At 65.5% G+C, this 57069-nt stretch carries 56 protein-coding genes (2 of these 56 only partly in view); 22 read left to right on the forward strand and 34 right to left on the reverse strand.

The window, feature by feature from the left end; genetic code table 11:
* On the reverse strand, nt 1-311 hold the 5' portion of the coding sequence (locus BVC93_RS08655) for an ArsR/SmtB family transcription factor (protein ID WP_083736808.1). The gene continues 46 nt to the left of window position 1, outside the view; only the first 311 of its 357 coding nucleotides appear in the window; the start codon lies at nt 309-311; the stop codon falls past the left edge of the window.
* Nucleotides 312-419: 108 nt separating this feature from the next.
* On the opposite strand from BVC93_RS08655, the gene BVC93_RS08660 reads away from it, so the two are divergent.
* A complete protein-coding gene (locus BVC93_RS08660; protein WP_083736809.1) occupies nt 420-2327 on the forward strand; it encodes a heavy metal translocating P-type ATPase in 1908 nt (635 codons plus the stop codon).
* On the opposite strand, the gene BVC93_RS33520 is transcribed toward BVC93_RS08660, so the two are convergent.
* From BVC93_RS33520 to BVC93_RS08675, 4 genes are all read right to left on the reverse strand, one after another.
* Entirely contained in the window at nt 2303-2458 is a 156-nt protein-coding gene (locus BVC93_RS33520) for a hypothetical protein (RefSeq protein ID WP_192860232.1), read from the reverse strand. The genes BVC93_RS08660 and BVC93_RS33520 overlap by 25 nt on opposite strands.
* Before the next feature lie 81 nt (nt 2459-2539).
* Nucleotides 2540-3181 (reverse strand): M15 family metallopeptidase, encoded by a 642-nt coding sequence (locus BVC93_RS08665; RefSeq protein ID WP_083736810.1) that lies wholly within the window; start codon nt 3179-3181, stop codon nt 2540-2542.
* 58 nt (nt 3182-3239) lie between these two features.
* A complete protein-coding gene (locus BVC93_RS08670; RefSeq protein ID WP_083736811.1) occupies nt 3240-4070 on the reverse strand; it encodes an SDR family oxidoreductase in 831 nt (276 codons plus the stop codon).
* A gap of 53 nt (nt 4071-4123) precedes the next feature.
* Nucleotides 4124-5026, reverse strand: coding sequence for an enoyl-CoA hydratase (locus BVC93_RS08675; protein ID WP_083736812.1), 903 nt, complete (start codon nt 5024-5026; stop codon nt 4124-4126).
* 108 nt (nt 5027-5134) lie between these two features.
* Here BVC93_RS08675 and BVC93_RS32995 point away from each other — a divergent pair, with 108 nt between their 5' ends.
* Both BVC93_RS32995 and BVC93_RS08680 read left to right on the forward strand, forming a co-directional pair.
* Nucleotides 5135-5299 (forward strand): hypothetical protein, encoded by a 165-nt coding sequence (locus tag BVC93_RS32995; RefSeq protein ID WP_157516825.1) that lies wholly within the window; start codon nt 5135-5137, stop codon nt 5297-5299.
* Nucleotides 5300-6832, forward strand: coding sequence for an alpha,alpha-trehalose-phosphate synthase (UDP-forming) (locus BVC93_RS08680; protein WP_083736813.1), 1533 nt, complete (start codon nt 5300-5302; stop codon nt 6830-6832). It abuts the gene before it with no gap.
* On the opposite strand, the gene BVC93_RS08685 is transcribed toward BVC93_RS08680, so the two are convergent.
* From BVC93_RS08685 to BVC93_RS08740, 12 genes are all read right to left on the reverse strand, one after another.
* Nucleotides 6829-7323, reverse strand: a complete 495-nt coding sequence (locus BVC93_RS08685) for a mammalian cell entry protein (RefSeq protein WP_083736814.1) — start codon at nt 7321-7323, stop codon at nt 6829-6831. The two genes, BVC93_RS08680 and BVC93_RS08685, sit on opposite strands and share 4 nt — an antisense overlap.
* Nucleotides 7323-8015: a mammalian cell entry protein gene (locus tag BVC93_RS08690; protein WP_083736815.1), complete on the reverse strand. Its 693-nt coding sequence runs from the start codon at nt 8013-8015 to the stop codon at nt 7323-7325. The genes BVC93_RS08685 and BVC93_RS08690 overlap by 1 nt, the downstream gene beginning before the upstream one ends.
* Nucleotides 8015-9700: an MCE family protein gene (locus BVC93_RS08695; protein ID WP_083736816.1), complete on the reverse strand. Its 1686-nt coding sequence runs from the start codon at nt 9698-9700 to the stop codon at nt 8015-8017. Before BVC93_RS08695 ends, BVC93_RS08690 begins: the two co-directional genes overlap by 1 nt.
* Nucleotides 9700-10878 (reverse strand): MCE family protein, encoded by a 1179-nt coding sequence (locus BVC93_RS08700; protein ID WP_083740908.1) that lies wholly within the window; start codon nt 10876-10878, stop codon nt 9700-9702. The genes BVC93_RS08695 and BVC93_RS08700 overlap by 1 nt, the downstream gene beginning before the upstream one ends.
* The gene (locus BVC93_RS08705; RefSeq protein ID WP_083736817.1) at nt 10875-12329 is read right to left on the reverse strand and encodes an MCE family protein; all 1455 of its coding nucleotides are present in this window, start codon (nt 12327-12329) and stop codon (nt 10875-10877) included. Before BVC93_RS08705 ends, BVC93_RS08700 begins: the two co-directional genes overlap by 4 nt.
* A complete protein-coding gene (locus BVC93_RS08710; protein WP_083736818.1) occupies nt 12326-13387 on the reverse strand; it encodes an MCE family protein in 1062 nt (353 codons plus the stop codon). The genes BVC93_RS08705 and BVC93_RS08710 overlap by 4 nt, the downstream gene beginning before the upstream one ends.
* Nucleotides 13374-14411, reverse strand: a complete 1038-nt coding sequence (locus BVC93_RS08715; RefSeq protein ID WP_083736819.1) for an MCE family protein — start codon at nt 14409-14411, stop codon at nt 13374-13376. The genes BVC93_RS08710 and BVC93_RS08715 overlap by 14 nt, the downstream gene beginning before the upstream one ends.
* A complete protein-coding gene (locus tag BVC93_RS08720; RefSeq protein WP_083736820.1) occupies nt 14411-15613 on the reverse strand; it encodes an MCE family protein in 1203 nt (400 codons plus the stop codon). The genes BVC93_RS08715 and BVC93_RS08720 overlap by 1 nt, the downstream gene beginning before the upstream one ends.
* A 6-nt stretch (nt 15614-15619) precedes the next feature.
* Nucleotides 15620-16474, reverse strand: a complete 855-nt coding sequence (locus BVC93_RS08725; RefSeq protein WP_083736821.1) for an MlaE family ABC transporter permease — start codon at nt 16472-16474, stop codon at nt 15620-15622.
* The gene (locus tag BVC93_RS08730) at nt 16471-17235 is read right to left on the reverse strand and encodes an MlaE family ABC transporter permease (protein WP_083736822.1); all 765 of its coding nucleotides are present in this window, start codon (nt 17233-17235) and stop codon (nt 16471-16473) included. Before BVC93_RS08730 ends, BVC93_RS08725 begins: the two co-directional genes overlap by 4 nt.
* Nucleotides 17236-17520: 285 nt before the next feature.
* Nucleotides 17521-18444: a 3-oxoacyl-ACP reductase gene (locus BVC93_RS08735; protein ID WP_192860365.1), complete on the reverse strand. Its 924-nt coding sequence runs from the start codon at nt 18442-18444 to the stop codon at nt 17521-17523.
* Between the two features lie 4 nt (nt 18445-18448).
* Nucleotides 18449-18640, reverse strand: coding sequence for a ferredoxin (locus tag BVC93_RS08740; RefSeq protein ID WP_083740909.1), 192 nt, complete (start codon nt 18638-18640; stop codon nt 18449-18451).
* A gap of 134 nt (nt 18641-18774) precedes the next feature.
* Between BVC93_RS08740 and BVC93_RS08745 the strand changes: the two genes are divergently transcribed.
* From BVC93_RS08745 to BVC93_RS08770, 6 genes are read left to right on the forward strand one after another with little or no spacing between them, the layout of a single operon-like run.
* Nucleotides 18775-19956, forward strand: a complete 1182-nt coding sequence (locus BVC93_RS08745; protein WP_083736824.1) for an acyl-CoA dehydrogenase family protein — start codon at nt 18775-18777, stop codon at nt 19954-19956.
* 10 nt (nt 19957-19966) lie between these two features.
* Complete coding sequence (locus BVC93_RS08750; RefSeq protein WP_083736825.1) at nt 19967-21064, forward strand: acyl-CoA dehydrogenase family protein; 1098 nt, start codon at nt 19967-19969, stop codon at nt 21062-21064.
* A gap of 3 nt (nt 21065-21067) precedes the next feature.
* Nucleotides 21068-22582, forward strand: a complete 1515-nt coding sequence (gene fadD17, locus BVC93_RS08755) for a long-chain-fatty-acid--CoA ligase FadD17 (RefSeq protein WP_083736826.1) — start codon at nt 21068-21070, stop codon at nt 22580-22582.
* Nucleotide 22583: 1 nt separating this feature from the next.
* A complete protein-coding gene (locus BVC93_RS08760) occupies nt 22584-24242 on the forward strand; it encodes an AMP-binding protein (RefSeq protein ID WP_083736827.1) in 1659 nt (552 codons plus the stop codon).
* Nucleotides 24242-25792 carry an FAD-binding protein gene (locus BVC93_RS08765; protein WP_083740910.1) on the forward strand — a complete coding sequence of 517 codons (1551 nt, stop codon included), beginning with the start codon at nt 24242-24244 and terminating at the stop codon, nt 25790-25792. Before BVC93_RS08760 ends, BVC93_RS08765 begins: the two co-directional genes overlap by 1 nt.
* Nucleotides 25793-25824: 32 nt before the next feature.
* The gene (locus BVC93_RS08770; protein ID WP_083740911.1) at nt 25825-26925 is read left to right on the forward strand and encodes a Rieske 2Fe-2S domain-containing protein; all 1101 of its coding nucleotides are present in this window, start codon (nt 25825-25827) and stop codon (nt 26923-26925) included.
* Here BVC93_RS08770 and BVC93_RS08775 read toward each other — a convergent pair.
* The gene (locus tag BVC93_RS08775) at nt 26911-28461 is read right to left on the reverse strand and encodes an acetolactate synthase large subunit (protein ID WP_083740912.1); all 1551 of its coding nucleotides are present in this window, start codon (nt 28459-28461) and stop codon (nt 26911-26913) included. The two genes, BVC93_RS08770 and BVC93_RS08775, sit on opposite strands and share 15 nt — an antisense overlap.
* Before the next feature lie 51 nt (nt 28462-28512).
* Here BVC93_RS08775 and BVC93_RS08780 point away from each other — a divergent pair, with 51 nt between their 5' ends.
* On the forward strand, nt 28513-29595 hold the full coding sequence (locus tag BVC93_RS08780) for a DNA alkylation repair protein (protein WP_083736828.1): 1083 nt from the start codon (nt 28513-28515) through the stop codon (nt 29593-29595).
* Nucleotides 29596-29605: 10 nt separating this feature from the next.
* On the opposite strand, the gene BVC93_RS08785 is transcribed toward BVC93_RS08780, so the two are convergent.
* Nucleotides 29606-30727: an NAD(P)H-dependent flavin oxidoreductase gene (locus BVC93_RS08785; RefSeq protein ID WP_083736829.1), complete on the reverse strand. Its 1122-nt coding sequence runs from the start codon at nt 30725-30727 to the stop codon at nt 29606-29608.
* On the reverse strand, nt 30724-32412 hold the full coding sequence (locus BVC93_RS08790) for an acyl-CoA synthetase (RefSeq protein ID WP_192860366.1): 1689 nt from the start codon (nt 32410-32412) through the stop codon (nt 30724-30726). The genes BVC93_RS08785 and BVC93_RS08790 overlap by 4 nt, the downstream gene beginning before the upstream one ends.
* Nucleotides 32413-32445: 33 nt before the next feature.
* Between BVC93_RS08790 and BVC93_RS08795 the strand changes: the two genes are divergently transcribed.
* Nucleotides 32446-33246, forward strand: coding sequence for a crotonase/enoyl-CoA hydratase family protein (locus BVC93_RS08795; RefSeq protein WP_083736831.1), 801 nt, complete (start codon nt 32446-32448; stop codon nt 33244-33246).
* A gap of 66 nt (nt 33247-33312) precedes the next feature.
* Here BVC93_RS08795 and BVC93_RS33525 read toward each other — a convergent pair whose 3' ends face one another.
* From BVC93_RS33525 to BVC93_RS08810, 3 genes are read right to left on the reverse strand one after another with little or no spacing between them, the layout of a single operon-like run.
* Nucleotides 33313-33744, reverse strand: a complete 432-nt coding sequence (locus BVC93_RS33525; protein ID WP_192860233.1) for a RidA family protein — start codon at nt 33742-33744, stop codon at nt 33313-33315.
* Entirely contained in the window at nt 33741-35255 is a 1515-nt protein-coding gene (locus BVC93_RS08805; protein ID WP_083736832.1) for an APC family permease, read from the reverse strand. Before BVC93_RS08805 ends, BVC93_RS33525 begins: the two co-directional genes overlap by 4 nt.
* Entirely contained in the window at nt 35252-36163 is a 912-nt protein-coding gene (locus BVC93_RS08810) for a phytanoyl-CoA dioxygenase family protein (protein ID WP_157516827.1), read from the reverse strand. The genes BVC93_RS08805 and BVC93_RS08810 overlap by 4 nt, the downstream gene beginning before the upstream one ends.
* Before the next feature lie 119 nt (nt 36164-36282).
* Here BVC93_RS08810 and BVC93_RS08815 point away from each other — a divergent pair, with 119 nt between their 5' ends.
* Nucleotides 36283-36900, forward strand: a complete 618-nt coding sequence (locus BVC93_RS08815; RefSeq protein WP_083736833.1) for a TetR/AcrR family transcriptional regulator — start codon at nt 36283-36285, stop codon at nt 36898-36900.
* Nucleotides 36901-36941: 41 nt separating this feature from the next.
* Here BVC93_RS08815 and BVC93_RS08820 read toward each other — a convergent pair whose 3' ends face one another.
* The 3 genes from BVC93_RS08820 to BVC93_RS08830 form a co-directional block, all read right to left on the reverse strand.
* A complete protein-coding gene (locus tag BVC93_RS08820) occupies nt 36942-38135 on the reverse strand; it encodes a cytochrome P450 (protein ID WP_236950425.1) in 1194 nt (397 codons plus the stop codon).
* An 8-nt stretch (nt 38136-38143) separates the two neighbouring features.
* On the reverse strand, nt 38144-38833 hold the full coding sequence (locus tag BVC93_RS08825) for an acetoacetate decarboxylase family protein (protein ID WP_083740915.1): 690 nt from the start codon (nt 38831-38833) through the stop codon (nt 38144-38146).
* Between the two features lie 109 nt (nt 38834-38942).
* The gene (locus tag BVC93_RS08830) at nt 38943-39974 is read right to left on the reverse strand and encodes an LLM class F420-dependent oxidoreductase (protein ID WP_083736835.1); all 1032 of its coding nucleotides are present in this window, start codon (nt 39972-39974) and stop codon (nt 38943-38945) included.
* A gap of 49 nt (nt 39975-40023) precedes the next feature.
* On the opposite strand from BVC93_RS08830, the gene BVC93_RS08835 reads away from it, so the two are divergent.
* From BVC93_RS08835 to BVC93_RS08865, 7 genes are all read left to right on the forward strand, one after another.
* Complete coding sequence (locus BVC93_RS08835) at nt 40024-41001, forward strand: Zn-ribbon domain-containing OB-fold protein (protein ID WP_083736836.1); 978 nt, start codon at nt 40024-40026, stop codon at nt 40999-41001.
* A gap of 3 nt (nt 41002-41004) precedes the next feature.
* Nucleotides 41005-42066 carry a thiolase domain-containing protein gene (locus tag BVC93_RS08840; protein WP_192860367.1) on the forward strand — a complete coding sequence of 354 codons (1062 nt, stop codon included), beginning with the start codon at nt 41005-41007 and terminating at the stop codon, nt 42064-42066.
* 34 nt (nt 42067-42100) lie between these two features.
* On the forward strand, nt 42101-43273 hold the full coding sequence (locus tag BVC93_RS08845; protein WP_083736838.1) for a thiolase domain-containing protein: 1173 nt from the start codon (nt 42101-42103) through the stop codon (nt 43271-43273).
* Nucleotides 43274-43314: 41 nt separating this feature from the next.
* Nucleotides 43315-43668: a nuclear transport factor 2 family protein gene (locus tag BVC93_RS08850; protein ID WP_083740916.1), complete on the forward strand. Its 354-nt coding sequence runs from the start codon at nt 43315-43317 to the stop codon at nt 43666-43668.
* 76 nt (nt 43669-43744) lie between these two features.
* Nucleotides 43745-44371: a hypothetical protein gene (locus BVC93_RS08855; protein ID WP_236950299.1), complete on the forward strand. Its 627-nt coding sequence runs from the start codon at nt 43745-43747 to the stop codon at nt 44369-44371.
* Between the two features lie 141 nt (nt 44372-44512).
* A complete protein-coding gene (locus BVC93_RS08860; RefSeq protein WP_083736839.1) occupies nt 44513-45676 on the forward strand; it encodes a Rieske 2Fe-2S domain-containing protein in 1164 nt (387 codons plus the stop codon).
* Nucleotides 45673-46161 carry a hypothetical protein gene (locus tag BVC93_RS08865; protein ID WP_083736840.1) on the forward strand — a complete coding sequence of 163 codons (489 nt, stop codon included), beginning with the start codon at nt 45673-45675 and terminating at the stop codon, nt 46159-46161. The genes BVC93_RS08860 and BVC93_RS08865 overlap by 4 nt, the downstream gene beginning before the upstream one ends.
* Nucleotides 46162-46168: 7 nt before the next feature.
* On the opposite strand, the gene BVC93_RS08870 is transcribed toward BVC93_RS08865, so the two are convergent.
* Entirely contained in the window at nt 46169-46960 is a 792-nt protein-coding gene (locus tag BVC93_RS08870) for a phthiotriol/phenolphthiotriol dimycocerosates methyltransferase (protein ID WP_157517195.1), read from the reverse strand.
* 164 nt (nt 46961-47124) lie between these two features.
* Between BVC93_RS08870 and BVC93_RS08875 the strand changes: the two genes are divergently transcribed.
* A complete protein-coding gene (locus BVC93_RS08875; RefSeq protein WP_335583125.1) occupies nt 47125-47763 on the forward strand; it encodes a sensor domain-containing protein in 639 nt (212 codons plus the stop codon).
* A gap of 7 nt (nt 47764-47770) precedes the next feature.
* On the opposite strand, the gene BVC93_RS08880 is transcribed toward BVC93_RS08875, so the two are convergent.
* The 3 genes from BVC93_RS08880 to BVC93_RS08890 all read right to left on the reverse strand — a co-directional run bounded on the left by BVC93_RS08880 (nt 47771) and on the right by BVC93_RS08890 (nt 50897).
* Nucleotides 47771-48913, reverse strand: coding sequence for a sulfotransferase family protein (locus BVC93_RS08880; RefSeq protein WP_083736842.1), 1143 nt, complete (start codon nt 48911-48913; stop codon nt 47771-47773).
* Between the two features lie 75 nt (nt 48914-48988).
* Entirely contained in the window at nt 48989-49768 is a 780-nt protein-coding gene (locus BVC93_RS08885; RefSeq protein ID WP_083736843.1) for an SDR family oxidoreductase, read from the reverse strand.
* A gap of 1 nt (nt 49769) precedes the next feature.
* A complete protein-coding gene (locus tag BVC93_RS08890; protein WP_083736844.1) occupies nt 49770-50897 on the reverse strand; it encodes a hypothetical protein in 1128 nt (375 codons plus the stop codon).
* A 98-nt stretch (nt 50898-50995) separates the two neighbouring features.
* On the opposite strand from BVC93_RS08890, the gene BVC93_RS08895 reads away from it, so the two are divergent.
* Nucleotides 50996-51901, forward strand: a complete 906-nt coding sequence (locus BVC93_RS08895; RefSeq protein ID WP_157516828.1) for an IclR family transcriptional regulator — start codon at nt 50996-50998, stop codon at nt 51899-51901.
* Between the two features lie 16 nt (nt 51902-51917).
* Here the strand turns inward: BVC93_RS08895 and BVC93_RS08900 are convergent, their stop codons facing one another.
* Nucleotides 51918-53996: a RecQ family ATP-dependent DNA helicase gene (locus tag BVC93_RS08900; RefSeq protein WP_083736845.1), complete on the reverse strand. Its 2079-nt coding sequence runs from the start codon at nt 53994-53996 to the stop codon at nt 51918-51920.
* 49 nt (nt 53997-54045) lie between these two features.
* On the opposite strand from BVC93_RS08900, the gene BVC93_RS08905 reads away from it, so the two are divergent.
* A complete protein-coding gene (locus BVC93_RS08905; protein ID WP_192860234.1) occupies nt 54046-54870 on the forward strand; it encodes an alpha/beta fold hydrolase in 825 nt (274 codons plus the stop codon).
* 133 nt (nt 54871-55003) lie between these two features.
* Here the strand turns inward: BVC93_RS08905 and dmpG are convergent, their stop codons facing one another.
* The 3 genes in view from dmpG to BVC93_RS08920 are tightly spaced (at most 10 nt apart) and all read right to left on the reverse strand, a layout consistent with a single transcriptional unit that may run on beyond the window.
* Nucleotides 55004-56053, reverse strand: a complete 1050-nt coding sequence (gene dmpG, locus BVC93_RS08910) for a 4-hydroxy-2-oxovalerate aldolase (RefSeq protein WP_083736847.1) — start codon at nt 56051-56053, stop codon at nt 55004-55006.
* Nucleotides 56050-56967 carry an acetaldehyde dehydrogenase (acetylating) gene (locus BVC93_RS08915; RefSeq protein ID WP_083736848.1) on the reverse strand — a complete coding sequence of 306 codons (918 nt, stop codon included), beginning with the start codon at nt 56965-56967 and terminating at the stop codon, nt 56050-56052. Before BVC93_RS08915 ends, dmpG begins: the two co-directional genes overlap by 4 nt.
* Nucleotides 56968-56977: 10 nt before the next feature.
* On the reverse strand, nt 56978-57069 hold the final stretch of the coding sequence (locus tag BVC93_RS08920) for a 2-keto-4-pentenoate hydratase (protein ID WP_083736849.1). The gene runs 694 nt beyond the window's last position; 92 of the gene's 786 nt are visible here — the last part of the coding sequence; the start codon falls outside the window, past its right edge — the gene reads right to left on this strand; it ends in the stop codon at nt 56978-56980.

A 57069-nucleotide genomic window follows, 5' to 3' on the forward strand; every position in this document is an offset into this window, starting at 1 on the left:
TAGACAGCCTCGTCCAGCAGCAGCGCGACGTGATTGTCGTAGAGCCGGTAGACGATGTTGCGCCCCGCCCGCTCACCACTGACCAGGCCCAGTGCCCGAAGAAGGCGCAGCTGGTGAGAAACCTGGGGCTGTTCCATCCCCACCGCCGCCGACAGTTCGGTGACCGTGCACGGCGACTGGCGCAGCGTGGTGAGGATCAATAGGCGATTCGGGGAGGCGAGCGCCTGGAGAGTCTCGGCGACCTTGGCTGCAGCAGCCGCATCCAGCGACGCAGCGGGCGTGCCCGCTGCACCCTCCAGGCCGTGACCCATCTGCCCATTCAAGCACAGCGGGTTGACATAAGCTCATACATATACAACTGTATATGTATCAACGTATATCTGTCTCTGCGCAAATCGACTCGGAGGGCGCACCCCCGCATGGGCATGGTCTTTGCCGAAAGCTCTACGGCACAGCGCGTTTCACGCACTTCCCGGTGGCCGGCGACAGTGTGGACGATCCCCTCGGCCCGCTGGGCCTGCGCCGCGCTGCTCCTGTTCGCAACCGGACTGGCATTGCAGCTGTCAGGAGCTCCCGAGCCGATGTGGTGGGCGATCTATCTGGCGTGTTACGCCGTCGGCGGGTGGGAATCAGCACGGGCAGGCATCCAGGCGTTGCGGATGCGCACCCTGGATGTCGACCTGCTGATGATCGTCGCCGCAGTGGGCGCGGCGTCCATCGGGCAGGTCACCGACGGCGCCCTGCTGATCGTCATCTTCGCCACGTCGGGCGCCCTGGAGGACTTGGCCACCGCGCGCACCGAGGAGTCCGTGCGGGCCCTGCTGGACCTGGCTCCCGACACCGCCGCGCTGGACGACGGCCGACTGATCCCAGTGAGCGAACTCTCGGTCGGCGACATCGTCCGCGTCCGCCCCGGCGAACGTATCTCCGCCGACGGAACGGTGACCTCAGGATCCTCCGACGTCGATCAGGCCTCGATCACCGGCGAACCTCTGCCTGTGTCAAAAACACTGGGCGACAGCGTGTTCGCCGGCACGCTCAACGGCTCGGGAACACTCACCATCCGAGTCACCGAGGACCCGTCGCAGATGGTCGTGGCCCGAATTGTGGCACTGGTCGGTGAAGCGGCCGCCACCAAAGCAAAGACCCAGCTGTTCATCGAGAAGGTGGAACAGCGGTACTCGTTGGGCGTGGTGGTTTCCACCGTGGCGCTGTTCGCCGTCCCACTGGCCAACGGATCCGACCTGCAGTCGGCGTTGCTTCGGGCGATGACATTCATGATCGTCGCCTCGCCGTGCGCCCTGGTCCTGGCCACCATGCCACCGCTGCTGTCGGCCATCGCCAATGCCGGGCGGCACGGAGTCCTGGTGAAGTCGGCCGTCGCCATGGAACGCCTGGCCGGCGTCACCACCGTCGCACTGGACAAGACCGGCACGCTGACCCGAGGCGCACCGCGGCTGTGCACGCTCGAGGCGTTCGGGCACAGCGAGGTCGATGCGCTCCGATTGGCCGCCGCGGCTGAGCAACACAGTGAACATCCCATCGGAAAGGCGGTGCTGGCCGCGGCCCGGGAGCGAGGCATCGCAGTTCCGGCGGCCGACGAATTCGAGGCACTGACCGGGCGAGGAGTGCGCGCACGCGTCAACGGCCGGTTGGTCGAGGTGGTCAACTCCAGCTCGGGTGCCCGGTCCGACGGCGCCACGGTGATCATGGTGGTGTGTGACGGAGTTCAGATCGCGGTGTTGAGCCTGCATGACGATCCCCGCCGAGACGCCTTCCCCGCCGTGGCTGCGCTGCGTGCCGAGCTCGGCACGACGCCGGTGCTGCTCACCGGCGACAATACTTATGCCGCAACTACTTTGGCACAGAAGGTCGGACTTGACGATATCCGCGCGGGGCTACTGCCGCACCAGAAGGCAGACGCGGTGCGGACGCTGGAAACCGATGGTCACCGCGTGCTGGTGGTCGGTGACGGCATCAACGACGCACCCGCCATGGCCGCTGCGCACACGTCGATCGCCATGGGCCGGTCCGGCTCTGATCTGGCGCTGGAGACCGCCGACGGGGTGACGGTGCGCGACGAGTTGATCGTGATCCCCACCGTCATCTCACTGGCCCGCCGGGCCCGGCGGGTGGTGATCGCCAATCTGGTGATCGCCGGGACGTTCATCGTGGTCCTGGTCACCTGGGATCTTGTCGGACACCTGCCCTTGCCGCTGGGTGTCGCCGGGCACGAGGGATCCACGATTCTGGTGGCACTCAACGGGCTGCGCCTGCTGTCCGAGCGAGCCTGGAGAAAAGCTCAGGTCTCGTCGGCGATCCCATGACGATCCTGGTGCTGACCTGGAGCCTCCGGATCGTCGTGCTGATGCTCCAGTTGGTCTTGCAGCTGACGCTGCTGCTCGGTTGCCTTGGTGGCGTCTTCGGGGGTGGCCGGCGGATTGTTGCGCTGTCCCATTCGCTGCAGGGTGTCCAGATGACGGCGATCGAAACTCAGCCGGGAACAAAAGCGGGTCGGTACGTTTGTGCCCCGAAGCGTTCAGTTGACCGGTACATCGACAATCGGCCGATTCTCCGCGGCACCGGGCCCATCGAAGTGCCACCACTCTCCCGAATACACGGTGAAACCGCCTGCCTCCATGGCGTGGCGCAACCGGCTCCGGTTGGCCTGCGCGACGGCACTGACGCCATCGGTGGCATAGGCCAGAGCGTGCGGTGAGAAGTCGTCGAAATCGGTCCCCATGTCGGCGCCGGCGATCGTCACGTCCACCGAGCGGCCCGCCGTGTGACTACGCGAATAGGGCACCGGCTCGGCCACCCACGCCGGATCCGGCGTGTGCTCGAACATCGTCACCTGCACGGTGCGCGGCCGGTAGCAGTCCCAGAAGGCCAGCACCTCGCCGCCGTCGCGCAAGATCGCCGCAGCAGTGGCCAGCCCGGGGGCCAGCGACTCGTGCACCAGGCACCGCGCGTCATTCGGGTACAGCTGGATCCCCACAAAGTTGTCCGCCGTCGCATAACGAAGGTCGATCACCGCATCGGGGACCACGGTCCGAACGTCCACCAATCCGGCAGCTGCCGCCGCCTCGGACACCGGCGGCACCGGCGATGCCTGCGCCGGATGGCTCGTCGCGGCCAGACAACACGCGGCGAGCAACAGCCCCGCCCGTCGATACCCCATGCCGGTCAACCTTGATGGGCTGCGACGATCTTGGCAATCCGGCGCGCCCAGCCGGCACTCAGACCACGCCGCGCAGTGCGTCCTCGCCGAAGATCGGCCCGAGCAACCCCGACATGTCCGGTCCGCGCCGCAGGCCGTGTCCACCGTCGACGTTGATGACCTGTCCGGTGATGTACTCGCCGGCATCGGAGAGCAGGAACAGCGCCAGATTGGCGATATCGGCCACCTCACCGACCCGGGGCAGCGGCGTGCACGCCGCGTAGTCGGCACTGACCTCGGGTGATTGCATGATTGGTTCCACCATGTCGGTGCGCGTCAGGCCGGGACGGATGCCGTTGACCCGTACCCAGGACGGGCCGAGTTCGTCGGCAGCGAGTTGCAGCAGGGCATCGAGGGCCGACTTGGCCGGGCCATAGGCGCCGAACCAGCGGTGTGTGTTGCTGGCGGCGATCGAGGAGATCCCGACGAACGAGCCTCCGCCGGCGCGCACCATCTCCTTGGCGGCGTGTTTGAGCACGTACATGGTGCCGTTGACGTTCAGGTCCACGGTGCTGCGCCACAGCGCGGAGTCGATCTGGGTGATGGGGCCGATGGTGTGGCTGCCGCCTGCGCTGTGCACGACGCCGTGCAGCCTGCCGTTCCAGGCGGTGGCGGCCTCGACGGCGCGGGCCACCTCGTCCTCGTTGGTGACGTCGGCCGGTTCGTAGAGGATCGAGCCGGACCCGCCTGCGGCCTTGATCTCGTCGGCCGCTGCGGCCAGCCGGTCGGCGTTGCGGCCGATGATCATCACGTTGGCACCGGAGTCCACGAGCGCGGCGGCCACGCCCTTGCCGATCCCGCTTCCACCACCGGTGACCAGATACGTCCGATTCTCGACAGATAGCTGCACGCCGATATCGAAGCACGCGCCACACGAAGAGGTGAACAGAATCCGGAAACTGTCTACGGAGTATCCGGGCGAGCCACCTTCGTCGGGCCCGCCGTCCGCCAGTCCTCCACGTCCGGAGGCAGCCCGATCGGGGCGTTGTTCTCGTTGTGCACCGACCAGTGTGCGTGCCCGAGCTCGTGGATGTGGAAGCCGTGTCTGAGTGCTTCGGCGAACCCCATCGCATCAGATGCCGCGTTTACCGAATCCTTGATCAACAGCGAGGCGATGGTGGGCACCTTGGCGATGCGACGGGCGAACTCGAGGGTCTTGTCGTCCAGCTCGGCGCGGGGGAACACCTTGGAGACCATGCCGAGCCGATAAGCCTCCTCGGCATCCAGCGAGTCACCGGTGAGCAGCAGCTCCTTGGCCTTGCGGGGACCGAACTCCCAAGGATGCGCGTAGTACTCGACGCCCGGCATACCCAGGCGCACCCCCACCACATCGGAGAACTTCGCATCGTCGGCCGCCACGATCAGATCGCACGCCCAGATCAACATCAGCGCCGCCGAGATGGCATTGCCCTGCACCTGGGCGACGGTGATCTTGCGCAGGTCCCGCCAGCGCCGGGTGTTGTCGAAGAAGTAGTGGTACTCCTGCAGATACAGCTTCTCCACCCCGTCACGATGGCCGCCGCGACTGCGGAAGCTGGCGTGCTGGTTGGGCCCGGGCATGCGCTCACCCACCGACACTTCCGAGCCCAGGTCGTGGCCGGCGGAGAAGTTCTTGCCACGCGCCGCCAGGATGATCACCCGCACGTCGTCGTCGGACTCCGCGCGCAGGAAGGCCTCGTCGAGCTGGACCAAAAGGCCCCGGTTCTGTGCGTTGTGCACATCGGGGCGATTGAGCCAGATCCGGGCGATGCGGCCCTGGTCCAGCGTTTCGTACTCGATGAACTCGTGGATGCCTGAGTCAGCCATGTCTGCACATTACGACTCTGGCAAGAAATGTCACCCACGAAGTCGGGCGTAGTGGAGTGTGCAGAGGCGTCGACCACGCTGTTCAACACCGTCGCCTATGGTTGAAGAATGGCTTCCAAACCAGATCCCGCGGAAATCGATGACGTCGAACCCCTCGCCGATGACACCGCCAGCCAGGCGCGACGCGTAGTCGCCGCCTACGCCACCGACGCCGACGAGTGCCGGGTCTTCCTGTCGATGCTGGGAATCGGACCGGCAAAGCTCGGCGCGTAGATGACGGCGGGGGACCAGCCGGTGGGCGAGTCCGATTTCGTCGTCGTCGCCAACCGGTTGCCCGTCGATAAGGTCAAACTCCCCGACGGCTCCACCACGTGGAAACGCAGCCCCGGTGGATTGGTCACCGCCCTCGAACCGCTGCTGCGTAAACGCAAGGGCGCCTGGATCGGGTGGCCCGGCATCATCGCCGAGGATGACGACGAGACGGGTTCGGTCGAGGATGTCGACCACTCCGAGCCGATCATCGACGACGACCTGCTGTTGTACCCGGTGCGGCTGAGCGCCGACGACGTGGCCGAATACTACGAAGGCTTCTCCAACGCGACACTGTGGCCGCTCTACCACGACGTCATCGTCAAGCCGACCTACCACCGCAAATGGTGGGACCGCTACGTCGACGTCAACCGCCGCTTCGCGGAAGCGACGTGCCGCGTGGCGTCCCATGGGGCCACGGTGTGGGTGCAGGACTACCAGCTGCAGCTGGTGCCCAAGATGCTGCGCATGCTGCGGCCGGACCTGACCATCGGCTTCTTCCTGCACATCCCGTTCCCGCCGGTCGAACTGTTCATGCAGATGCCGTGGCGCACCGAGATCACCGAGGGACTTCTCGGCGCCGACCTGGTGGGCTTCCACTTGCCCGGCGGCGCCCAGAACTTCATGATCCTGTCGCGGCGGCTCATCGGCGCCAACACCTCGCGCGGCACGGTCGGTGTGCGCTCACGCTTCGGCCAGGTGCAGGTGGGCTTCCGTAACGTCAAGGTGGGGGCGTTCCCCATCTCCATCGACTCCGACGAGCTCGACCAAAAAGCCCGCCACCGCGACATCCGCAAGCGTGCGCGGGAGCTGCGGGCCGAACTGGGCAATCCCGCGAAGATCATGCTGGGCGTCGACCGCCTCGACTACACCAAGGGCATCGACGTCCGGTTGGAGGCATTCACCGAACTGCTCGAGGAAGGCCGGGCCGACCGCGAGAATGTCGTGTTCATCCAGCTGGCCACACCCAGTCGCGAACGGGTGGAGAGCTACCGGTTGCTGCGCGACGACATCGAACGTCAGGTCGGGCACATCAACGGCGAGTTCGGCGAAGTGGGGCATCCGGTGGTGCAGTACATCCACCGCCCTGTCCCCCGAGATGACCTCATCGCCTTCTTCGTGGCCGCCGACGTCATGCTCGTCACCCCACTTCGCGACGGAATGAACCTGGTGGCCAAGGAGTACGTGGCCTGCCGCAGCGATCTGGGCGGGGCGCTGGTGCTCAGCGAGTTCACCGGCGCCGCAGCCGAACTCCGGCAGGCGTATCTGGTGAACCCACATGACCTCAACGGCGTCAAGGACGCCATCGTGACGGCGCTGAGTCAGGACCCCGAGGACGGGAGGCGACGGATGCGGGCGCTGCGCCGTCAGGTGCTCGCCCACGACGTCGACCGGTGGGCACGCGCCTTCCTCGATGCGCTGGCCGACAAGGGCGACGCCGACACCTCGCAGCTGGTGAACACCGAACAGGGCGAGAGGGACCTAGGCCATCGCTAGATGGGCGTGATGTAGCTGATCAGCCACTTGTCCCCGACCTTCTGGTAGTCGACCTTGAGGCGACTGCCGTCGTACACCGACTCTTTGGACTTGTCAGTGACGGTGCGGTTCATGTAGACCATCACCGAACCGGAATCCCGTTGTGCCTCAAGAACACCGACACCCACGACGTTGGCCTGGCTGACCACCTGCCGCTCACGTGCCTCGGGGATGATCTGCTCGGTGGCCCTGGACTCGAACTCGCGCCGGTAGTCCGGCGTCAGCAGGTTGTAGGCGTCGGTGAGGCTGCCTTCGACTGTCTGATAGTCGTACCCGAACACCTTCGGGATCTGTTCTGCGGCAAGCGGACCCAACTCGGCCCGGGTGCTCTGCTGCGCCGCGTTCTGCACTCGGTCCCAGTACAGTGCCGCGCCCATGGCCGAGAGCGTCACGATTCCGGCGACCACGACAACCGTCAGCGACGCGAAAAGCCATGCCGCCCTGCGTCGCATCAGTTACCCCCGTCCGGATACTTCAAGTCGTAGCCGGTCATGCGGCCGTTGCCGTCCTCGTGGACGATGACGCGCATCCGGTAGGCCTGCGACGGCTTGTTCACCCCGTCGATGTCGGTGACGGTCACCCGCACGGCTACCAGCACCGACGCATTGTCGGTGTCGGGGTCGATGGCCTCCAGCGCCTTGCCACTGACCACCGCTTCCGAACTGGCATTGGTGTCACGGAACAGCGCCTTCAGATTCTCGACGTTGTTCTCCTGGCTCATCATGTCCCGCAGTGGGCCGCTGATCCCGTCGACGAACCGATTCACACTCTCGTCCACCGTGTCCGGTGTGTAGGTGAACATGTTGACCACCGTCTGCGTTGCGGTGTCGACGAACCGCTGATCACGTTCCGCCAGAGCCTGGGCATCACGCTTCTGCCCGGCCAACACGAGTACGACGGCGGTCAGCGCCACGATCAGCACCACCGCGAATGCTCCGGCGGCCATGGCCAGGCGGGCCTGGTTCGGCTGGCGTCGCGGGGGTGGCCCGGGCGGCGACACTCGGACGGCAGCGGGTTTGGCTGCACCTTCGACGACGGCGGTGATCGCGGTGGCGGCGCTGTGGCCTGCCGGCCCCGCGGCTCGAGACGCCCGTCGCCGCACCTGTTTCCGATCGACGCGGTCCGGCTGGTCGGCTTCGGTCATCAAGCCGGTCTCGGATCGAGCATGAGATCTACCCAATTCTCGGCAGGTGTGAGCTTGGAGTCGCCCGCGGCGTAAACGCCGGTACCACCCGCCGGATCGATGAACGTTCCATCCTGGTCGTAGGTAGCGTACGCCGGACCGTCGGCCATCGGCATCGGCGCCTCGGCCGGCAGCGAGCCGGCCGGGGGCGGAGGCAGCGGGGCGCCTGGCGGTGGCGGCGGGGCGGGCCGGCCGTACGGCGGGGCGATCTGGTCCGGCGGCGCGAAGAACGGCCACGGCGGTGGTGGCGCGTTGTTGTTCGGCGGCACCGGCAGCGGGAACGGCGCATTGGGTGCAGGACCAGGCCCCGGCGGAACACCGGGAGGCAACTGCACCACCGGAGCGCCCGGGTCGTAGTCCGCCTCCGGCGGGATCATCGGAAACTTGTTGGGCGGCAGCACGTTGCGACCATCCTCGACGGGCGTGCCGTACGGGATCGGCGGACCGCGCCACGGATTGCTGCCGATAGGCACGAACCCCTTCGGGTCACGACACAGCTGGACCGTCGGCGCGCGCTTGCCCGGGAACTCCATGCACGGGTAGTTGCGCGCACCGCGCACCACGGCGGGATCGTTCTGGGCTGCCTTGCAGTACAGGTCGGTCGGCAGATCCCGCACGGTCTCGTCAGCAGGCGAGCGGATCTCCGTGGCCGGAATGAAGCCGACGTTGCAGGTCGGCGGATCACCCAGGCCGAGCTTGAAGTCCAGCTTGCCGCCCTCGTCCACCGGAACACCGCCGGCGACCGTGAGCAGCGCGGCGATCAGCGCGGGGAAGATGACGAACGACTGCTCGAGCGACTTGTGGTAGATCACCCCAATACGGCCCAGGTTGGCCAGGTTGGCCGCCAGCATGGGGAAACTGGGCCGAATTCCACTGAACGCCGTGGAGGCCACATCGGCGGCTCCTGGAGCCGTCTGCAGCAGCTGCCGCACCTGCGGGTCGGCCTGAGTGACTTCACTGGTCAGCCTGGCCAGTCCGTCGGCGAGCGACCTGATGTCGTCGCCGCTGCGGATTTGCGCATCCAGGAACGGCCCGGCCTGGTCGATCAGAGCCGACGTCTGCCCGTAGCTGTTGTTGGCCTCGTCGATCAGCAGTCGCGACGACTGGATCAACCGCGCCAGCTCCGGGCCAGATCCGTTGAACGCTCTGAACGTCTCGCGCAGCAGGTCCTGCAGGCGGCTGCTGTCCAGGCTGCTCACCAGCTGGTCGGCCTCGGCCAGCATGCTGGCGATGTCCTGGCCGATGGCGGTGCGGTCCTGACCGATCGAGGCACCGCCCGCCAACATCTCGGTAGAGGGGTCCTGCGGCGGCACCAGGTCGATGTACTGCTCACCAACCGCAGAGACGCTCTTGACCGTGGCCGTCACATTGTCCGGGACCGGCGTGCTGCTGTTGAGCCGCATGTTGGCCACCACACCGTCGGGGGTGAGTCCGACCGACTCCACCCGCCCGATGGTGACCCCGCGGTAGGTGACATTCGCGTTCTCGTAGATGCCACCGCCGGCAACAAAATTGGCGTCCACCTTGTACGAACCGATGCCCACCTTGGCCGGGACGTGCAAATAGAAGATCGCAATGGCGCCGACGGTGAGAACCGTGACGATCGAGAAGATCGTCAGCTGGATGCGGGAGACTCGATCGAGCATCAGCTGCCACCTCCGTCACCGTGCTGTGTCGCCGTTCCTGCCGGGATCTTGAACGGATCCGCGGCCTGGCCCGACAGGTTGGCCATCGAACCGATCAGGAAGTCCGGCGGGTTGAGAACCTCGGCCATGTGCTTCATGTTCGGGTCCAGCCCGGAGGTGGTGAAGATCGATTCACCCAGTCGGCGCAGCGTGAGGTCGAAGGTCACGAACACGTTCAGGTAGTCGCCCCGCACCGCTTGCCGCAGATACTTGTAATGGAACGGGAACGTCGGCAGGAACGCCAAGTTCTTGACAAACGCGTCGGCGTTGTCGTTGAGCGCCTTGATGGCCGGGTAGAAGTCCTTCAGGTCCGCGGCGAAGTCCACCTTGGTCTTGGCCAGGATGTTGGCCGCCACACCGGCGAAGTTCTGCAGCGCGGCGAACGTGTCGACGATGTTGGACCTGTTGTTGTTCAACACCTTCAGCGCCTCGGGCAGGCTGTCCAGAGTGCGACCCAGCGCATCGGTGCTCTGCGCCAGGATGCCGGCGAAGCGGTTCAACCCCTCGGCGGCGGCGATGATGTCGGCGGTCTGGCGATTCAGGGAGTCGGTGAGCTCGGCCAGCCGGGGCATCAGGTCGGCAAACTGCCCGGCCCGGCCGGCCACCGAGGCGTAGAGCTCCTCGGTGATGTCCTGCAGCGCACCCAGATTGCCCTTGTTCACCACCACACCGAGGGAGGCCAACACCTCTTCTGTGGTGGGATAGCGGCCGGCGCTCGATTCCGGGATGTTGGAACCCTCACGGAGTTTCGCCGCTGACGCATCGGCAGCCGGCGGCACCAGTTCGATGTGCTGGCTACCGAGCAGCGACGTCTGCGCCACCCGAGCTGTGGCGTTGTCGGGCAGGTCTACGTCGGAGTCGAGCGACAGCTTCACCGCCGCGTAGAAGGTGCCGTCGGGCCGCTGCACCGCGTCGATGCCTGACACACTGCCCACGGTGACGTCATCCACCATCACCGGTGAGTTCTGCGGCAGGGTGGCCACATCCGGCAACTCCACCGTGATGGTGTAGGAACCAGATCCGTGCCCGCGTGTGCCCGGCATGTTCAGGGAGTTCAACCCGCCGAACGAGCAACCCGACAACACCACGATGCCCGTCCCGAGGGCGGCGGCCTGAAACAGCTTGTGTTTCACGGTCATCCCCCTGTCCCAGCCGGTGCAGGCGGCGGCACCGGCCACGGTGGTGGCGGCAGCGACGGTGTTCCGGGTGGCGGCGGTGCCAGCACACCGGGAGCGTCCGGGGACACCGGCGGACCCGGCTGCGGACCACTGCCGACGATGTGCGGTGGTCCGGGTGAGATCTGGCCTTCGACCGCGGGCGGAGGCAGCACCATGTCACCCAGGGTGGCTCCCGGCGGGATGGACGGCGGAGTGACACCCGGGGCGGGCTGCCACTGCAGATACGGCACCGGCGTCTGGGCCTTGGCCTCGGTGGCCGGGGTGTCGTAGATGATCTGCCCCTTGTACGCAGTGATGCTGTTGATCGGATGGAACAGCAGCGGCGGAAAGTTCATCGTGATGCGGCGCAGCACCGGACCCATGCGCTGGCGGCAGATCTCGGCGCGCTTGTAGTTGTCCGGGTTGGAACCGGTGTCGAAGTTGCCGCCGCAGATGAACTGCACCGGGTTGGCGAAGTTGGGCAGCGACAGCGCACCGCCGACGGTGCCCTGCGCCGGGTTGTAGATGTTGTAGAAGTTGGCCAGGCCGTTGGGTGTGACGTGCAGGACCTGTTCGATGTCGTCGCTGTGTTCGGTGAGGAGGTTGGTGAAGTCGGCCAGCTTGTTGACCGAGTCGACCAGGGTCTGGTTGTTCTCGCCGACGAATTGCCGGACGTCGTCGAGTGCGGTGTTGAGCGTGCCGAGAGTGGCGTCGAGGCCCTGGGTGCTGTCGGCCAGCACCTGCGACACGGATGCGACGTGGTTGGAGAACTGCACAATCTGCTCATTGCTCTGCGACAGTGCGTTCACCAGGACCTGCAGGTTCTTGATGGTGCCGAACAGGTCGGTGCTGGAGTCACCGAGTCTTCCTGCGGTCTGGGACAACTCGCGCAGGGCGTTGCGGAACGAGTCGCCGTTGCCGTCGAACGTGGTGGCAGCCTGGTCCACGAACTCACTCAACGGCCCCTGCAGCCCGCCGTTCTGCGGGCCCAGGGTCTGCGAGAGTTTGGTCAGCTCGGTTTTGACGTCGTCCCATTCCACGGGCACCCCGGTGCGGTCGATGCCGATGGTGGCACCGTCGGCCATCGTCGGCGCACCGGTGGCCGAGTCATAGGCGGGCGTCAGTTGGATGAATCGGGAGGACACCAGGTTCGGCGCCACGATGATGGCCCGGGCGTCGGCGGGGATCTGCACCCCGTCGTCGACCGACATGGTGATCTTGACGTCCGAGGCGGTGGGTTCGATGGAGTCGATGGTGCCCACCGGGACGCCGACCACCCGCACGTCGTCTCCGGGATACAGCCCGACCGCCGACGAGAACAGTGCCACCACCTTGTGGGTGCCGCGGCCCGGCCACACCAGGTACAGCCCGACCCCGAGCGCCGCCACCAGGACGACGACCACACCGACGAGTACTCCCCTGTTGCGTGTCATGGCGACTTCGGCCTGATGATGAGACGTTCGGCGATGAGGCCCTTGAGGTAATCCGAGAGGCTGTCCGGCAGCTTGCCGGGCTGGAAGTAGGTGTCGAACAGAACTTCCGACATGGTGGCCGGCGGTATGCCGTAGAGGTTGATCTGGAAGCCCGAGGTGGAGCCCACCACCTCGCCCAGAGCCGTGGCGTACGGCGGGAGGCGGCGCAGCGCCTCGCCGATGTGCTCACGACGCTCAAGCAGGTTGTCCATGACCAGGTTCAGATTGGTCAACGTGGGCCCGAACTGTTCGCGGTTGTCGGCGACGAAGCCCGAGATCTGCTGGGACACGTCGTCGATGCCGGCGATCAAGGTGTTCAGCGCCTGCCTGCGCTCGTCGAGCGCGGCGAACAATTGATTGCCGTCGACGATCAGCTTGTTGACCTGGTCGGCTCGACGCGACAGCGACGCGGTGACCGTCTGCGCGCGCTGCAGCAACTGGCCGAGCGCCTCGTCGCGGGCGTTGAGGCTGCGCGACAGTGACGTCACCCCGTCGAGCGCGCCGCGCAGTTCGGGGGTGGCGTCACGCAGTGTGTCGGTCAGGATGCCCAGCGCCTGTTCGAATTTCGGCTTGTCCAACGCCTGGGTGTTGCCACCGAGATCCTGCAGCGCGGTGGCCAGGGTGTAGGGGGTTGTGGTGCGTCCCAACGGAATCGTGGTCGAGGCCCCACCACCGGCCGGGGTCACGTCCAGTGACTTCTGACCGAGCACGGTGTCGGTCTTGATGGCCACCAGCGTCTGGTCACCGACGGTGATGTCGCGATCCACGGTGAAGGTCACCCGCGCGGCGGTGCCCGCCAGACCGACCGATTCGACTCGACCGACCTTGATACCGGAGACGTTCACGTCGTTGCCCGGCGTGATGCCTCCGGCGTCGGTGAAGAAGGCGTCGTACTTCTTGCCTTGCGGCCAGAAGGGCAGTCCGGTGTAGCCGAACGACACCAGCACCAGGCAGACCACCAAGACGATGCCGAAGATTCCTGTGCGGACGGGGTTGCGTCCGTCGTCACTCTGGGACAGGAGCGCACCTCCCCTTGGACGGGTCCGGCGGTCCGCCGAACGGGATGAGTATGTCGCTGCCCGCGGGTCCGTTGATCTTCATGCGGATGGAGCAGTAGTAGATGTTGAAGAACGAGCCGTAGGCGCCAAGAGCGTTGAGCCGCAGGTAATTCTCGGCCAATGGTTCGATGATCTCGTTGATCTCGGCCTTGCGCCGATCCAGCTCACCGGCCAGCGGGCGCAGATTCTCCAACACACCTTGCAGCGGTCGTCTACTGGTCTCCAGCATGTCGGTGAGGTCGTTCTCGGCCGAGGCCAGCGGGCCGATGGCACCGGCGATGGGGTCGCGTCCCTGTGCCAGCCCGGTGATCAGCTGCTGCAGCTGGTCGACGCTGGCATCGAATTCGGCGCTCTTGGCATCGACGGTGCCCAGCACGGTGTTGAGGTTGTTCACCACGTCGCCGATCAGTTGGTCACGCGCGGCAAGATCGGTGGTGAAGGTGCTGGTGTTGGACAGCAGCTGTTGCAGTGCACCACCCTGGCCCTGCAGTAGTTCGATGACGGCATTGCTGATCTCGTTGACCTTGGTGCCGTCAAGGCCCTTGAGTACGGGCCGAAGTCCGCCCAGCAGTGCGTCCAGATCCAGAGCCGGGTCGGTGTTCTCCTGGGGGATGGTGGCGCCGGCAGGCAGCTTGCGCAGTTCGCCGGGGCCTGAAGTGATCTCCAGGAAGCGGTCACCCACCAGGTTCTCGTACCTGATCGCTGCCCGCGTCGAGGTGTAGAGCTGGTAGCGGTCGTTGACGTCGAAGGCGACGTCGACGGTGTTGTCGGGATTCAGCTTCACCGACTGCACCGAACCGACGGGCACACCGGCGATCCGGACGTCCTGGCCGGCTTTGAGCCTGGCCGCATTGCTGAAGTTGGCGTGGAAAGTGTTGCCCGAGGAGAAGCGGAACTCGCCGAACACCACCACCAGGCCTGCTGCCACCAGCAGCATCACCACGGTGAAGACGCCGACCTTGATTGTTGTGCCGCGCGAGTCCATCAGTAGTCGTCCCCCTCGGCAAAGGCGCCGTTGAACAGGAACTGCAGGGTGGACGGAGCGTCGAACTGTAACTCGGTGTTGGGCTCATACGGCACGTATGCGTTGTCGGTGACCAAGAAGGGCGCGCGATACCAGCTGCCGCCGAGCTGCTTGCTCGGCATGTTGGGCAGCCCGCGGCAGTTGGGTCCACCGGAGGCATTCACGATCGGCAGGCTCTCGGGGTAGGTGTAGGCGGGTGCGCCGGGCAGGAAGTTCGACGCGACGAACAGCCCTGGCCGGGTACCACCGAGCACCGGAGCGAATTTGTCGACGGCTTGGGAGGTGCCCTGGAGCACACAGCCGATGATCGGCGAGTACTCGGCCACCACCTTCAACGGTGCCCGGGCGCGGTTGATGGCGGCGATGTAGTCCTCGGCTGCCGGCGACAGGGTGTCGAACCCGTTGTTGGCCAACCCGGTTGCCGCCAGCAGGGTGGCATTGAGGTTGTCCTGCTGGTCCACGATGGTCTGGCTCAACGTCGGCACGTTGTTCAGTACGGTCACCAGATCTGGCGCCGCGTCGGCATAGATGTCGGCCACCTGCGCCGTCTGCTGCAGGTCGCGCTGTACCGTCGGCAGTTTCGGATTCAGTTGCGCCAGATAGGTGTTCAAACCAGTCATGGTGGCACCCAGGTTGTCACCGTTGCCGCGCAGACCTTCGCCGAGCGCGGTCATGGTGGCGTTGAGGTTCACCGGGTCGATCTTCTGCAGGACATCGGTGAGCGTCTGGAACAGCGTGTTGACCTCCAGCTGCACCGAAGACGCCTCCACGGTGGCACCGGGGCGCAGCGCGGTACCCAGCGGCGACTCAGGGGGTTGGAACTCGACCGATTTGGCGCCGAAGACGGTGTTGCCCGCGATCTTCACCACGGCGTTGGCCGGGACGTACGGCAATTCGCTGCTGTCGATCTCCAGCGTCAGCTTCGCCTGGTCACCGGCGTACTCGATGCTACGGACCTTGCCGATCTGGATGCCGCGGTACTTGACCTTGGCGTCCTGCTCCATGACCAGACCGGCACGCGGGGACAGCACGGTGACGGTGTCGGTGGAGGTGAATGCGGCGGTGTAGCCGAGGTAGGTGACGACGGCGGCCGCTGCGATCACCGCGGCGAGAATCAGCGCCGCGATCCGCACGTGTGTGCGCCTCGATTGTCCGTCTGACATGGCCCGCTACCCCGACAGGTTGAAGTTGCCGGACCCGCCGTAGACGGCGAGTGAGATCAACAAGACGATGGTGACCACAACGATCAGCGAGGTGCGCACGGCCTTTCCGACCGCGATGCCCACACCCACCGGGCCGCCGGAAGCGTTGTAGCCGTAGTAGGTGTGCACCAGCATCACCGCGATCGACATGACGATGGCCTGCAGGAACGACCACAGCAGATCGGTGGGCACCAGGAAGGTGTTGAAGTAGTGGTCATACAGACCCGCGGACTGACCGTTGATGAACACCGTGGTGAAGCGGGCCGCGAAGAACGCCGCCAGCACCGACAGCGCGTAGAGCGGCACGATGGCGATCAGACCGGCGATCAACCGCGTGGACACCAGATACGACATCGAGTGCACGGCCATGGATTCCACGGCGTCGATCTCCTCGGCCACCCGCATGGCGCCCAGCTGTGCCGTGGTGCCTGCCCCGATGGTGGCGGCCAGCGCGATACCCGCGATCACCGGCGCCACGATGCGCACGTTGAGGAAGGCCGACAAAAAGCCGGTCAGGGCTTCGATGCCGATGTTGCCCAGCGATGAGTAACCCTGCACCGCAATGACACCGCCGGAGGCCAGCGTCATGAATGCCGCCACACCCACGGTGCCGCCGATGATCGCCAGCGCACCGACACCCATGGTCATCTCGGCAATCAGCCGGACGGTCTCGCGCCGGTAGCGGGTCAGCGCATTGGGGATATAGCGGATGGACTCGCCGTAGAACAGCGCCTGCTCACCGAAGCTGTCCACGAACCTGGGCGCACCGGACAGGAAACGCTTGAGCCGCAGCGTGGCGTCGTAGCTCCCGAACGCGCTCATGAGTCCAGCACCCGAACGCCGATGGCCGTCATGATGACGTTGATGACGAACAGGCAGATGAACGCGTAGACCACGGTTTCGTTGACGGCGATACCGACGCCCTTCGGGCCGCCCGCGACGGTGAGGCCGCGGTAGCAGCCCACCAGGCCGGCGACGACGCCGAACAGTAGCGCCTTCACCTCGGCGAGCAGCAGTTCCGGCAACCCGGTGAGCACGGTCAGCCCGTTGATGAAGGCGCCGGGGTTGACGCCCTGCAGGAAAACGGAGAACACGTAGCCGCCGGACAGGCCGATTGCGCACACCAGGCCGTTGAGCAGTAGCGCCACAAATGTCGACGCCAGCACCCGGGGGACGACGAGCCGGTGGATCGGGTCGATGCCCAGCACCCGCATGGCGTCGATCTCTTCACGGATGGTGCGGGCACCCAGATCCGCGCAGATGGCCGTCGCCCCGGCTCCGGCGATCACCAGCACCGTGACCACCGGGCCGAGCTGGGTGATGGTGCCGAAAGCCGTTCCGGCGCCGGACAGATCGGCCGCGCCGATCTCGCGCAGCAGGATGTTGAGAGTGAAGGCCACCAACACGGTGAACGGAATGGCCACCAGCAGGGTGGGTACCAGCGAGACTCGAGCGATCATCCATGTCTGGTCGAGAAATTCACGGAACTGGAATGGCCGTTGGAAGCATGCGCGGAAGGTGTCGAAAGTCATCTCGACGAACCCACCGACAGCCCGAGCGGGAACCGCGAGACGAGAGATCAACGTCGGTTCCCTTCCCACTAAGGCCGGTTCGGAATCCGGACTCTAACAGGCTTGGCGAAGCCTCGTCCGGCTAATTGACCAAAAGAATTTATGCCGTTCACACCCGGTTCTCGTACGCCGATCGCTGTGAGCCGGCTCATAGTAACTAGAACACGTTCGCAGTGTCAAAGAACGAACAGATGAGACATATCGACTAGGTATGTCCAGGTCAAGGCAACTGCAACCTATCTAATTCTGAAACATGTTCTAGTTATAGCCTCTAGTCTGGCGAGCAGCGTGACAACTTCAGTTGCCCATCAGGCCGGTTGCTGAAAATCCCTGCTTCGGATCACGTCCAGCAAAGTAGCCCGTGAGGGCTGCACTGAGATCCTCCGGTGCCCACGCCGACCCCGATGCCGTGAACTGATGCGCGGCCACTGGCGCGGCAACCAACGTGACCGACGGCCCGTAGACGATGAACACCTGCCCGTTGACCCGCTCGGCGGCAGGTGAGGCCAGAAAGCGCACCAGGGTCACCACATGCTCAGGCGACAAACCGTCGACTTCACCGTCGGAAAGCTCGGGTGCGGCGCCGAAGACGTCGGCTGTCATGGCCGTGCGAGCCCTGGGGCAGATGGCGTTGGCGCACACCCCGTAGCGCTCCAGACCGCGGGCCGCCGACATCGTCAACGCCGTGATCCCGGCCTTGGCGGCACCGTAGTTGGCCTGCCCGGGCGGGCCGGCCAACCCGGCCTCCGAGGAGGTGTTGACCAGGCGGCCGTACACGGGCCCACCCACATCCTTGGACTTGTCCCGCCAGTACGTGGCCGCATTGCGGGTGAGCAGGAAGTGTCCCCTCAGGTGCACGGCGATCACCGCGTCCCAGTCCTCGTCGGACATGTTGAACAGCATGCGGTCGCGAGTGATGCCCGCGTTGTTGACCACGATGTCCAGCCCGCCGAGGCCGTCGGCGGTGGCCACCAACTCGTCGGCCGTGGACCGGACGCTGATGTCACCGGCGACGGTGACGGCCTTGGAGCCCGCCGCCGCGATCTCGTCCATCACATCGGAATTGTCGATCGCCGACGCCATGTCGTTGATCACGACGGTGGCGCCGGACTGTGCCAGGCCGATGGCCTCGGCGCGGCCCAGCCCGGCCGCCGCACCGGTCACCACGGCGACCTTGCCCGACAGATCGATTCCGGCTTCTACGGAAGTCACGTTACGAATACCTCTAGTCTTTGCGGATGAGGGCGGCACGGGGACATTCAGCCACCGCTTGTTCGGCCAGATCTTCTTGGTCTGCGGGAATCTCGTCCACTTTCATCACGGCATAGTCGTCGTCGTCAAGATCGAACAGGTCGGGCGCGATTCCCACACAGACGGCGTTTCCCTCACACCGATCGCGATCCACTTCAACGTGCACGACACCCTCCTCGCGACCCATGGGCCCGGCGGCCTCTCGCCACCATCCTGGACCCCAAGACTAGAACGTGTTACAACGAGGATGATAAACCGGAGCCCGGTTGCCGTCGTACTCGATCAGTGAGGAAGTGGGCCATGCGCATCGGCTACACCCCCGAGCAGGAGGAATTGCGCCGCGAGTTGCGGTCGTACTTCACCAAGTTGATGACCCCTGAGCGCGCCGAGGCGTTGGCGGCAGGTGACGGAGAGATGGGCCGCGGCAACGTCTACCGCGAGACCGTCGCGCAGATGGGCAAGGACGGCTGGCTCACGCTCAACTGGCCCGAGGAGTACGGCGGGCAGGCCCGCACGCCGATGGAGAGCCTGATCTTCAACGACGAAGCGGCCATCGCCAACGTGCCGGTGCCGTTCCTGACCATCAACAGCGTCGCGCCGACCATCATGCATTTCGGCACCGAGGAGCAGAAGAAGTTCTTCCTGCCCAAGATCGCCGCCGGCGAACTGCACTTCTCGATCGGCTACTCCGAGCCGGGGGCGGGCACCGACTTGGCGTCGCTGCGCACCACCGCGGTGCGCGACGGCGACGACTACGTCGTCAACGGCCAGAAGATGTGGACCTCGCTGATCGCGTACGCCGACTACGTCTGGCTGGCGGTGCGCACCAATCCCGAAGCCAAGAAACACCGCGGCATCTCGATGCTGATCGTGCCGACCACGGCCGAAGGGTTCTCGTGGACCCCGGTGCACACCATGTCCGGGGTGGACACCAGCGCCACCTACTACCAGGACGTCCGGGTGCCGGTCTCGAGTCTGGTGGGCGAGGAGAACGCCGGCTGGAAACTGGTGACCAACCAGCTCAACCACGAACGGGTGGCCTTGGTCTCCGCCCAGCCGATCTACGTGGCTCTCGGCGGCGTCCGCGAGTGGGCACAGAACACCAAGGACATCCACGGTAAACGACTCATCGATTCCGAATGGGTCCAACTCAACCTGGCTCGCGTGCACGCCAAAGCCGAAGTGCTCAAACTGATCAACTGGGAGCTGGCGTCGGCCTCCGACGCCGCACCGTCGGCCGCGGACGCCTCCGCCGCCAAGGTGTACGGCACCGAGCTGGCCACCGAGGCCTACCGGCTGCTGATGGAGGTCCTGGGCACATCGGCGACGCTGCGGGCCGGTTCCCCCGGCGCGCTGCTACGCGGCCGTATCGAACGAATGCACCGGTCGGCACTGATCCTGACGTTCGGCGGTGGCACCAACGAGATCCAGCGCGACATCATCGGCATGGTTGCACTCGGCCTGCCCCGAGTGAACCGGTAGGGACGGACACATGGATTTCACGACTTCAGAGGCGGCCGACGACCTGGGCGGCCTCACCCGCACCATCACCGAATCCGTCTGCACGCCTGACCATCAGCGTGAACTCGACGGTTTGGCACAGCGGTTCGACACCGATCTGTGGCGCAAACTGACCGCGGCCGACATCCTGTCCACTGCCGCACCGGAGTCCATCGGCGGCGGCGGTTTCGGCGTGCTGGAGCAGGTCGCGGTGCTGGTCGCACTCGGCCGTCAGGTCGCGGCGGTCCCCTACCTGGAATCCGCGGTGCTCGGTGCCGGCGCGTTGGCAAAGTTCGGCCCGGAAGCGCTGCAGCAGCAGTGGGCGTCCCCGGCGGTCCAGGGCGAGAAGATCCTGACTGCCGCCCTCGATGGGGACATGGGTGACGGTCCCGTACAAGCGGCAGCCACCGAATCCGGATACCGGCTGACCGGCGCCCGAACCCAGGTGGCCTACGGACCCCTGGCGGACGCATTCCTGGTTCCCGCGGAAACCGACACGGGCACAGCCGTTTTCCTGCTCGCCAAGGATGACGCGGGCGTCGACATGACTTCCCTGGACACCACGGGTCTGGGCAGCGTCGGCCACCTCGAACTGCGCGGTGTCGAAGTGGGTGCCGACCGGTTGCTCGGCGGTCAGGAAGTGCTGGACTGGTTGAGAACCGCACATCTGTTGGGTTGCAGTGCATTTGCGCTCGGTGTGCTGGAGCGCGCACTGGAGCTGACGGCGTTGTACGCGCGTGAACGCGAGCAGTTCGACCGGCCGATCGGCAGCTTCCAGGCTGTTTCGTCTCGGCTGGCGGACGGCTACATCGACATCAAAGGTCTGCGATTGACCCTGACCCAGGCGGCATGGCGGTTGTCCGAAGATCTGCCCGCCGACATCGACGTGCGCTCCGCGGCCTTCTGGGCCGCCGAGGCGGGACATCGGGTGGCTCACACCACGGTGCACGTCCACGGCGGCGTCGGTATCGACGTCGACCACCCGGTGCACCGGTACTTCCTGGCGGCCAAGCAGACCGAGTTCGCCCTCGGCGGTGCCACCGGGGCGCTGTTGTCGATCGGCCGCGAGCTCGCCGATACCCCCGTCTGACGCATGGAACAGCCCACTGTCACCGCCCTGCTGGCGCCGCTGGCGGAGGTCGACGATCAGGGCGTGGCCAGCACCGAGGTGCCTTTTGTCAGTTGGCGCAACCATATTCAGGACGGTGCCGACCTTGCCGCGGCACTACGCGCCAGGCTGGATCCGCGTAGACCGCCCCACATCGGCGTGCTGTCGGGCAACACGCCTTTTTTCAGCACCGTTCTGGTGGCTGCGGCTCTTGGCGGCCTGGTCCCGGTGGGGCTCAACCCGACTCGCCGCGGGCCCGCCCTGCAACGCGACATCGACCACGCCGACTGCCAGTTCTTACTGGCCGATCGCGCCAGTGCCCAACCCGACATCGACTCACTCGATGTCGAATCCGAGTCGTGGGCAGACGAACTCGCAACCCATCGCGGAGCCCCGGTCAGGTTCCCCGACGTGGATCCGGACGACCTGTTCATGTTGATCTTCACGTCCGGCACCAGCGGCGACCCCAAGGCGGTGCGCTGCACCCATGCCAAGGTGGCGTTTCCCGGAGTGATGTTGGCGCAGCGGTTCGGGCTCGGGCCGCAGGACACCTGCTATCTCTCGATGCCGCTGTTCCATTCGAACGCCATCATGGCGGGTTGGGGCCCGGCGGTGGCGGCAGGTGCGTCGATCGCCTTGCGCCGCAGGTTCTCCGCGTCCCAGTTCTTTCCCGATGTCCGCCGGTTCGGCGCCACCTATGCCAACTACGTGGGCAAGCCGTTGTCATACATCCTGGCCACCGAGGCGCGATCCGACGATGCCGACAATCCACTACGGATCGCCTACGGCAACGAAGGAGCGCCCGACGACCTCGAGAGGTTCGCACAGCGGTTCGGCGTGCAGGTGGTCGACGGCTTCGGTTCCAGCGAGGGCGGGGTGGCGATCGCGCGAACTCCCGACACTCCCGAAGGCGCCCTGGGACCGCTGGCCAACGGGGTATCCATCGTCGACGTCGACACCGGTGAGCCGTGCCCGCCAGGTGTGGTGGGCGAACTGGTGAACCTCAGCGGTGCCGGCCAGTTCATGGGTTACTACAACGACCCGGAAGCCGAGGCACAACGGATGGCGGGCGGCATCTACCACAGCGGAGACCTCGCCTATCGCGACGCAGACGGATTCGCCTACTTCGCCGGCCGTCTCGGTGACTGGATGCGGGTCGACGGAGAGAACCTGGGCACGGCGCCCATCGAGCGCATTCTGTTGCGCCACCCCGACGTCGTGGAGGCGGCCGTTTACCCGATACCTGATCCGGCCGTCGGTGATCAGGTGATGGCGGCACTGGTTCTCGCCGACGGCGCCGACTTCGATGTCCAGGCCTTCCAGGGTTTCCTGCATCAGCAGCAGGATCTCGGACCCAAGCAGTGGCCGTCCTTCGTACGAATAGCCAACACCCTGCCCCGCACCGAGACCTTCAAGGTCATAAAACGCCACCTCACCGCGGAGGGAACCGACTGCACCGACGAGGTGCACGCCGTGACCCGCCACCGGGCGCCGGTCTGACATGGCCGACAGCATCGCGTCGATGCTGATGAGCCGGGTGGGCGACGACCACCCGGGGCTGCGGACCCGCGACCGTGACTGGACCTGGGATCAGGTTGTCGCCGAGTCGGCGACCCGGGCTCATCTGGCGACAGCGAAGTGGCACGAGGACTTCCCCGACCGACCGTTTCACATCGGTATTCTGCTGGCGGGCGTGCCGGACTTCGTGTTCTGGCTGGGCGGGGCCGCCCTGGCCGGTGCCACCGTGGTGGGGCTCAACCCCACCCGGGGCGATCAGGATCTGATCGCCGACATCCTGCACGCCGACTGCGGGCTGATCATCACCGACACGGCAGGGCTTGATCGGTTGCCGGACCTGGACATCGGTGTCCTGGTGGTCGACCATCCGTCTTACCCGGTTCTGCTCGACCAGCACCGCGCCGAGGCATCTGTGGCCGACGGGGTAGACGCCGAGTCCCTGTTGTTGCTGCTGTTCACGTCCGGCACCACCGGGTCCTCCAAAGCCGTCCGGTGCAGCCAGGGCCGGCTGGCGCGGATCGCCCACACCGCGGTGTCGAAGTTCGGGCATCACCGGGGTGACGTCGACTACTGCTGCATGCCGTTGTTCCACGGTAATGCGCTCATGGCACTGTGGGCTCCGGCGCTGGCCGTGGGTGCCACCGTCTGCCTGACACCCACGTTCTCCGCTTCGGCGTTCCTGCCGGACGTGCGTTTCTTCGGAGCGACCTTCTTCACCTACGTGGGCAAGGCCCTGGCATACCTGATGGCCACCCCGGAAGCAGCAGACGACAGCGACAACACGCTGACCCGAGGATTCGGCACCGAGGCCTCGCCGGAGGACCAGGCCGAGTTTCGCCGGAGGTTCGCCGCCGAGTTGTTCGAAGGGTACGGCTCCAGTGAGGGCGGAAACGTCGCGGTGCCCGACGACCAGGCACCGGCGGCGGCACTGGGACGACCCGCGCACCACGGAGTGGCCATCGTTGATCCGCAGACGCTGAAGACCTGTGCGACAGCGGTTCTGGACCACCACGGCCGGGTACTGAACGCCGAAGAAGCCGTCGGTGAGATCGTCGACAAGTTCGGTGCCAGGGACTTCGAGGGGTACTACCGTGATGACGCCGCCAACGCCGAACGAGTGCGCAACGGCTGGTACTGGACCGGCGACCTGGGATACGTGGACGGGTCGGGGTTCCTGTACTTCGCCGGGAGGCGCGGAGACTGGATCCGGGTGGACGGTGAGAACACCTCGGCGCTGTCCATAGAGCGGGTGCTGCGTCGCCACCCGGGGGTGATCGCCGCCGCGGTGTACTCGGTACCCGACCCGAGATCCGGTGACCAGGTGATGGCAGCACTCGAGGTCAGCGATCCGACCTGCTTCGACATGGCAGGGTTGTCGCGTTTCCTGGCCGCCAGCGCCGATCTGGGCCGCAAGGGCATTCCGCGGTTGGTGCGCCTTTCGGCCCGGTTACCCGTCACCGGGTCGAACAAGATTCTCAAACGTCAACTGCAGGAACAGCACTGGGACGACCACGGTGACACCATCTACATACGGGTCGGCCGAGGCGCCCCCGACTATCGGATCATGGCGCCCGCCGACCGCGACGACATGGACGCCGCGTTCGAACGCTACGGTCGTGGTAGCTACCGGACGGGGCGGTGATGGTCGCCTGGCACGACGAATGTGACGTCCTGGTGGCGGGTTCCGGCGCGGGCGGCGTCACCGGTGCCTACACTGCCGCCCGCGAAGGTCTGCGGGTCATCCTCGTGGAGGCCACCGAGAAGTTCGGTGGTACAACCGCGTACTCCGGTGGCGGCGGGATGTGGTTGCCCGCCAACGCCGTGCTGGCGCGAGCGGGCGGCGACGATACCGTCGACGACGCTGTGGAGTACTACTTCGCCGTGGTCGGTGATCGCACCCCCCGCGCCCTGCAGGAAGCCTACGTCCGTTCGGGCGCACCACTGATCGACTATCTCGAGTCCGACGAACTGTTGCGCTTCCAGATCCTGCCCTGGCCCGACTATTTCGGTAAGGCGCCCAAGGCTCGCGGCGACGGCATGCGGCACATCACCGCCAAGGCGTTACGGGTGTGCGCCGCCCCCGATCTGCGCGAGTTGGTCCGCGGCCCGCTGGATGCCGAATGGCGGGACGCGCCGATCCCCGACGACCACTTCGTCGGCGGCCGGGCGTTGATTGCACGACTACTGTTGGCGGCCAGACAGTTTCCGCACAGCGCGACATTGCTGCGCACCGCACTGACCGAGCTCGTCGTCGAGGACGGTGCCGTCACCGGAGCCCTGGTGACCGACAGCACCGGCACGCGAGCGATCAGGACTCGTCGCGGCGTACTGCTGGCGGCGGGAGGGTTTGAACACAACGACCAGATGCGCGCTCTGTACGGTGTCCCGGGATCGTCACGAGACACCATGGGGCCGTGGGGAAACCGTGGTCTTGCACACCTTGCGGGTATCGCCGCCGGAGCCGAAACCGACCTCATGGACCAGGCATGGTGGTCTCCCGGTCTGACCCATCCCGATGGCCGGTCCGCGTTCTCGCTGTGGTTCACCGGAGGCATCTTCGTCGACGACTTCGGCCGCCGGTTCACCAACGAATCACAGCCCTACGACCGGCTGGGCCGCTCGGTCATCAAAGCCCTTGCCGACGGTTCGGTGACGCTGCCGTACTGGATGGTCTACGACGACGCAGACGGGGTTGTCCCACCGGTCAAGGCGACCAATGTGTCGATGGTGGAGCCGCAACGCTATGTCGATGCCGGGTTGTGGCGTTCTGCCGACACTCTCGAGGAGTTGGCCGCCATGATCGGCGTTCCCGCCACCAATCTGGTGCAGACCGTCGCGCGGTTCAATGAATCGGTCGCTCGTGGTGTGGACGGGGATTTCGGCCGCGGCGACGAACCCTACGACCGGGCGTTCTCAGGTGGCAGACCACCGCTCTACGCGATCGAGAAAGCGCCCTTTCACGCCGCGGCATTCGGCATCTCGGATCTGGGTACCAAGGGTGGCCTGCGCACCGACGCCACAGCGCGGGTGCTCGACACCGGCGGACAGGTGATACCGGGCCTCTACGCTGCGGGCAACACGATGGCAGCACCCAGTGGCACCACGTATCCCGGTGGCGGCAACCCGATCGGCACCAGCATGGTCTTCAGCCACTTGGCCGTGCTGGACATGGTGAAAGGAACCCAGTTGTGAACAACGTCCGCGAGATCGACACCGGCCCCGCCATGACACGATTTGCCCGAGGCTGGCACTGCCTGGGCCTGGCCGAGGAGTTCAGGGACGGAAAGCCGCACGGCATAGATGCTTTCGGCTCCAGACTGGTGGTCTTCGCGGATTCGCAGGGCGCTCTCAAAGTTCTTGATGGCTACTGCAGGCACATGGGCGCAGATCTGGCGCAGGGCAGCATCAAAGGCGACGAAGTGGCCTGCCCGTTCCACGACTGGCGCTGGAGCGGCGACGGCCGGTGCAAGCTGGTGCCGTACGCCAAACGCACCCCGCGACTGGCTCGCACCCGCAGCTGGCTGACCATCGAGGTCAACGGCCAGCTCCTGGTCTGGCACGACCCCGAGGGATCAGCGCCCGCAGCCGAACTGACCCCTCCCACCATCGAGGGATACGACGAGGGCCGGTGGTCACCGTGGCAGTGGAGCTCGGTCCTGATCGAGGGCGCACACTGCCGGGAGATCGTCGACAACAACGTCGACATGGCGCACTTCTTCTACATCCACCATGCCTACCCCACCTACTTCAAGAACGTCATAGAAGGGCACACCGCCAGCCAGTTCATGGAATCCAAGCCCCGGGCCGACTACCTGGCCGATCCCGACAAGGTGTGGGAGGGAACGTATCTGCGCTCCGAAGCCACTTACTTCGGCCCGGCGTACATGATCAACTGGCTGCACAACGACCTCGGCCCCGGGTTCACCGTGGAGGTGGCGCTGATCAATTGTCACTACCCCGTCACCCACAACTCGTTCCGCTTGCAGTGGGGTGTGGCCGTACAGGCCATGGACGGTCTGCCCGCTGACAAGGCCGCCAAGCTGGCCGCCGCCATGAACACGTCGTTCGGCGACGGATTTCTCGAAGACGTCGAGATCTGGAAGAACAAGACCCGCATCGACAACCCGTTGCTCACCGAGGAGGACGGCGCGGTGTACCAGCACCGCCGGTGGTACGAACAGTTCTATGTCGACGTCGCCGATGTCACCACCGACATGACCGACCGATTCGAGCAGGAGGTCGACACCTTGCACGCCTACGACATCTGGCAGGACGAGGTGCAGCAGAACCTGGCCAGGCGGAAGAACCTGCTAAACCAGCATTGACGGCACCACAGCGTCGATCAGGTGCGGCCCGGGTTCGGTGAACGCGTGTTCCAGCGCGGCCACCAGCTCTTCACCGGTACTCACCCGGCGAGCCGGAACACCCATACCCTCGGCCATCGATACGAAATCGAGTGTGGGACGGCCGATGTCGAGCAGATTGCGAGCCTGTTTGCCCGCTCCGCCTTGTACGCCCACCCGCTCCAACTCCACCCGCAGGATGTCATAAGCCGCATTGTTGAAGACCACAGTGGTGATGTTCAGGTGCTCCCGGGCCTGGGTCCACAAGGCCGAAATCGTGTACATGGCCGAGCCATCCGCCTGCAACGAGAGCACTGGACGATCGGGTGCGGCGACAGCCGCACCCACGGCCGCGGGAAGCCCGAATCCGATAGCACCGCCGGTTAGGGTCAGTACGTCGTGAGCGGGCGCCCCGGCCGTGGCAGCAGGCAGTCCGAGCCCACCGGTGTTGGACTCATCGACAATGATCGTGCGCTCCGGCAGCAGCGCACCGACGGCATCAGCAATTTTCATACTGTTCAGCGGTCCCGCCGGCGGTACGGGCCGCGACGCCGGGGCCATCGGCGCCTGCTGTCCGGGTGCCACCTCGTCGGCCAGCGCCGACAGTGCCGCCGCGGCGACGGCGGGCCCCGCCAGAACGTGCACCTGGCAGCCGTCGGGAACCAGATCGCTGGATCGCCCCGGATAGGCGAAAAACGACACCGGTGACGGGGCTCCGGCCAGGATGAGATGGCGAGCGCCGGCCAACTGCGCTTCAGCCGCTTCGGCGAAGTAGGCCAGGCGGTCCACCGCGGGCAGCCCGGCGCCGCGCTCCAGCCGAGTGGGAAACGTCTCGCACAACCACCGGGCCCCCGATGCCGAAGCCACCCGGGCTGCTGCCGTCAGGCCGGGCCGCCGATTGGCATCACCACCGGTGAGCAGGACAGCCGGCTCACCACAACGCAGTACCTCAACGGCCTTCTCCACGGCAGCGGTGTCGACGGACTCCACCCCGTTCAGCACTCCCCGCGACGCAGTCTGTGCGCCGTCGGTCCACGAGACGTCGGCGGGCAGGATCAGCGTGGCGACCTTGCCGCCGAGAGCTGCGGCCACTGCTTCGGCTGCGTCGCGCGCGACGTGGTCGGGGCTCTCGCTGCGGCGCACCCATCCCGAGACGTTCCCGGCGAGGGCGTCGATATCCGATTCCAATGGTGCGTCGTACCGCTTGTGGGTCAGGGCGTGGTCGCCGACGACCACAACCACGGGCACCTTCGCGCGGCGCGCATTGTGCAGGTTCGCGATCGCATTACCCAACCCCGGACCGAGGTGCAGCAACACCGCGGCCGGTTTCTCGGCGATCCGCGCATAGCCGTCCGCGGCGCCTGCCGCCACCCCTTCGAACAAGGTCAACACGCCGCGCATCTGCGGAACGGCATCCAACGCCGCCACAAAGTGCATCTCCGATGTGCCCGGATTGGCGAAGCACACCTCCACACCGCCGTCGACCAGAGTGTGCAGCAGTGCCCGCGCTCCGTTCACGGGTGCCAACATACGCGCCGGATTGTCGGAGCCCGTCGCTACCATCACGCCATGCCGCTGGCCGAGGAATTGATCAACCGCGCCACCGCCGACGCGCTGGCCGATGCCGTCGAAGCGGTGACCGGCAGCGCGCCCCAGCTGCGCACTGCGGGCGCGGCACTGGCGCCGCTGCCCCTGCGAGCCAGGGCCGATCTGCTGCGTGACGCGCTGCTGGCCGACGTACCGGGTGACCATGCGGCCCTGGCGGCAGTGGTCCGCCGGGCGGACCTCGAAGGCTGGATGGTCTGGCCGGTCACCACCGCCGTTGCGCAGCGGGCGGTATCACAAGGAAGCCGGCAGGTTTTCGACGACGCCATGGCTCTGATGGCCGAACTCACCGGCAAGCTCAGCGCCGAGTTCGCCATCCGCACGCTGCTGCGTCACGACATCGACCGCGCCTTGCCCATCATCGTGAAGTGGACCGGCTCGCCGGATCCGGCCGTGCGCCGCCTCGCCTCGGAGGGCACCCGCCCGTATCTGCCGTGGGCCATCCGCGTCCCGCAGATTCTCGCCGCACCGGGGATCATGGTGCCGGTCCTCGATGCGCTGTACCGCGATGCCGATCCCGTGGTCCGCCGGTCGGTGGCCAACCACCTCAACGACCTCAGCCGAGACCACCCCGCTTTGGTGGTCGAGACAGCGGCGCGCTGGTTAGCCGCGCCGGACGAGAACACCGCGGCCCTGGTCCGCCACGCCTTGCGCACGTTGATCAAACGCGGTGACGGCGGGGCGTTGGAACTGCTGGGGTTCGCCGCGGCCACCGTCACCGTCGCGGGTCCGGTACTCAACCGGTCGGCGGTGCCGTTCGGCGGTGAGGTGGAGTTCTCGGCCACCGTCCGCAACGAGGGCACCGAGCCGGCGAAGCTCGCCATCGATTACGCGGTGCACCACCGCAAGGCCAACGGCGGGCAGACGCACAAGGTGTTCAAGTTGACCACGACAACGATGGCGCCCGGAGAACAGCTCACGGTCAGCAAGGTGCACTCGTTCCGGCCGATCACCACCCGCAAGTACTACCCGGGTGAGCACGCCATCGAGTTGCGAGTCAACGGAAAACCCTCCAGCCGAGCCGAATTCGAGCTGCTACCCGGCTGAGGCGGCCCGCTCAGCCTTCCCGGATGCCGTCCAGGCGTTTGCTGGCCTGCTCGAAACCGTCCACCAACTCGGCGATGATCTCGGCCACCGGCCGGATCTCGTTCATCCGCCCGACAATCTGACCCACCGGCATGGCGACGGCTGTCGGATCGCTGGACTCGCTCATGCGTTGATGCGCCTCACTGACCAGGATGTTCTGCAGTGGCATCGGCAGCGGGTCCGGGGCTCCCTCGGCGTCCCAGGCGTCGGTCCAGCGGCTCTTGAGCAACCGGGCCGGCTTACCGGTGTAGATCTTGCGGCGCACGGTGTCGGCGGAGTCGGCGGCCAGCAGGGCCTGCTGGATCACCGAGGTGCCGCCGTCGGTGCGTACCCCGAGGTCGTACTCGGCCGAGGTAAGGAAGGCCGAACCCATCCAGACCCCCTGCGCGCCAAGGGCCAGCGCAGCAGCCACCTGACGTCCGGTGCCGATGCCGCCTGCCGCCAGCACCGCGGCGGAGTCGCCCACCGCGTCGACGATCTCCGGCCACAACACCATCGAACCGATCTCACCGGTGTGCCCGCCGGCCTCATGGCCTTGGGCGACGACGATGTCGACGCCGTTGTCGACATGTCGTCGGGCATGTTTGGCCGACCCGGCCAGCGCGGCCACCGGAACCCCGGCGGCGTGCGCCTGGTCGATGACGTCCTTCGGTGGTGAGCCCAGTGCGTTGGCGATCAGCTTGATCGGGTGCTTGAGTGCCACCTCGACATGCGACCGCGCAACCGAATGCAACCATCCCAGAACACCTTCGGACTTCGCCTCGTCCTCGGGCAGCGGCGGCACACCGAGGTCGGCGAGGGTCTTGGCGACAAAGTCTCGGTGCGTCTGCGGGATCAGTTTGTTGATGTCGACGCTGGTGCCTTCGGTGGGGATCTTGGCGGGCATCACGATGTCGACGCCGTAGGGCTTACCGTCGGTGTTGGCGTCCATCCACTGCAGGACGTTCTCGAGGTCGTCGGCGTCGTTGAAGCGCACACACCCCAGCACGCCGAGGCCGCCGGCCTTGGTGACCGCGGCGGCCACCTTCTCCGACGGGGTGAAGACGAAGATCGGGTACTCGATGCCGAACCGTGCGCACAGTTCCGTTTTCATGCCTTCACTCCTGCGTGCTTGGCGTGGACGTCGTCGGCCGGGCGCTCTTCGGTGGTGTCCTTGGCCCAGCGGTAATCGGGTTTGCCTGCTGGAGAGCGTTTGATCTCGTCGACCAGCCACAGGCTGCGCGGCACCTTGTAGCCCGCAATCTCGGTACGTACAAACGCATCCAGTTCGGCAAGGGTGGGGCGGGTGCCTTCGCGGGGGTGCACCACGGCGGCGACGTGCTGACCGAAGCGGTCGTCGGGCACTCCCACCACCAGCGCGTCGAACACGTCCGGATGGCCCTTGAGTGCAGCCTCCACCTCTTCGGGGTAGATCTTCTCGCCGCCGGAGTTGATGGACACCGAGCCGCGGCCCAGCATGGTGACGGTGCCGTCGGCCTCCACCTCGGCGAAGTCACCGGGGATGGCGTAGCGCACTCCGTTGAACGTCTTGAACGTCTCGGCTGTCTTCTTCTCGTCCTTGAAGTAGCCGACCGGGATGTGCCCTCGTTTGGCGATGACGCCGCGCTTACCGGATCCCGGCTCCACCGGGTTGCCGTCCTCGTCGAGCACCGCGGTGAACTTGTCGATGGTGACGCGCGGGCCGCCGGTGTGAGACTGGCCCTTGGCGACCACGCTGGTGCCGCCGAAGCCGGTCTCCGACGAGCCGATGGAATCGGTGATGATGCGGTTGGGCAGCAACTCGAGGAATTTCTCCTTCAGGCTGGTGGAGAACAACGCGGCTGTGCTGGCCAGCAGGAAAAGCGAGCTCAGATCGTACTGATTGCCCTCGTCCTGGTGGGCGAGCAGCGCATCCAGCAGCGGACGGGCCATCGCGTCACCGGTGAAGAACAGCAGGTTCACTTTGTGGTCGTGAATGGTCTTCCACACCTCGTGGGCGTTGAATTCCGGTGCCAGTACCACGGTTTGGCCGGAGAACAGGGCCATCCAGGTGGCCGACTGCGTGGCACCGTGGATCATCGGCGGGATCGGGTAGCGCACCATCGGGTTGTTCTCGGCGGCCTGCTTGGCCAGGTCGTACTCGTCCTTCACCGGCTCACCGGTGGCGAAGTCCGTGCCGCCGAACAACACTCGGTAGATGTCCTCGTGACGCCACATGACGCCCTTGGGGAAACCGGTGGTGCCGCCGGTGTAGAGCAGATAGATGTCGTCCTCGCTGCGCGGGCCGAAGTCGCGCTGCGGTGAGCCCTGTTCCAGCGCCGCCTCGAACTCCACACCGCCGTAGGACGAGAAATCGTCATCCGAGCCGTCCTCGACCACCAGAACGGTGGTGACCTCCGGCGTCTCCGGCAGGACGTTGGCCACCCGGTCGGAGTAGCGGCGCTCGTGGATCAGCGCCACCATGTCGGAGTTCTCGAACAGGTATTTCAGTTCGCCCTCGACGTAGCGGAAGTTGATGTTCACCAGGATGGCACCGGCCTTGACGATGCCAAGCATGCCGATGACGATCTCGATTCGGTTGCGGCAGTACAGGCCGACCTTGTCGTCCTTCTTGACGCCCTGATCGATGAGATAGTGGGCCAGGCGGTTGGCCTTTTCCTCCAACTGGGCGTAGGTCAGTTGCTCGTCACCCGAGATCAGGGCGACACGGTCTGGCACAGCGTCGATGGCGTGCTCGGCAAGATCGGCAATGTTGAGGGCCACGGAACCTAAACTAGAACGTGTTACATTTCGAGACAAGTCCCAAGCGAAGACGCAGGAAGGCGGCCTGAAGTGAGCGAGCCCCAAAAAGAGCCCGACGCCCTCGTTGAGCAGCGCGGACACACTTTGATCGTGACGCTCAACCGGCCACAGGCGCGCAACGCCCTTTCCACTGAGATGCTCTCGATAATGGTAGAGGCGTGGGACCGGGTGGACAACGATCCGGACATCCGGACCTGCATTCTCACCGGTGCCGGTGGCTACTTCTGCGCGGGCATGGACCTCAAGGCCGCCACGGCCAAGCCGCCGGGCGACTCGTTCAAAGACGGCAGTTACGACCCCTCGCGCATCGACGGCTTGCTCAAAGGACGGCGCCTGACCAAGCCGTTGATCGCTGCGGTGGAAGGTCCCGCGATCGCGGGTGGGACGGAGATCCTGCAGGGCACCGATATCCGCATAGCGGGCGAGAGCGCCAAATTCGGCATCTCCGAGGCGAAGTGGAGCCTGTACCCGATGGGCGGCTCCGCGGTGCGCCTGGTGCGCCAGATCCCTTACACCATCGCCTGCGATCTGTTGCTGACCGGACGGCACATCACCGCTACCGAGGCTCTGGACTACGGGCTGATCGGCTACGTGGTGCCCGACGGCTCGGCGTTGGACAAGGCGTTGGAGATCGCCGAGGTGATCAACAACAACGGCCCACTGGCCGTACAGGCGATCCTGCGGTCCATCCACGAGACCGAGGGCATGCACGAGAACGACGCGTTCAAGATCGACACCAAGATCGGCATCGAGGTGTTCCTCTCCGACGATGCCAAGGAGGGTCCGCGGGCCTTCAAGGAGAAGCGGGCCCCGAACTTCCAGATGAGGTGATCGTCGGCCGTGTGGGCGCGACACCCCGGCCGCCCCGAGTGTCGCGCCCACAGGCACCGGACGTGCTCAGCGGACGGCGATGGCCGTCAGCTCGAGCTGCTGCTCGGGATGGATGAAACCGCTGACCGTCAACCAGGTGCTCGTCGGCGGGTGGATGCCAACCCATTCGCGCAACCGCGGTGCGCTTGCCGACAGCGCGTCCATGTCGGTGGTGTAGATGGTCCACGCCACCAGATCACACCGGTTGGCCCCGACCGAGTGCAGTGACCGGTCGAGGATCTCCAGGACGTAGGCCAGCTGCTCGTCGAATGTGGTTCCCACCGGCCGGAGTTCGTCACTGCCTCCGGTCAGCGGCGCGATCCCGGACACATAGATGGTGTTACCGGCAACCGCCACCTGCACAATGCCGATGGCCTCGAAGAGGGCGCTGTCGATGTAGTCGATGTCCGGGGTCGTACGCTCGATCCGGCCGATGCCGGGCGCAGTGGATGTCGTCACAGGATTGCTCGTTTCTGGTTGTCGAGTTGGAGGTCGAGGGCAACAGCGGGCTCGTCGTCGAGCGAGGATGCGGCCAGAATCCGGCGCGGATCCAGCCGTTCGGGATTTCGCACGGCAATGACGGCCAAGATCACCGCCCCGGCCACCCACCAGGCCGCCACGAAGTACCCGGCGAGATTCAGCGGATAGGACAGTGGCGCAACAAAACTGAAGAGAGTGACACCCGCCCCGGCGCAGAATGTCGGGAACAGGAACACCAATCCGATCATCGGCACCACAAGGTGGGTGAACACGCGGAATTCCGAGCGCTGGTAGCGCAGGTAGTACACCGGGCACGCCACGCAGACCGCCATGTAGATGGGCAGCACACCCACCGTCAGGACAGTTCCGGTGACCATGAACCCGGTCACCGGGCCGTAAGCGAACCCGATCGCGAAGGTCACCGTGGTCGCCACGGCGAACACCACAGCGATGGCCACCACCGGTGACCGGAACCGGGGGTGCGTACGCCGCAGGAGGCTGGGCAGTGTGCCCGCCCGGCCGAGCGCCCACGCCACCCGGGTGGCCGCCATTCCGGCTCCGTTGGCTGACGCCAGGCCCGAACTGAGCAGAGTCACCAGCAGGATCACCCAGCCGATTCCCCAGAACGTCCGCGTGATCTCCATCCACGGGTCACCCTCACCGTAGGCCAGAAACCCCGAGTACTGGTCGGGCCCGAAGTACACAGCGGAGGCGTAGGTGGTGATCACGAAAAACACGCCCACCAGGACCACCGATCCGATGACCGCCCATTTGATGGTTCGCTTGGGGTCCTTGGCCTCCTCGGCCAGAGGGGCTGCGGCATCAAATCCGATGAACGCCAGGAACGCGTAGACCGCGCCGGCCAGGATCCCGCTCATCCCGGTGAACCCCTCGACGGTGGCGTGGGTGGTCCAGAACACCGACAATGTGTTGCGGTCACCTGCTGCCACGATCATCCACGCCGACAGCACCAGCATGACGACGATCTCGAGGGCACCCAGCATCATGCCCACCCTCGTACCGAATTGAGCGCCAAGGTAATTCATCACCAGAGCCAGGCCGATGCACCCGACCGCGCCGATGATCCACCATGCGGTGTAACCGAGTCCGAGGGCGCCGCCGACAGCACCGCCGACGATGTTGCCGACCAGCAGTGCCAGGTAGGGCAGGGCGGCGGCGTACACCAGCAACGTGCCCCATCCCGACAGGAAGCCCGCACCGCCGTGGAACGCGGCTGCGAGATAGGAGGGCATGCCGGCCGCAGAGGTCACTTTCTTGGCAAGTTGTCCGATGGCCACGGCCACACAGGCACACCCGAGCAGTGCAAAGACCACGGAGGCCGGTAGCGCCCCTCCGGCGAACGCCGCTCCACCGATGACCGCGAATGCCGCCCCGACCCCGGGCGCCATCGTGGCGATCGAGACGAAGGTGGCCTCGGCGAGTGTGACACTGTTGCGCGCGAGACCACCTCCGCCGTCGTGGGTTGTCATGCCGGACGGCCTGCGGCGTCGGTGATCAGGTTCATCAGCGTGTTGGCCGAACCTTCGCGGGCCGCCGCGGATTGCATCTTGTCGATCCCCAGGTATCCCCCGGCATCCTCACGGACCACCGACATCGGGTCACGCACGTCACCGACGTATCCGATGGCGAAACAGCCCATCTGGTAACCCATGAGCTTGAGAAGGTCGTCGTCGAGGGTGCGGGCCACCTCCAGCGGAGTCGACAGATACTGGTTCTCTTCCTGCCGAACCCACCCGACCGCATAGGTGATGTTGAGCGCCTGGCGAACCTTGTCCGTCGTGGTGTTCGCGCCACCACCGTGGTAGATCTTGCCGTTGTAGAGCAGCACCGAGCCCTTCTCCATCTCGGCAGGCAGGGAATCCTCCTGCGAGAACTTCTCGTCGGTGCCCAGCAGATGGCTGCCCGGCACCACCCGGGTGGCGCCCATGTCGGCGGTGTAGTCGCTCATCGCCCACAACGTGTTGCACTGCACCTGATAGTCGGCGGGGAATTCGAAGAAATCCCAAGCCAATTCATCTCGGTGAATGGCTTGCGCTGGCGAACCCGGACCGATGGAGATGACCTGAGTCAGGTGCAGTTGGAAGGCGGAAGCGTGGCTGAGGTAATCGCCGGCGACATCGAGGATGGTGGGATGCGCAACGAGGCTGCGAGACGTCTCGGAGCGGGCGATCAGCGATCCGGTCCGGCGGGTCCGCTTTCCCAAGAAGTCGTCGCTGCCGAACGCTGTCTCTTCGACGTAGGGACTGAGTTCGTCGTTGATGCGGTCCATCGTGTCGGCGCTGACCAGATTGTCGACGATGACGTAGCCGTCGCGCCGCAGGCAGGCAGTGATCTCCGCTGCCGAGGCGGTCGGGGGAAGGTGATTCAGTTCGGGCACCAGTGGCTCCTCGAGTCGAAGTCAGATGTTTCCAAATGCGACTCAAGTCTGAACTTGAGTCTGTTTCGTCCAAGGGTTCGGGCGTAACGGTGAGGTAAATCCGACTAGAGTCGAGTTTTATGGCGGAAACGATGCGCAGGCTGCCTGCACAACGGCGCAGCAGAGAAACGGTGCAGCGAATCCTCAATGCCGCCGAGCACCTGCTGGGGACCGTCGGCTATGACCGCGCCGTCGAATCACCTGCTCTGCTGGTGGAGGAATCCGGCGTCAGCAAGGGTGCGTTCTACGCCTACTTCACCAGTCCGGAAATGGCGATGGAAACCGTCGCACTCGGGTACATGGAGAAGTCGACGCAGATGGCAGACGAGTTCGCCGCCGCGGACTACGACCGATGGGAGGACGTCGCAGAGCGTGCGATCGCCGTCTACAGCGACTACTACCGATCGCCTGCCGTGCGCGAACTATGGCTCAACGGACACCTGTCACCAGTGGCCGTCGCCGCCGACCAGCAGGCAAACCTCTACATCGCGACCAAACTCTGGTCGACCCTGCGCCGGATAGCACCCGCGGAGACCACACGCACCGAGGTGTACCACTGCTCCGTCGCGATCGAGATCCTGGACTATCTCTTGCGGTTCGCCTTCCGCAAGGATCCTCAGGGCGATTCCGACTTGATCCGCGAATCCGCCGTCGCCATGGTCGCGTATCTGCGGACCACTACCGATCCCGCTGCCTGACTGGATTGTCAGAAGAGCCCGAGACCGCTGGGCGCAATCGACTAGACATTCACCCGAGCGGACGGCGTGAACACCACCGGCATGGATTCGAGGCCGCTGACGAAGTTGGCCGGTCGCAGCGGCAGGGAACCGGGATCGGCGAGCCGCAGATCAGGTAGCCGCGCCAACACCTTGGTCAGCATGAGCTTCAGCTCCAGGCGAGCCAGCTGATTGCCCAGGCAGAAGTGCGAGCCGAAGCCGAAGGCCACATGACTGTTCGGGTTTCGATCGATCCGGAAGTTCTCGGGATCACCGAACACCGTCTCGTCGAAATTGGCCGACTCGAACATCAGCATCATCTTTTCGCCGGCCTTGAGCGCGGTCCCGTGGAACTCGGTGTCCGCGGTGACCGTGCGGCACATGTTCTTCACCGGTGAGGTCCAGCGCAGCATCTCCTCGATGGCACCGGGCAGCAGTTCCGGGTTCGCCACCAGCTGCGCCCACTGATCCTGGTGTCGCAGCAGCTGTTCGGTGCCACCGGACAATGTGTGCCGGGTGGTTTCGTCGCCCCCGATGAGAATCAGCAGCGTCTCGAAGACGATCTCGTCGTCGGACATCCGCTGCCCCTCGACCTCGGCGTTGACCAGGATGGAGAACAGGTCATCGCGCGGGGTGGCCCGCCGGTCGGCGATCACCTCCATGGTGAACGCCGTGTACGCGGCGAAAGTCTCCATCAGCTTCTGGATCACCAGATCGTCGACGGTGGACGACAGCCCGCACACCAGATCGTCGGACCACTTCAGCAGCATGTCGCGCTCTTCGGGCAGCACGCCAAGCATGTCACCGATGACGGCCATGGGCAGCGGGGCGGCGATGTCGCGGACGAAGTCCGCCTCACCCTTTTCGCAGATGCCGTCGATCAGTGTGTCGCACAGTTTTTCGATGGACGGCACCTTGTCCATCACCCGCTTACGGGTGAAGCCGGAGTTGACGAGCTTGCGCCGCAACACATGTGCGGGATCGTCCATGTCGATCATGTATGGCATGCCCGGCTGGTCGGGCCGGATGCCGCCAGTGTTGGAGAACAGCTCCGGATTACGTTCGGCGTCGAGCACCGCCTGATAGCTGGCCGCGGCGGCCAGGCCGTTGCGGTCCCGGAACACCGGCTGATTCGCGCGCATCCACGCGTAGGCGGCACGTGCGTTGCCGTCGGCGTAGAAGTTGCCGTCCGCGAGGTCGACGTCGAGTCCCGGCAGGGTGGATGTCACCGAATCTCCTCAGCGTCAGCGAAAGTCATGTCGACATTGGCAGCCGAACTGGATACCAATGCACGTTTGGGCAATCCCAGCGAGGCAAGCTCGCGCGCATAGGGATGGTCGCCGAGACGTATCCGCACACCCGCCGGGCGGTACCGCACGCCGGAGAGCACCATCTGCCCTTCGGTCTTGCGGGTGATGCCATCCAGATGCGAGTACGTCGAGTGCACCTGAGGCTTTCCGGTGAGCGCGGCAGGCGTGGGCAAGCCGCGCCTGAAATCCATGCTGACGACGTGCTGACCGTCGATGCTGACATCGAACCCGAACCGCCTGGCCGACGAAGGAGAGCGAACGGTGAAGTCTGCCATCACCTTTGGGTAGCCCCAGATGGTCCGGCCGGCTTCGAGCGTGAACGGCTGGTCGACGGGCAGGTGGTGGACAAACGCGCCGGCATCTCGAAGCGCCGCCATCCCGCGAGCCTGGGACCCGGGCGGGTTCACCATGACGTTGGTGCCGTACTCGTAATACTGGCCGAGGTCGGTGTCCTGGTAGCGCATCAGCATCAGCACCACCAGCGCCTTGCCGCGGCCGAACCGGCACACCCGCAACCCGCTGTAGTCGATCATGCGCTGGGCGGCGTCAGCATCGACTGCCAACATGGCGGTGTGCTGGTGCGCGGTGCGCACGCGCACCGGCATGGTCAGCACCGTGCCCGCGATGGTGTGGGTGGTGGCTTGGGTCACACCGTTAATCTAGAACGTGTTCTAGACAGATCGCAAGAAGTGTCTACATAAGTTTCGTGAGGACTCAGATCAACGCTGCGAGATCGCGAACTTGCTCCACCGAACGGGCGCCGATCACCATCATGGTGACGCCGGCTTCCTCCCAGATCTTGATCTGTTCTTTGACGTGGCCGACATCGCCCACGATGGCGGCGTCGTCGACGAGTTCGTCGGGAATCACCTTGGCGGCTTCGTCTTTGCGGTTGGACCGAAACAGCTCGGTGACCTCGTCGACCACCTCCGAATACCCCATCCGCCGGTACACGTCGGCGTGGAAGTTGGTGTCCTCGGCACCCATCCCACCCATGTACAGCGCCAGGAACGGTTTGATCATCTCGAACACCGCAGGGCGGTCGTCGGTGACCACCACCTGCGCCGTCGCACAGATCTCGAAGGTCTCTCTGGTGCGTCGCGCACCGGGCCGGGCAAAGCCCTCGTCGAGCCAGGCGTTGTAGGTGTCGGCCATCCGCGGGGTGTAGAAGATCGGCAGCCAACCGTCACAGATCTCGGCGGCCAATGCCACGTTCTTCGGCCCCTCGGCGCCCAGCATCACCGGGATGTCGGCCCGCAGGGGATGGGTGATCGGCTTGAGCGCCTTGCCCAGCCCGGTGGTGCCCTCCCCCGAGCGTGGCAACGGGTAGTGCGGGCCAGCGCTGGTCACCGGCGCTTCGCGGGCCCAGACCTGTCGCAGAATGTCGATGTACTCGCGGGTGCGGGCCAACGGCTTGGGGAATGTCGCGCCGTACCAGCCCTCCACCACCTGCGGGCCGGACACCCCCAACCCGAGGATGTGCCGGCCTCCCGACAGGTGGTCCAGCGTCAGCGCAGCCATCGCGCACGCCGTCGGGGTGCGCGCCGACAGCTGCACCACCGAGGTACCCAACCGCAGCCGCGACGTCTGCGACCCCCACCACGACAACGGGGTGTAGGCGTCCGAACCCCACGCCTCGGCGGTGAACACGGTGTCGAAACCCGCTTCTTCGGCGGCGGCCACCAGCTCGCCGTGATTGGCCGGCGGCTGCGCGCCCCAGTAGCCCAGTTGCAAACCCAGCTTCACGGCGAACCCTTTCTTGCCACGATTGTTAGAACCTGTTCTACTCGATGCTGTGACCACCAGCCAAAGCAGCCCGGTGCAGATCGATGACCATGAGCCGCCGCTTTCCGCTCCGCTGAAACTGTCATTCGACTACACCCGTTCAGTCGGTCCGATCCTCGGCCAGTTCTTCACCGCACTGCGTGATCGCCGCGTCGTCGGCAACCGTGGATCCGACGGTCGGGTGCACGTACCACCGGCCGAGTACGACCCCGTCACCTATGAACAGCTGACGGAGATCGTACCGGTGGCCAGTGTCGGAACGGTGCTGTCGTGGACATGGCAATCGACCCCCCTGGAAGGCCAACCGCTGGACCGCCCGTTCGCCTGGGCGCTGATCAAACTCGACGGAGCGGACACCCCGCTTCTTCACGCCGTCGACGGAGAAGTCTGCACCGGTGACCGGGTGCATGTGCACTGGGCCGATCAGACCGTCGGCGCCATCACCGACATCGCGTACTTCGATCTGGGCGACACGGCCGAACCGGAAGGCGAACCGGTCGACAAAGACCCGGTGACCATGCTCGTCACCCCGACGTCCATCGAGATCCAGCACACCGCATCACTTCCCGAGACCCGGTTCCTGAAGGCCCTGGAAGAGGGCAAGCTGCTCGGAGCCAGGTCCGGCGCGGACGGCAAGGTGTACTTCCCGCCGAAGGAGGCCGACCCAGCCACCGGCAAGGAACTCGACGAGTTCGTCGAACTGCCCGACAAGGGGACGGTCACCACCTTCGCGATCATCAACATCCCGTTCGCAGGCCAGCGCATCAAGCCGCCGTACGTCGCGGCGTATGTGCTGCTGGACGGCGCCGACATCCCGTTCCTGCACCTGGTCACCGAGATCGAGGCCACCGAGGTACGGATGGGCATGCGCGTGGAAGCGGTGTGGAAGCCCCAGGAGGAATGGGGCCTTGGCATCGACAACATCGACCACTTCCGGCCGACGGGCGAGCCCGACGCCGACTACGACTCCTACCGCCACCACCTGTAGAGGATTGCTGTGACTGAGATAGCTGTGGTCGGCTTCGCCCACGCACCCCATGTGCGCCGCACCATGGGCACCACCAACGGCGTCGAGATGCTGATGCCGTGTTTCGCCAAGCTCTACTCCGACCTGGGTCTGCAGCAGACCGATATCGGATTCTGGTGCTCAGGATCGTCGGACTACCTTGCCGGACGCGCCTTTTCCTTCATCTCGGCCATCGACTCCATCGGCGCGGTGCCGCCGATCAACGAATCACACGTCGAGATGGACGCCGCATGGGCGCTGTACGAGGCCTACATCAAGCTGCTGACCGGCGAGGTGGAGACCGCCCTGGTGTACGGCTTCGGCAAGTCCAGCGCAGGCACCCTGCGTCGGGTGCTGGCGCTGCAGACCGACCCCTACACCGTGGCGCCGCTGTGGCCCGACTCGGTGTCGATGGCCGGCCTGCAGGCCCGTTTCGGCCTGGACACGGGTAAATGGACCGCCGAGCAGATGGCTCAGGTGGCTCTGGACTCCTACGCTGCAGGCGGACGCACGGACACCGTTGAGGTCACCGGGGGCATCGACAATCTGCTGGCCCGCCCGTTCTTCGCCGATCCCCTCCGCCGGCATGACATCGCACCCATCACCGATGGTGCGGCGGCGATCGTGCTGGCGGCCGGCGACAAGGCGCGCGAACTGCGCGAGAACCCGGCATGGATCACCGGCATCGAGCACCGCATCGAGACCCCGGTCCTCGGCGCCCGTGACCTCACCACATCCCCGTCCACCGAAGCGTCGGCGAAGGCGGCCACCGGCGATGACCTCGGCTCCATCGATGTCGCCGAGATCTACGCGCCGTTCACGCATCAGCAGCTGATCCTCACCGAGGCCATCGGGCTGAACGGGTCCACGAAAGTCAACCCGTCCGGCGGTGCGCTGGCGGCCAATCCGATGTTCTCGGCGGGTCTGGAGCGCATCGGCTTCGCTGCCGAGCACATCTGGAACGGCAGCGCTCAGCGCGTCCTGGCGCATGCCACCAGCGGGCCGGCGCTGCAACAGAATCTCGTCGCCGTCCTGGAGGGCCGATGAGCGCTCGCGCGAAGAGAAAAGGACTTCAGCACTGATGCCAAAAAACCTCGCAGCCGTCTTGGGGACGGGTCAGACCAAGTACGTCGCCAAACGCCTCGACGTGTCGATGGCGGGCCTGGTGCGTGAGGCCATCGACCGGGCCCTGGCCGATTCCGGACAGACCATGGCCGATATCGACGCCGTGGTGGTGGGCAAGGCCCCGGACTTCTTCGAGGGCGTCATGATGCCCGAACTGTTCCTCGCCGACGCCGTGGGCGCGACGAACAAGCCCCTCGTCCGCGTGCACACCGCCGGTTCCGTGGGCGGTTCCACCGCCGTGGTGGCGGCATCGCTGGTGCAGTCCGGCAAGTACCGGCGGGTGCTGTCGATGGCGTGGGAGAAGCAGTCCGAATCCAACGCCATGTGGGCGCTGTCCATCCCGGTGCCGTTCACCAAGCCCGTCGGCGCGGGCGCTGGCGGGTACTTCGCTCCGCACGTGCGCGCCTACATCCGCCGCTCCGGCGCCCCGAACCACATCGGCGCCATGGTCGCGGTGAAAGACCGCCTCAACGGCGCCAAGAACCCGCTGGCACACCTGCACCAGCCCGACATCACCTTGGAGAAGGTGATGTCCTCGCAGATGCTCTGGGATCCCATTCGCTTCGACGAGACCTGCCCGTCCTCGGACGGCGCGGCAGCCATCGTGATCGGCGACGAGGCTTCGGCCGACGCCCGGGTTGCCGACGGTCATCCCGTCGCTTGGGTGCACGCGACCGCACTGCGCACTGAGCCGCTGGCCTACTCCGGCCGTGACCAGGTGAATCCACAGGCCGGCCGAGATGCAGCGGCGGCGTTGTGGAAGGCCGCCGGCATCACCAGCCCCATCGACGAGATCGACGTCGGCGAGGTGTACGTGCCGTTTTCGTGGTTCGAACCGATGTGGCTGGAGAACCTGGGCTTCGCCGCCGAGGGCGAGGGGTGGAAGCTCACCGAGGCTGGTGAGACCGCGATCGGCGGCAGGATCCCGTTCAACCCGTCCGGCGGCGTGCTGAGCTCCAACCCGATTGGCGCCTCCGGCATGATCCGGTTCGCCGAATCCGCCATCCAGGTGATGGGCAAGGCCGGCGACCACCAGGTGCCGGGTGCCCGCAAGGCGCTGGGCCATGCCTACGGCGGCGGCTCACAGTACTACTCGATGTGGGTCGTGTCTTCGGACAAGCCGGCGTGAGCCTGGTCCACGACGCCGGGGCGAAGTCCCGGGCCGCGGCCATGGCCCGGGACAAAAAAGCCTGGCTGGAGCTGTTCGCCGACGACGCGATCGTCGAAGATCCGATCGGACCGTCGCACTTCGACCCCGAGGGCAGAGGGCACCGCGGGAAGGAGGCCATCTCGGCCTTCTTCGACATGGCCATCGCGCCGAGTGAGCTGGAGTTCTTTTTCCGCGACTCGTACGTGTGCGGCAACGAGGAGGCCAACGTCGGCCACATCGTCATCACCGCCCAGGGCTACCGCGTCACCGCCGAGGGCGTCTTCACCTACCGCGTGAACGACGACGGCAAGATTACTGCGCTGCGTGCTTATTGGGAGTTGGACAAGGCGGCGGCAACAGCCACCAAAGTGTGATCCGTGTACCGTCGGTGACGCGGGCGCAGTAGCCCGTCCCTCATCCCATTCACCAGATGGTCCTGCTGATCTTCGTATGCGCTCACATCTTGCTACCGCCACTGTCACTGCCCTCGCTCTCGTCCTGGTTGGCTGCGCACCCGCTGAACAGTCGGCCACCGGCGAGTCGACCACGTCGTCGACACCGGCGGCGCCGACGCTGCCCGCGTTCACACCGACCACCACCAGCGCGGTCGCCGCGCCCGTCGACTACGGCCGGCTGCTGCTGACGGCCGAGGACCTCAGCGATCACGAGGACACCTTCGTTCAGCGGTCGTCAACACCGGACGCCGGCGGCTCCCCCGGTGCCAGCGCCTTCTTCGTCAACGCCGAGGACACCAGGGCCATCACCGACACCATCGTGGTCTACCCCGACGCGCAAGCCGCCAGCGCGGCACTGCACCAGGTCTTGGCCGATCCGTCGAAGGTGGTCATCGGCGGGACACCGCAGCCGTTCCCGGTTGGCGCCAACGGCACTCTGGTGCGCGGCACCGCTCCTGACGGCAGTAAGGACGTCACGCTTCTGGTGTACACCCAGGACCGTGCGCTGGTCCGGTTGCGTTTCGAGAGCGCCACCGGCGACGCCACCAGCGACCCGTTCGTGACGACCGTCGGCAAGATGCAGCAGATTGCCCTTCGGACCGGTCTCGTCGATCCCGAATAGCCAGGTCGCACGCGTTTACATTGCGCGTCGGGCAGGAAAAACTGTAACGTGTTCTAGTCTGCTCGGTCGACGATGCGGGCGAGGCACGAGCCCGAGGAGAGGGCCGAGTTCGTGCTCTAGTGGATAACGACTGGAGATGTCATGGCTACCGAGACCGCCGCAGGCATACGCGAGATCGACACCGGCGCGCTGCCGGACCGCTTTGCCCGCGGCTGGCACTGCCTGGGACCGGTGCGCGACTACCTGGACGGCAAGCCACACGGTGTGGAGATCTTCGGGACCATGCTGGTGGTGTTCGCCGACTCCCAGGGAGAGGTGAAGATCCTCGACGGCTACTGCCGCCACATGGGTGGCAACCTCGCCCAGGGCGAGATCAAGGGCGACGAGGTGGCCTGCCCGTTCCACGACTGGCGCTGGGGCGGCGACGGCAAGTGCAAGCTCGTGCCGTACGCCAAGCGCACCCCGCGACTGGCCCGCACCCGCGCGTGGACCACCGATGTCCGCGGCGGCCTGCTGTTCGTCTGGCATGACCACGAAGGCAACCCACCTCCGGAGGAGGTGCGGATTCCCGACATTCCCGAGGCCGCCAGCGACGAGTGGACCGAGTGGCGCTGGAACACGATGCTGATCGAGGGTTCCAACTGCCGCGAGATCATCGACAACGTCACCGACATGGCCCATTTCTTCTACATCCACTACGGGCTGCCGACGTACTTCAAGAATGTGTTCGAAGGTCACATCGCCAGCCAGTACCTGCACAACGTGGGCCGCCCCGACGTCAACGACCTGGGCACCACTTACGGTGAGGCACACCTGGATTCGGAGGCGTCGTACTTCGGGCCGTCGTTCATGATCAACTGGCTGCACAACAACTACGGCGGATACAAGGCCGAGTCCATCCTGATCAACTGCCATTACCCGGTCACCCAGGACTCATTCGTACTGCAATGGGGCGTCATCGTCGAGAAACCCAAGGGCCTGGACGAGAAAACCACCGACAAGCTGGCGCGGGTGTTCACCGAAGGGGTGAGCAAGGGTTTCCTGCAGGACGTCGAGATCTGGAAACACAAGACCCGCATCGACAACCCGCTGCTGGTCGAGGAAGACGGCGCGGTCTACCAGATGCGCCGGTGGTATCAGCAGTTCTACGTCGACGTCGCCGACGTGACCGCCGACATGACCGACCGCTTCGAGATCGAGGTCGACACCACGGCGGCCCAGGAGAAGTGGGCCGTCGAAGTTCAGGAGAATCTGCGGGTGCAGGAGGCCAAGAAGGCCGAAGCCGAGGAGCAGCCGGCGCGATGACATTGCGCGGCGAGCGAGCCACCCCGCCGGACGTGGACCGGCTGGCACGCTCGATGCTGCAGCTTCTCGGCGAAGGCCACGGTGACTCGGAGAACGGGCACGAGGCCCCTCCCGAGGTGAACGGTCACAGTGCCCGGTCCTGGCGCAAGGCACCGGATTTCGCGTCGGATCCCGATCGGGCGGCGGCCGTCAAGGAGGCCAGCCGCGCGGATCGCGAACGGTACCTGAACTCCGGACTCACTCCGGTGGACTGCCGCTTCTGTCACGCCACCGTGGCTGTCAAGAAACTGGGACCCGAACATACTGCAGTGCAATGGAATTCCGATGCATCCAAACGCTGCGCGGTGTTCGAGCAGTTGCGGACCGAAGGCGGCAGCAGCGGCCGGAGCCGCAACTGCCCCAAGCTCTCGGACAGCATCAAGCACGCCGTCGCCGAGGGCTGCCTGGAAGAGGTCTCCAGCGCACCTTCCCCCGGCGACGGATGATCGCTGATCAGTCTTTGACGAAATCGAACACCAGGTAGACCAACTCGCCCTTCTCCACCGACTGGTGCAGTTTCTGGCCCTGGACACCGCTGATGTCGCGGAAGATCTTCCGCAGCGGCTTGGGCGCATGCTTGGCGATCAACTCGGTGTGACGCGCCGAATTCTTCTCCAGCCCGCGCTGGACGCCCTGGATGATGTCCACGCGGGAAACCTCCCGCAACGGTGACGCCGCCATATCGGCTTCCCACTGCGCGATCTGATCACGACCCCGCAGGTCGGCGTAGAGGAAGTGCCCGCCCGGCCGCAGCACCCGTGCCACCTCGGCCATGAAGACCGGGAAATGCGGATAGAGATGAGCCGCTTCGACATTCACCACAGCGTCGAAAGACGCGTCGGGAAACGGCAGCCTCTCTGCGTCGCCGTGCACAAACTTCAGGCCGGGCAACGGATGGCGCTCACGGCAGTACTCGATGCCCGCCGGATTCAGATCGAGACCGGTGTAGCTGTTGGTCTTCAGGTAGCGCGAGATGTAGGAGGCGGCGCCGCCGTGGCCACAGCTGACCTCGAGAACGTCCTTTCCGGCGAGGTCGATCTGGGCGGCGGTGCGGTGGTAGAGCTGGATCGAATACCTATCGATCTCGTCGGCGGGCTCCAGCGGAATTCCCATCGGTGGGGCTTCCTCATACCCCCAGTTCAAGAAGTGCGCTTCGTCGTCTCCGAGGCGTTTTGTCATGATCCGGTAGCCGTAACTCGAAATCAGCTTCCCGAAACGCCGGTGCGTCATCCCCACGAAGGACATCAGCCAGTCGGTATGGCGTCGCTGTGTGGTGTTCCCCATGGCGTCGATTCAAACAGACCCCGCGCTCACAATGCGGCATAGCCGACAACCAACAACGATTTACTTGAGAAAGACAACACCTCGGCCACTCGCGACAGCACCGCACTCTCCCTACGCTGGCGGGTATGACAATGGGCCGACTTGCACTGGTGCTCTGCATGACGCTTGTCGGGTGCACGCGGATCGTCGACCCACCGCAGGCACTCCCCGGGATCCCGGTGGCTCCCATCGCCGCCGGACAGGTCGCCGACCTGATGAGCAAGCACGTCGAACAGCAGGACGGCAACCTTTTCGTGACGGTCGAACCGGAGCACTGCAGTGGTCTCGCCCAGGAGGTCGACGCACCGTTCGTCTTCGACCACAACCCGGCAGCCCACGCCGGTGGCCACTGGGTGGCGCCGGGCAGCCCCGAGGTCTACATCGAAGAGATCGTGGGTGTGTACCGCGCCAACTTCGATCCCACGGCCGCGCTGAACCAGGTCCGAGACACGATCATCAACTGCTCGGGAGTGCCTTTCGCCGTCACGAGCATGGTGCAGCGGTCCTATGACTTCGAGCTCAGTTCGGCGCCCGACTCCGGTGCCCCGGAGATAGTCCTGTGGTCGTTCTCCAGTCCCGACTGGGCCTGCGACAACGCCTTCGTCGCCGCGCACAACGCCGCCGTCGAACTCACCACATGCGCGGTCACCGGCGGATTCGACGTCCTGACGCTGGCCGAAGAGGCACTTCAGCGCATCGAGGCGCTGGCCGACAACACCCTGTAGGCACGCGTCAAAGACCTGCGAACCGCTCCTTGACCTGCTCGGCGGTCAACCCGTAATCGGCCAGTGAGTAGGTGTGTTTGGGTGCGCGTGGCCCTTTCTTGCTCTCCTCGTGGGTGGTAGCCACCGCGGTCCTGGCGGCATCGGTGAACTCGATGCCGAACGTGGCGTAGATGTCCTCGACGACGCTGACCGGGTCCTTGATGAGAGCGAAGTAGTCCAGATCGTAGAACTGGGCCGGGTCGCGACGGGCGCGTTCGGCGTTGAACAGTTCCAGTCCGCGACTCCAGGTCTCCATGGAGTCCGCACCGATGACATCACCGACGAAGGTGTTGGACCAGCCTTCGGTGGTGTGCTCGGCCAGCGAGCACATGGACGCCATGATGGTCTCCGCGGGCCGGTGACACTGCACCACCAGCGCGTCAGGATAGGTGGCGAACAACGCATCGAGGGCGAAGAGATGGCTCGGATTCTTGAGCACCCAACGCTTTTCGCGGTCATTGAGGCCGATGAGTTGCAAGTTCTTGCGGTGCCTCTGATACGACTTGGTCCAGTCCTGGCCGGCCAACCACCGCGAATAGGTGGGCAGATGCGCCAGCGTCTCGTAGGACACCGAGTGCAGTGACTGCCGCAGCAATTGCCAGCATTCCTCGACCTCGTCGGCAGTCATATAGTGCAGGCCGGTGTAGTCGGGATTCTCCTCGTGCGCCTTGGTGAACTGTGCATCCAGTTGCTGGAAAACCGGATTCTGCGACCAGGTTTCGCGCGGTGGACGAGGCTGCGGGAACTCGGCGAGCCACAACTCGAGGCCTTGATGGCGCGGATCAGCTGCCAGCAGCCGGTGCACCACCGTGGTCCCGGTGCGCGGTAGCCCGGTCACGAAGATGGGACGTTCGATCGACACCTCGGTGTGCTCGGGGTACTGCTTGAACGCGGCCTCCGACACCAGCCGGGCCACCAGGGCGTTCCGCGCGAAGAACCGCTGCATCTTGCTACCCAGCTCGGTCAGGTCCGCGTCACGCTGATAGGACTCCAGCAGCACCGCCAGCGCCTCGCGGTAGTTGTCGTCATCGGAGCCGAAATCATCCAGCCCGCAGGCCTTCACAGCCGAGGCATGCAGATCATCGACGGTGCCGACGTTGGTTCTGGTCACGCCTTGTCCTCACTCACGCCCGGTCCTCTTTCGCGCTCGCTCCGGTCCTCGCTCGTTCCTCGCTGCGATCCTCACTCACGCCTTGTACTCCCCGCAGTTGACGTCCAATGCCTGCCCGGTGATCCCGCTGGACAGATCGCTGGCCATGAACAGAATGGCCGAGGCCACTTCGTCCTCGGTGGGCAACCTCTTGAGGTCGGAGGCGGCGGCGGTGGCCTTGTAGATCTCGTCGACCGTGGTGCCGTACTTGCCGGCCTGGTGGGAGAAGTAGCTCTCCAGGGTTCCACCCCAGATGTAGCCGGGCAGAATAGAATTCACCCGGATCCCCTGATTGCCGAGCTCCGTGGCCAGCGACTGCGACATCGCCAGCAATGCAGATTTGGCCATCTTGTACGCACCGTACTTGGCCTGGGAGTGACGTACCACCATGGAATTGACGTTCACCACCGAACCCTTGGCCTCCGCAAGCGCCGGGGTGAACCCCTGGATGAGCCGTAGCGCCCCGAACACCGTGAGTTCGATGGCCTCGCGCATGTGCTCGAAGGTGGTGTCGGCCAACGGTTTCATGGACGGTACGCGGAACGCGTTGTTGATCAGCACGTCGACCTTGCCGTATGCCTTGAGAGCCTCGGCCACCAGGTTGTCCACCTGGGCGTCGTCGGTGATGTCGGTGCCCACGGTGACCGCGCGCCTACCCAGGTCGGTGACCGTCTTGGCCACGTCGTCGAGGCGTTCTACGGTGCGCGCCGCCAATACCAGGTCGGCACCGTTCTCGGCACACCGGCGCGCCAGAGTGGTGCCCAGCGCGGGACCTACCCCGCTGATGACGACAACCTTGTTGTCCAAAAGAGCCATCTCAGCCCACCATCCTCTCGCCGATCTGCCTCTGGCGCAGCGCGATCCGCTCCCGCCAGTCCTGCTCAGAGATCTTGTTGTCGTCCAGGTACGGCAGCACTTCGCCGATCTTGTCGATGTCGACGATCTGTGCACTGGGTCCGTCGGCCTCGGTCAACTGGCGCGAGACGCGCTGCCAACGAAACTGTAGATACCCCTTTCCGTGGCCCAGGGTTTCACACCAGTTGGTCACACCGGGGTTGGTGTCGCTGACCACGATGCGGATCTTGCCGTCCGGATCTGCCTGCGCCTGTGTGCCGTTCAGCGATGTCTGGTGGTTGATGTAGTCCAGCGAGATGTACCACAGGCTGCCGAGCTGGAAGCCGATGTAGGGCGCGTCGGTGACGGGCAGAGTGATGACGATGGCCTGCTGGGGCGCAAGATCATAGTGCCCCACCGACGAGTACTGCGTGGCCAGTCCGCCAGGCGTCAACCGGGGTGCGGTCAACGTGTTGACGGGCAGGTTGTCGTAGAACCACTTGGGGAACTGCAGCCAGGTCTTGACCCGTTGCACCAACTGCTTACCCGCGACGGCATAGCGCTTCTCGATCAATTCCCTGGTCAGCGGCGGCGGTGCGGTACCCGCGGTATCGGAGCGGGCGATCGCGAACGAGCCACGTCGCGCCGACCAGTCGTTGTAGACCTCTCGAATCACCAACTGTGACGGCGCGTCCGGGGTGAAGCGCCACTCGAAGGTGCCGTCGGAGGCGATATCGAGCTTGCGGTCGTCGAAGGCGGTCTCGCTGTCGGGCACCACCTCGTCGGTGTATTCGCCGCCGAGAAGTTGGAAGCTGACGTCGGTGGTGGTGCCCCTGGTGCCGGTGACAACGTACTGGTGGCCGGGATGCACCCGGGTACCGAAGTACATGGTGTCGGGGTTGTCCAGACCCATCTTGGTGAACGGCCCGGTTCCGCTGTGCAGGAACGGATGGTCACGGTCGTAGTCGAACGCCACATGGGTACAGGCGGCGATGCACCCGGCCAGATACTGCAGGCCTTCCAGGAGATCGGCCTCCGATTCGATGAACGGGGCTGCGGTGACTAGCTTTTCCGCTTCGGCAATGGCGTCGACCAACGGCTGCGCATACATGCGGTCACATCCTCTCGGTCCAATAGTGAACCGGACTGGTAGAGTTTCCGACTGAACATTAGAACGCGTTCTAATTCGAGTCAACGCTGGAGGTGGTGATGACAACTCCCGAGCCGGGCCGTTCGTCCCCGCCCACCAGACGGGTGGTCACGGTTCTCGACTTCCTCGCCAGCCATCCACAAGGGCGGTTCGGTCTCTCCGAGCTGAGCCGTAAGACCGGTCTGAGCAAGCCGACGTGCCTGGGAATCGTCACCACCTTGACCGAGGTCGGCTATCTGGTGCGCGACGCGCAGGACAAGACCTACCGCTTGGGTCCTGCACTCATCTCGTTGGGTCACAGCGCCCAGGAGTCCATGCGCGTCAACCCCGCCGCCCGTGAGTGCTTGCGCGCACTCTCACACGATTTCGACACCACGGCGGCTTTGTCCGCGGTGGTCGATGACCGCATCACCCTGCTGGAGATGGTGGCACCGCCGGGCGTACGCCCCGGTGTCCAAGTGGGCCAGAGTTATCCATTCGCACCACCTGTAGGACTGATGTTCGTGCTGTGGGACCCCGCTGCACTGCAGGCCTGGCTCGCCCGCCCGCCCACCATCCCCTTGCGCACCGACGGGGAGCGACTGGACCGCGTCATCGCACAGTGCCGCGCCTCCGGCCATCTGGTCGAACTGCTCACCCCCGCCGGGCGTCGGCTCTATGCGTTGATGGCCGGGATGTCCTCGACCTTGCCCGACGAACTGCGGGCTTTGCTGGGCGAGATGATCTCCGATATCGGTGAACGGGTCTATCTGCGCGACGAGAACACTGCTCCCCGTGGACACCGGCACGACGTCGGCGTCATATCCGCACCCGTCTTCGACCATCACGGCCGTCAGGCGATGGTGGTGTCGCTGCAGATCGGGCGCGCCTTGACGGATGTCGAAATCACCAGGCATGCCAAGGGATTGATGGCAACTGCAGCAACGCTCACTGCTCAGCTGGGCGGCCGAAGCGTCTCCGCCTGAGCCACTGTAATCGGTGTCAACTCACGCTGGCCAGCGCGAAGGGCAAGACCGCGGATGCGCCCGCCTTCCTCAGGTCCACCGCGGCCATGGTCATGGTCCAGCCGCTGTCGATGAGGTCGTCGACCAACAGCACTGGGCCACTGACTCCGCAGACATCTGGCACGTCCCACGAACCTTGCAGCGCAGCAACACGATAGGCGGAGTTGGCGGCGGTCACCGGCCGCCGCGTCGGGGCATACCTCAAGATGCCCAGATTGGTGAGCCTGCCGAGTTCGGCCAGTCGGTCCACCACCGATCCGATCAACAGCGAACGGCGGTCCGAGTCAAGGCCCATCACCGCCACCGGTCTGACATCCCACCGCCACGCCGCCAGGACATCCACCGCCGCCCGCACGATCACCTCGGGGGCTGGCGCATCCTCGTCGTCCAGCAACCTGCGCAACCGTTCACCCCACCCCAGATCGGTCAGTCGGCCGATACTCCGGCCGGATTCGGGACCGTCGGCAATCTTCCCCGACAGCGGTACCCCGATCTTCGCCAGCCCGGTAGGCCACTGCTTGCGTGGGGTGATCTCCACCCCGGGCCGCAGCAACCGGTCGCGCGTCTGGGCGACCGCACTCTCGTCGACCTCAGCCACGAAGGCGGGCCCGGCGCAGTTGTCGCAACGGCCGCACTGCTCGTCCGGAGCCAATTCCGGATCGTCGAGTTGCCCACGCAGGAATGACATCCGGCAGGCGGTGGTGGCCTGGTAGTCCAGCATTGCCTGCTGTTCTCGTTTTCGCGCCTGATCGAGGTTTCGGTAGCGCTCCTCGTCGTAGCTCCACGGCTGTCCGGTGCTGATCCAGCCGCCCTTCACCCGACGTACCGCGCCGTCGACGTCGAGCACCTTCAGCACCATCTCCAGCCGGGTACGCCCGAGATCAACCAAGGGCTCCAGCGCCGGCGTGGACTGCGCGCGCCCAGGTTCCAGCGCTTGAATAACGTTGCGCACCATGGCTTCCGACGGAAATGCCACGGAGGCGAAGTAACGCCAGACGTCCTGGTCCTCTGGGCCAGGAAGCAGGATCACCTCGGCACTGTCGGTGGAACGGCCCGCGCGGCCAACCTGCTGGTAGTAGGCGATGGGCGACGACGGCGCGCCGAGATGCACCACGAAGCCCAGATCCGGCTTGTCGAATCCCATGCCCAACGCCGAGGTGGCCACCAGAGCCTTCACCCGGTTGGCCAGCAGGTCTGCCTCGAGTTGTTCACGCTCGGCGGCTTCGGTGGCGCCGGTGTAGGACGCCACCGCATGGCCGTGTTCCCGCAACAGAGCGGCGACGTCATTGGCCTGGGCCACAGTCAGCGTGTAGATGATGCCGGAACCGGGCAGGGCATCCAGTTGCGCGGCAATCCACGCCGCACGTTGTGCACCGCCACCGGCCTTGACCACCGACAACCGCAATGACTGGCGGTCCAGACCTCCACGCAGCACCAGGGTGTCGCGGCCGCCCACGCCGAGTTGCTCGGCGATGTCGGTGACCACCCGGTTGTTGGCGGTGGCCGTGGTGGCGAGCACCGGGATGTCGCTGCCCAGCTCGCCGATCAGAGTGCGGATGCGGCGGTAGTCAGGGCGGAAATCGTGGCCCCAATCCGACACGCAGTGCGCCTCGTCGATGACGACCAGACCGGCGTCGGCGGCCAGTGCGGGCAGTACGGTGTCACGAAAGTCCGGGTTGTTCAACCGTTCTGGACTGACCAGCAGGACGTCCAGATCGCCCGCCTTGACCTGCTGGTGTACGTCGTCCCAGTCCGCGACATTGCTGGAGTTGATGGTGGCCGCCCGCACGCCTGCACGCTCCGCCGCGGCGACCTGGTTGCGCATCAGTGCCAGCAGGGGCGACACGATGACTGTCGCTCCGCGACCCGCGGCGCGCAGCAGCTTGGCCGCGATGAAGTACACCGCCGACTTGCCCCACCCGGTGCGCTGCACCACGAGGGCCTGTTTGTTTCCGACCACCAACGCCTCGATGGCCGTCCACTGATCGTCACGCAAGGTGGCACCGGACCCCGCCAGCTGTTCCAGCAGGACTTGCGCTTCTTCTCGGGTCGCCATGACCCCAGCATGCACTGCGCTTCTGACACCGACGGTGTTAGGTGAGGGGGTGATCGACCCAGCCAAACATGACTTCGTTCTGTCCGACGGTGCCGCATTGACCTACCTCGACAAGGGCGCCGGCCCGGTGGTGCTCCTGGTTCACGGCGTGTGCATGACGAGTGCGTTCTTCACGCACAACGTCGACGCCCTGGCTGCCGACCATCGGGTGATCGCGGTGGACCTGCGGTCGCACGGCGATTCACCGACCTCGCCCACAGGCAATACGGTTGCGCAGTATGCCCGCGATCTTCATGAGCTCATGGTGGGGCTCGACCTGCACGACGTGACCGGCGTTGGCTGGTCCATGGGGTCGTTCGTCTGGTGGGACCATCTGCTTCAGTTCGGCACCGAACGATTGAGCCGGCTCGCCGTTGTGTCACAGGGGCCGGCTGATCTCACCCGACCCGACTGGCCACACGGCATCGCCGATCCAGATGAACTCAGCGAGTACGTCGACGCGATGCAGTCAGACTTCTCGGGTTTCTTCGCCGGATTCGTCACCGAGATGTTCAAGGACCCGGTGCCCGAGGACGACGCCGCGTTGCTGCTGTCCGAGATCACCAAGATCGGGCCGAATCCCGGCACCGTGATCCTGGCCGACCAGACCTTGCGCGACTACCGCGGGTTTCTGCAGGGCTTGGCGGTACCTCACCTGCTCGTCTGGGGTGTGGACGAGAAAGTGGTCAAGCTGGCCTCGGCGGACTGGCTGAGCGGCGCGTTGGCAGACGCGGAATTGCATGTGTTCGACGACAGCGGCCATTGCCCGATGTGGGAAGAGCCGGCCCGCTTCAACGAACTGCTGACCGGGTGGATCGCCCGCCGGACGGGGTAGGCCGGTCGGGGCCCGCTGTCCCTGCACAACCCAGCCACCTGAGTGAACGGGCGTCACTCCAGGGCGGATATCCAAGGGCAAACCCGCCAGCAGGTGACTGCCGTTCACTCAGGTGAAAGGCGAGCCACCCACATCAGGTGGCGGCCTCCATCTCACGCTTGATCTCGAGTGCGATGTCGATCAGCTGGTCTTCCTGACCGCCGATGAGTTTGCGTTGCCCGGCGCGGTGCAGCAGCTTGTGCGCAGGCACCCCGTAACGCTCGGACTGGCGGATGGCGTGCTTGAGGAAGCTGGAGTACACCCCGGAGTAACCCATGATCAGTGCATTGCGGTCCAGCAGGCACTCTTGCGGCATGGCGGGCGCCACCACCTCCTCAGCGGCGTCCGCGATGTCGAAGAAGTCGATACCGGTCTTCACACCGATCTTGTCGAACACCCCGATCAATGCCTCCACCGGAGCATTACCGGCTCCGGCACCGAAACGACGGCAGGACCCGTCGATCTGCTTGGCCCCGGCACGCACCGCCTCGATCGAATTCGCCACGCCCAAGCCGAGATTCTCATGCCCATGGAAACCGACCTGCGCGTCGTCTCCGAGTTCGGCCACCAGCGCCGACACCCGGTCGGCCACCCCTTCGAGCACCAGGGCCCCGGCGGAGTCCACCACGTACACACACTGGCAACCGGCGTCGGCCATGATGCGCGCCTGCGCCGCCAGCTTCTCCGGGGAGATGGTGTGGCTCATCATCAGAAATCCGACGGTCTCCAAGCCCAGCTCACGTGCCAGGCCGAAATGCTGAATGGAGACGTCGGCCTCGGTGCAGTGCGTCGCGATCCGGCAGATCGAACCGCCGTTGTTCTGGGCCTCTTTGATGTCCTCTTTGGTGCCGACACCGGGCAGCATCAGGAAGGCGATCTTCGATTCCTTGGCCGTCTCGGCGGCCAGCTTGATCAACTCCTGCTCCGGGGTTTTGGAGAACCCGTAGTTGAAGCTGGACCCACCGAGCCCGTCACCGTGGGTGACCTCGATGACCGGGACTCCGGCGGTATCCAGTGCGCCGACGATGGCCGCCACCTCGTCCCTGGTGAACTGGTGCCGCTTGTGATGCGACCCGTCCCGCAGGGAGGTGTCGGTCATCCTGATGTCCCACATCGGGTCGAAATAGATCTGCTCGGTACTCATGCGTGACCTCCTGTTGTCGCGGCCAGCACCTCGCGGGCAATCTCCTCGCCCACCTTGGTGGCCGCCGCGGTCATGATGTCCAGATTGCCGGCATATGGCGGCAGGTAGTCACCGGCGCCCTCCACCTCGACGAAGGTGGTGACCACGTGATTGCCGCCGTTGAACACCGACGGCTCGTCGAACTGCGGCTCGTTGAGCAACCGATAGCCGGGCACATAGGTCTGCACCTCGGCCACCACGTCCTTGATGGACGCCGTGATGGCGTCGTGGTCAGCGTCCTCGGGGATGGCGCAGAAGATGGTGTCGCGCATGATCATCGGCGGATCTGCCGGGTTCAGGATGATGATTGCCTTACCGCGGTCAGCACCACCGATGTTCTGCACACCCGCGCTGGTGGTCTTGGTGAACTCGTCGATGTTGGCGCGCGTACCTGGCCCGGCAGACGCAGACGACACCGAGGCCACGATCTCGGCATACGGCACCCCGACAACCCGTGACACTGCGTAGACGATGGGAATGGTCGCCTGCCCACCGCAGGTCACCATGTTCACGTTCGGCGCATCCAGATGCTCGCGCAGGTTTGCCGGCGGAATCACCCCTGGCCCCACCGCGGCGGGCGTCAGGTCGATGGCACGGATCCCGGCTTCGGCGTACCGCGGAGCGGCATCGCGGTGCACGTAGGCACTGGTGGCCTCGAACACCAGATCCGGCAACTCATCGCGGCCCAGTAGCCAGTTCACCCCCTCATGGGAGGTTTCCAGCCCGAGCTTGCGAGCCCGCGCCAACCCTTCACTGTCCGGGTCGATGCCGATCATCCACCGTGGCTCCAGCCAGTTCGAGCGCAACAACTTGTACAACAGGTCGGTGCTGATGTTGCCCGACCCCACGATCGCAACGGTTGCCTTGTCGGCCATGTATCGGCTCCTATTCGAAAGTCAGCTCTACAGAACCCAACCCGGCGAAGTCGGCGACGAAATGATCGCCGGGATGTGCATCTATCGCCCTGGTGCACGAGC

Origin of the sequence: Mycobacterium sp. MS1601 (genome assembly GCF_001984215.1) — a bacterium.
Taxonomy (GTDB): domain Bacteria; phylum Actinomycetota; class Actinomycetes; order Mycobacteriales; family Mycobacteriaceae; genus Mycobacterium.

Coding starts and splice junctions, on each gene's coding strand:
- BVC93_RS08890 (WP_083736844.1), bottom strand. CDS start 50,897: ATGTATGCGCAGCCGTTGGTCGACGCCATTGCCGAAGCGGAAAAGCTA.
- BVC93_RS08750 (WP_083736825.1), top strand. CDS start 19,967: ATGGATTTCACGACTTCAGAGGCGGCCGACGACCTGGGCGGCCTCACC.
- BVC93_RS08785 (WP_083736829.1), bottom strand. CDS start 30,727: ATGAAAACGGAACTGTGCGCACGGTTCGGCATCGAGTACCCGATCTTC.
- BVC93_RS08805 (WP_083736832.1), bottom strand. CDS start 35,255: ATGACAACCCACGACGGCGGAGGTGGTCTCGCGCGCAACAGTGTCACA.
- BVC93_RS08875 (WP_335583125.1), top strand. CDS start 47,125: ATGACAATGGGCCGACTTGCACTGGTGCTCTGCATGACGCTTGTCGGG.
- BVC93_RS08825 (WP_083740915.1), bottom strand. CDS start 38,833: ATGCCGGTGCGCGTGCGCACCGCGCACCAGCACACCGCCATGTTGGCA.
- BVC93_RS08675 (WP_083736812.1), bottom strand. CDS start 5,026: ATGGCTGACTCAGGCATCCACGAGTTCATCGAGTACGAAACGCTGGAC.
- BVC93_RS08895 (WP_157516828.1), top strand. CDS start 50,996: ATGACAACTCCCGAGCCGGGCCGTTCGTCCCCGCCCACCAGACGGGTG.
- BVC93_RS08885 (WP_083736843.1), bottom strand. CDS start 49,768: ATGGCTCTTTTGGACAACAAGGTTGTCGTCATCAGCGGGGTAGGTCCC.
- BVC93_RS08915 (WP_083736848.1), bottom strand. CDS start 56,967: ATGGCCGACAAGGCAACCGTTGCGATCGTGGGGTCGGGCAACATCAGC.
- BVC93_RS08680 (WP_083736813.1), top strand. CDS start 5,300: ATGACGGCGGGGGACCAGCCGGTGGGCGAGTCCGATTTCGTCGTCGTC.
- BVC93_RS08760 (WP_083736827.1), top strand. CDS start 22,584: ATGGCCGACAGCATCGCGTCGATGCTGATGAGCCGGGTGGGCGACGAC.
- BVC93_RS08845 (WP_083736838.1), top strand. CDS start 42,101: ATGCCAAAAAACCTCGCAGCCGTCTTGGGGACGGGTCAGACCAAGTAC.
- BVC93_RS08705 (WP_083736817.1), bottom strand. CDS start 12,329: ATGACACGCAACAGGGGAGTACTCGTCGGTGTGGTCGTCGTCCTGGTG.
- BVC93_RS08900 (WP_083736845.1), bottom strand. CDS start 53,996: ATGGCGACCCGAGAAGAAGCGCAAGTCCTGCTGGAACAGCTGGCGGGG.
- fadD17 (WP_083736826.1), top strand. CDS start 21,068: ATGGAACAGCCCACTGTCACCGCCCTGCTGGCGCCGCTGGCGGAGGTC.
- BVC93_RS08690 (WP_083736815.1), bottom strand. CDS start 8,015: ATGACCGAAGCCGACCAGCCGGACCGCGTCGATCGGAAACAGGTGCGG.
- BVC93_RS32995 (WP_157516825.1), top strand. CDS start 5,135: ATGGCTTCCAAACCAGATCCCGCGGAAATCGATGACGTCGAACCCCTC.
- BVC93_RS08700 (WP_083740908.1), bottom strand. CDS start 10,878: ATGACCGTGAAACACAAGCTGTTTCAGGCCGCCGCCCTCGGGACGGGC.
- BVC93_RS08745 (WP_083736824.1), top strand. CDS start 18,775: ATGCGCATCGGCTACACCCCCGAGCAGGAGGAATTGCGCCGCGAGTTG.
- BVC93_RS08780 (WP_083736828.1), top strand. CDS start 28,513: ATGCCGCTGGCCGAGGAATTGATCAACCGCGCCACCGCCGACGCGCTG.
- BVC93_RS08695 (WP_083736816.1), bottom strand. CDS start 9,700: ATGCTCGATCGAGTCTCCCGCATCCAGCTGACGATCTTCTCGATCGTC.
- BVC93_RS08665 (WP_083736810.1), bottom strand. CDS start 3,181: ATGGGGTATCGACGGGCGGGGCTGTTGCTCGCCGCGTGTTGTCTGGCC.
- BVC93_RS33520 (WP_192860232.1), bottom strand. CDS start 2,458: ATGGGACAGCGCAACAATCCGCCGGCCACCCCCGAAGACGCCACCAAG.
- BVC93_RS08770 (WP_083740911.1), top strand. CDS start 25,825: ATGACACGATTTGCCCGAGGCTGGCACTGCCTGGGCCTGGCCGAGGAG.
- BVC93_RS08815 (WP_083736833.1), top strand. CDS start 36,283: ATGGCGGAAACGATGCGCAGGCTGCCTGCACAACGGCGCAGCAGAGAA.
- BVC93_RS08860 (WP_083736839.1), top strand. CDS start 44,513: ATGGCTACCGAGACCGCCGCAGGCATACGCGAGATCGACACCGGCGCG.
- BVC93_RS08855 (WP_236950299.1), top strand. CDS start 43,745: ATGCGCTCACATCTTGCTACCGCCACTGTCACTGCCCTCGCTCTCGTC.
- BVC93_RS08720 (WP_083736820.1), bottom strand. CDS start 15,613: ATGTCAGACGGACAATCGAGGCGCACACACGTGCGGATCGCGGCGCTG.
- BVC93_RS08870 (WP_157517195.1), bottom strand. CDS start 46,960: ATGTCCTTCGTGGGGATGACGCACCGGCGTTTCGGGAAGCTGATTTCG.
- BVC93_RS08765 (WP_083740910.1), top strand. CDS start 24,242: ATGGTCGCCTGGCACGACGAATGTGACGTCCTGGTGGCGGGTTCCGGC.
- dmpG (WP_083736847.1), bottom strand. CDS start 56,053: ATGAGTACCGAGCAGATCTATTTCGACCCGATGTGGGACATCAGGATG.
- BVC93_RS08850 (WP_083740916.1), top strand. CDS start 43,315: ATGGCCCGGGACAAAAAAGCCTGGCTGGAGCTGTTCGCCGACGACGCG.
- BVC93_RS08725 (WP_083736821.1), bottom strand. CDS start 16,474: ATGAGCGCGTTCGGGAGCTACGACGCCACGCTGCGGCTCAAGCGTTTC.
- BVC93_RS08715 (WP_083736819.1), bottom strand. CDS start 14,411: ATGGACTCGCGCGGCACAACAATCAAGGTCGGCGTCTTCACCGTGGTG.
- BVC93_RS08865 (WP_083736840.1), top strand. CDS start 45,673: ATGACATTGCGCGGCGAGCGAGCCACCCCGCCGGACGTGGACCGGCTG.
- BVC93_RS08685 (WP_083736814.1), bottom strand. CDS start 7,323: ATGCGACGCAGGGCGGCATGGCTTTTCGCGTCGCTGACGGTTGTCGTG.
- BVC93_RS08660 (WP_083736809.1), top strand. CDS start 420: ATGGGCATGGTCTTTGCCGAAAGCTCTACGGCACAGCGCGTTTCACGC.